51 protein-coding genes and 1 pseudogene (1 of these 52 cut by a window edge) are annotated in these 57415 nt (G+C 69.8%); 23 read left to right on the forward strand and 29 right to left on the reverse strand.

The features are described 5' to 3' along the window. The 3 genes from ETD86_RS08325 to ETD86_RS08335 form a co-directional block, all read right to left on the reverse strand. The coding region (locus tag ETD86_RS08325) for a hypothetical protein (protein ID WP_138665521.1) at positions 1–281 on the reverse strand (281 nt) is incomplete at its 3' end. Positions 282–773: 492 nt separating this feature from the next. Beyond that, complete coding sequence (gene acnA / locus ETD86_RS08330) at positions 774–3503, reverse strand: aconitate hydratase AcnA (RefSeq protein WP_138665522.1); 2730 nt, start codon at positions 3501–3503, stop codon at positions 774–776. Positions 3504–3736: 233 nt separating this feature from the next. Next, positions 3737–4465 carry a metal-dependent hydrolase gene (locus ETD86_RS08335; RefSeq protein ID WP_138665523.1) on the reverse strand — a complete coding sequence of 243 codons (729 nt, stop codon included), beginning with the start codon at positions 4463–4465 and terminating at the stop codon, positions 3737–3739. Positions 4466–4763: 298 nt separating this feature from the next. Between ETD86_RS08335 and ETD86_RS08340 the strand changes: the two genes are divergently transcribed. From ETD86_RS08340 to ETD86_RS08350, 3 genes are all read left to right on the forward strand, one after another. After that, the gene (locus ETD86_RS08340; protein WP_138665524.1) at positions 4764–5480 is read left to right on the forward strand and encodes a PadR family transcriptional regulator; all 717 of its coding nucleotides are present in this window, start codon (positions 4764–4766) and stop codon (positions 5478–5480) included. Positions 5481–5513: 33 nt separating this feature from the next. Beyond that, entirely contained in the window at positions 5514–6011 is a 498-nt protein-coding gene (locus ETD86_RS08345; RefSeq protein WP_138665525.1) for a DUF1707 SHOCT-like domain-containing protein, read from the forward strand. 89 nt (positions 6012–6100) lie between these two features. Then, positions 6101–6769, forward strand: coding sequence for a DUF6879 family protein (locus ETD86_RS08350; protein WP_138665526.1), 669 nt, complete (start codon positions 6101–6103; stop codon positions 6767–6769). On the opposite strand, the gene ETD86_RS08355 is transcribed toward ETD86_RS08350, so the two are convergent. The 9 genes from ETD86_RS08355 to ETD86_RS08395 all read right to left on the reverse strand — a co-directional run bounded on the left by ETD86_RS08355 (position 6759) and on the right by ETD86_RS08395 (position 16528). After that, positions 6759–9098, reverse strand: a complete 2340-nt coding sequence (locus tag ETD86_RS08355) for a glycoside hydrolase family 2 protein (RefSeq protein ID WP_138665527.1) — start codon at positions 9096–9098, stop codon at positions 6759–6761. The genes ETD86_RS08350 and ETD86_RS08355 overlap by 11 nt on opposite strands. Positions 9099–9108: 10 nt before the next feature. Continuing rightward, on the reverse strand, positions 9109–9984 hold the full coding sequence (locus ETD86_RS08360) for an ATP-binding cassette domain-containing protein (RefSeq protein WP_138665585.1): 876 nt from the start codon (positions 9982–9984) through the stop codon (positions 9109–9111). Beyond that, positions 9984–10925, reverse strand: a complete 942-nt coding sequence (locus tag ETD86_RS08365; RefSeq protein WP_138665528.1) for an ABC transporter ATP-binding protein — start codon at positions 10923–10925, stop codon at positions 9984–9986. The genes ETD86_RS08360 and ETD86_RS08365 overlap by 1 nt, the downstream gene beginning before the upstream one ends. Continuing rightward, complete coding sequence (locus ETD86_RS08370) at positions 10922–11806, reverse strand: ABC transporter permease (protein ID WP_138665529.1); 885 nt, start codon at positions 11804–11806, stop codon at positions 10922–10924. The genes ETD86_RS08365 and ETD86_RS08370 overlap by 4 nt, the downstream gene beginning before the upstream one ends. Beyond that, positions 11803–12798, reverse strand: a complete 996-nt coding sequence (locus ETD86_RS08375) for an ABC transporter permease (protein ID WP_138665530.1) — start codon at positions 12796–12798, stop codon at positions 11803–11805. Before ETD86_RS08375 ends, ETD86_RS08370 begins: the two co-directional genes overlap by 4 nt. 70 nt (positions 12799–12868) lie before the next feature. Further along, positions 12869–14623 carry an ABC transporter substrate-binding protein gene (locus tag ETD86_RS08380; protein ID WP_138665531.1) on the reverse strand — a complete coding sequence of 585 codons (1755 nt, stop codon included), beginning with the start codon at positions 14621–14623 and terminating at the stop codon, positions 12869–12871. 423 nt (positions 14624–15046) lie between these two features. Next, positions 15047–15814 (reverse strand): neutral zinc metallopeptidase, encoded by a 768-nt coding sequence (locus ETD86_RS08385; protein WP_246147781.1) that lies wholly within the window; start codon positions 15812–15814, stop codon positions 15047–15049. An 83-nt stretch (positions 15815–15897) separates the two neighbouring features. Next, positions 15898–16227, reverse strand: a complete 330-nt coding sequence (locus tag ETD86_RS08390; RefSeq protein WP_138665532.1) for a type II toxin-antitoxin system PemK/MazF family toxin — start codon at positions 16225–16227, stop codon at positions 15898–15900. Continuing rightward, complete coding sequence (locus ETD86_RS08395) at positions 16193–16528, reverse strand: hypothetical protein (protein WP_138665533.1); 336 nt, start codon at positions 16526–16528, stop codon at positions 16193–16195. Before ETD86_RS08395 ends, ETD86_RS08390 begins: the two co-directional genes overlap by 35 nt. A gap of 101 nt (positions 16529–16629) precedes the next feature. Between ETD86_RS08395 and ETD86_RS08400 the strand changes: the two genes are divergently transcribed. Continuing rightward, positions 16630–17370 (forward strand): sulfite exporter TauE/SafE family protein, encoded by a 741-nt coding sequence (locus ETD86_RS08400; RefSeq protein ID WP_246147782.1) that lies wholly within the window; start codon positions 16630–16632, stop codon positions 17368–17370. Between the two features lie 162 nt (positions 17371–17532). Here ETD86_RS08400 and ETD86_RS59980 read toward each other — a convergent pair. Continuing rightward, positions 17533–17709 (reverse strand): annotated as a pseudogene (locus ETD86_RS59980) (GrpB family protein); the annotation flags it as partial. Between the two features lie 58 nt (positions 17710–17767). Continuing rightward, a complete protein-coding gene (locus ETD86_RS08410) occupies positions 17768–18238 on the reverse strand; it encodes a MarR family winged helix-turn-helix transcriptional regulator (RefSeq protein ID WP_211369911.1) in 471 nt (156 codons plus the stop codon). Positions 18239–18313: 75 nt separating this feature from the next. Between ETD86_RS08410 and ETD86_RS08415 the strand changes: the two genes are divergently transcribed. The 5 genes from ETD86_RS08415 to ETD86_RS08435 all read left to right on the forward strand — a co-directional run bounded on the left by ETD86_RS08415 (position 18314) and on the right by ETD86_RS08435 (position 24347). Next, positions 18314–19672: an MFS transporter gene (locus tag ETD86_RS08415; protein WP_138665534.1), complete on the forward strand. Its 1359-nt coding sequence runs from the start codon at positions 18314–18316 to the stop codon at positions 19670–19672. 254 nt (positions 19673–19926) lie between these two features. Beyond that, the gene (locus ETD86_RS08420; RefSeq protein ID WP_138665535.1) at positions 19927–21036 is read left to right on the forward strand and encodes a sugar ABC transporter substrate-binding protein; all 1110 of its coding nucleotides are present in this window, start codon (positions 19927–19929) and stop codon (positions 21034–21036) included. A gap of 46 nt (positions 21037–21082) precedes the next feature. Next, positions 21083–21847: an ATP-binding cassette domain-containing protein gene (locus ETD86_RS08425; protein WP_138665536.1), complete on the forward strand. Its 765-nt coding sequence runs from the start codon at positions 21083–21085 to the stop codon at positions 21845–21847. Beyond that, positions 21844–23106 (forward strand): sugar ABC transporter permease, encoded by a 1263-nt coding sequence (locus ETD86_RS08430; protein ID WP_138665537.1) that lies wholly within the window; start codon positions 21844–21846, stop codon positions 23104–23106. The genes ETD86_RS08425 and ETD86_RS08430 overlap by 4 nt, the downstream gene beginning before the upstream one ends. 35 nt (positions 23107–23141) lie before the next feature. Then, positions 23142–24347 carry an ROK family transcriptional regulator gene (locus ETD86_RS08435; protein WP_138665538.1) on the forward strand — a complete coding sequence of 402 codons (1206 nt, stop codon included), beginning with the start codon at positions 23142–23144 and terminating at the stop codon, positions 24345–24347. A gap of 52 nt (positions 24348–24399) precedes the next feature. On the opposite strand, the gene ETD86_RS08440 is transcribed toward ETD86_RS08435, so the two are convergent. Genes ETD86_RS08440 through ETD86_RS08450 form a run of 4 tightly spaced genes read right to left on the reverse strand, consistent with a single transcriptional unit; the run spans position 24400 to position 26903 of the window. Then, positions 24400–25149 (reverse strand): neutral zinc metallopeptidase, encoded by a 750-nt coding sequence (locus ETD86_RS08440; protein ID WP_138665539.1) that lies wholly within the window; start codon positions 25147–25149, stop codon positions 24400–24402. A gap of 36 nt (positions 25150–25185) precedes the next feature. Continuing rightward, positions 25186–25314 (reverse strand): hypothetical protein, encoded by a 129-nt coding sequence (locus tag ETD86_RS59035; protein WP_281286888.1) that lies wholly within the window; start codon positions 25312–25314, stop codon positions 25186–25188. Continuing rightward, a complete protein-coding gene (locus ETD86_RS08445; protein WP_138665540.1) occupies positions 25315–25998 on the reverse strand; it encodes a neutral zinc metallopeptidase in 684 nt (227 codons plus the stop codon). Between the two features lie 56 nt (positions 25999–26054). Beyond that, positions 26055–26903 carry a neutral zinc metallopeptidase gene (locus tag ETD86_RS08450; RefSeq protein WP_246147787.1) on the reverse strand — a complete coding sequence of 283 codons (849 nt, stop codon included), beginning with the start codon at positions 26901–26903 and terminating at the stop codon, positions 26055–26057. Between the two features lie 168 nt (positions 26904–27071). On the opposite strand from ETD86_RS08450, the gene dxs reads away from it, so the two are divergent. Further along, positions 27072–28952 carry a 1-deoxy-D-xylulose-5-phosphate synthase gene (dxs, locus tag ETD86_RS08455; RefSeq protein ID WP_138665589.1) on the forward strand — a complete coding sequence of 627 codons (1881 nt, stop codon included), beginning with the start codon at positions 27072–27074 and terminating at the stop codon, positions 28950–28952. On the opposite strand, the gene ETD86_RS08460 is transcribed toward dxs, so the two are convergent. Beyond that, on the reverse strand, positions 28900–29535 hold the full coding sequence (locus ETD86_RS08460; RefSeq protein ID WP_138665542.1) for a DedA family protein: 636 nt from the start codon (positions 29533–29535) through the stop codon (positions 28900–28902). The two genes, dxs and ETD86_RS08460, sit on opposite strands and share 53 nt — an antisense overlap. A gap of 95 nt (positions 29536–29630) precedes the next feature. On the opposite strand from ETD86_RS08460, the gene ETD86_RS08465 reads away from it, so the two are divergent. Continuing rightward, positions 29631–31100: an amino acid permease gene (locus ETD86_RS08465; protein WP_138665543.1), complete on the forward strand. Its 1470-nt coding sequence runs from the start codon at positions 29631–29633 to the stop codon at positions 31098–31100. Positions 31101–31114: 14 nt separating this feature from the next. On the opposite strand, the gene ETD86_RS08470 is transcribed toward ETD86_RS08465, so the two are convergent. The 3 genes from ETD86_RS08470 to ETD86_RS08480 all read right to left on the reverse strand — a co-directional run bounded on the left by ETD86_RS08470 (position 31115) and on the right by ETD86_RS08480 (position 34899). After that, on the reverse strand, positions 31115–31495 hold the full coding sequence (locus ETD86_RS08470) for an SSI family serine proteinase inhibitor (RefSeq protein WP_138665544.1): 381 nt from the start codon (positions 31493–31495) through the stop codon (positions 31115–31117). 88 nt (positions 31496–31583) lie between these two features. Next, the gene (locus tag ETD86_RS08475) at positions 31584–33671 is read right to left on the reverse strand and encodes a 3-hydroxyacyl-CoA dehydrogenase NAD-binding domain-containing protein (RefSeq protein ID WP_138665545.1); all 2088 of its coding nucleotides are present in this window, start codon (positions 33669–33671) and stop codon (positions 31584–31586) included. Positions 33672–33735: 64 nt separating this feature from the next. Then, a complete protein-coding gene (locus ETD86_RS08480; RefSeq protein WP_211369915.1) occupies positions 33736–34899 on the reverse strand; it encodes a thiolase family protein in 1164 nt (387 codons plus the stop codon). A gap of 254 nt (positions 34900–35153) precedes the next feature. Here ETD86_RS08480 and ETD86_RS08485 point away from each other — a divergent pair, with 254 nt between their 5' ends. Then, positions 35154–36653 (forward strand): LCP family protein, encoded by a 1500-nt coding sequence (locus ETD86_RS08485; RefSeq protein ID WP_246147783.1) that lies wholly within the window; start codon positions 35154–35156, stop codon positions 36651–36653. A gap of 3 nt (positions 36654–36656) precedes the next feature. On the opposite strand, the gene ETD86_RS08490 is transcribed toward ETD86_RS08485, so the two are convergent. Beyond that, complete coding sequence (locus ETD86_RS08490; protein ID WP_138665547.1) at positions 36657–37388, reverse strand: SDR family NAD(P)-dependent oxidoreductase; 732 nt, start codon at positions 37386–37388, stop codon at positions 36657–36659. Between the two features lie 179 nt (positions 37389–37567). Between ETD86_RS08490 and ETD86_RS08495 the strand changes: the two genes are divergently transcribed. The 7 genes from ETD86_RS08495 to ETD86_RS08525 all read left to right on the forward strand — a co-directional run bounded on the left by ETD86_RS08495 (position 37568) and on the right by ETD86_RS08525 (position 45759). Then, entirely contained in the window at positions 37568–38167 is a 600-nt protein-coding gene (locus ETD86_RS08495; protein WP_246147784.1) for a TetR/AcrR family transcriptional regulator, read from the forward strand. Positions 38168–38386: 219 nt separating this feature from the next. Then, positions 38387–39526 (forward strand): hypothetical protein, encoded by a 1140-nt coding sequence (locus ETD86_RS08500; RefSeq protein ID WP_138665549.1) that lies wholly within the window; start codon positions 38387–38389, stop codon positions 39524–39526. A 264-nt stretch (positions 39527–39790) separates the two neighbouring features. Then, positions 39791–40786, forward strand: a complete 996-nt coding sequence (locus tag ETD86_RS08505; RefSeq protein ID WP_138665550.1) for a LacI family DNA-binding transcriptional regulator — start codon at positions 39791–39793, stop codon at positions 40784–40786. Continuing rightward, complete coding sequence (locus ETD86_RS08510; protein WP_138665551.1) at positions 40783–41556, forward strand: sugar phosphate isomerase/epimerase family protein; 774 nt, start codon at positions 40783–40785, stop codon at positions 41554–41556. The genes ETD86_RS08505 and ETD86_RS08510 overlap by 4 nt, the downstream gene beginning before the upstream one ends. Positions 41557–41588: 32 nt before the next feature. Then, entirely contained in the window at positions 41589–42485 is an 897-nt protein-coding gene (locus ETD86_RS08515; protein ID WP_211369912.1) for an alkaline phosphatase family protein, read from the forward strand. A gap of 81 nt (positions 42486–42566) precedes the next feature. Then, the gene (locus tag ETD86_RS08520) at positions 42567–45143 is read left to right on the forward strand and encodes a PEP/pyruvate-binding domain-containing protein (RefSeq protein ID WP_138665553.1); all 2577 of its coding nucleotides are present in this window, start codon (positions 42567–42569) and stop codon (positions 45141–45143) included. 4 nt (positions 45144–45147) lie between these two features. Continuing rightward, entirely contained in the window at positions 45148–45759 is a 612-nt protein-coding gene (locus tag ETD86_RS08525) for a class I SAM-dependent methyltransferase (RefSeq protein WP_138665554.1), read from the forward strand. Positions 45760–45795: 36 nt separating this feature from the next. Here the strand turns inward: ETD86_RS08525 and ETD86_RS08530 are convergent, their stop codons facing one another. The 5 genes from ETD86_RS08530 to ETD86_RS08550 all read right to left on the reverse strand — a co-directional run bounded on the left by ETD86_RS08530 (position 45796) and on the right by ETD86_RS08550 (position 51470). Next, positions 45796–46665 (reverse strand): sugar phosphate isomerase/epimerase family protein, encoded by an 870-nt coding sequence (locus ETD86_RS08530; RefSeq protein WP_138665555.1) that lies wholly within the window; start codon positions 46663–46665, stop codon positions 45796–45798. Further along, complete coding sequence (locus ETD86_RS08535; RefSeq protein ID WP_211369913.1) at positions 46662–47825, reverse strand: dihydrodipicolinate synthase family protein; 1164 nt, start codon at positions 47823–47825, stop codon at positions 46662–46664. Before ETD86_RS08535 ends, ETD86_RS08530 begins: the two co-directional genes overlap by 4 nt. Beyond that, positions 47825–48970 (reverse strand): Gfo/Idh/MocA family protein, encoded by a 1146-nt coding sequence (locus ETD86_RS08540; protein WP_138665557.1) that lies wholly within the window; start codon positions 48968–48970, stop codon positions 47825–47827. The genes ETD86_RS08535 and ETD86_RS08540 overlap by 1 nt, the downstream gene beginning before the upstream one ends. 625 nt (positions 48971–49595) lie before the next feature. Beyond that, complete coding sequence (locus ETD86_RS08545; RefSeq protein ID WP_138665558.1) at positions 49596–50828, reverse strand: HRDC domain-containing protein; 1233 nt, start codon at positions 50826–50828, stop codon at positions 49596–49598. A 45-nt stretch (positions 50829–50873) separates the two neighbouring features. Continuing rightward, complete coding sequence (locus ETD86_RS08550) at positions 50874–51470, reverse strand: DUF3000 domain-containing protein (protein ID WP_138665559.1); 597 nt, start codon at positions 51468–51470, stop codon at positions 50874–50876. A gap of 612 nt (positions 51471–52082) precedes the next feature. Here ETD86_RS08550 and hemE point away from each other — a divergent pair. Continuing rightward, the gene (hemE, locus tag ETD86_RS08560) at positions 52083–53087 is read left to right on the forward strand and encodes a uroporphyrinogen decarboxylase (protein WP_281286889.1); all 1005 of its coding nucleotides are present in this window, start codon (positions 52083–52085) and stop codon (positions 53085–53087) included. A 76-nt stretch (positions 53088–53163) separates the two neighbouring features. Here the strand turns inward: hemE and ETD86_RS08565 are convergent, their stop codons facing one another. Continuing rightward, a complete protein-coding gene (locus tag ETD86_RS08565) occupies positions 53164–54120 on the reverse strand; it encodes a DUF4349 domain-containing protein (RefSeq protein ID WP_138665562.1) in 957 nt (318 codons plus the stop codon). A gap of 269 nt (positions 54121–54389) precedes the next feature. Here ETD86_RS08565 and hemG point away from each other — a divergent pair, with 269 nt between their 5' ends. The 3 genes from hemG to ETD86_RS08580 all read left to right on the forward strand — a co-directional run. Then, a complete protein-coding gene (hemG, locus tag ETD86_RS08570; protein WP_138665563.1) occupies positions 54390–55793 on the forward strand; it encodes a protoporphyrinogen oxidase in 1404 nt (467 codons plus the stop codon). Positions 55794–55798: 5 nt separating this feature from the next. After that, positions 55799–56500 (forward strand): hydrogen peroxide-dependent heme synthase, encoded by a 702-nt coding sequence (gene hemQ / locus ETD86_RS08575; protein ID WP_138665564.1) that lies wholly within the window; start codon positions 55799–55801, stop codon positions 56498–56500. Positions 56501–56752: 252 nt separating this feature from the next. Further along, positions 56753–57415: the 5' portion of a hypothetical protein gene (locus tag ETD86_RS08580; protein WP_138665565.1), read on the forward strand. The gene runs 30 nt beyond the window's last position; the window shows 663 of its 693 coding nt (coding positions 1–663); its start codon is at positions 56753–56755; its stop codon lies off the right edge, out of view.

Below are 57415 nucleotides of genomic sequence, written 5' to 3' on the forward strand. Positions count from 1 at the left end.
GGCGTGGCGCTGCCCGGGGCGCAGGACAGCCGAGCCGCCCTGGACTTGGCGAGGGTGCGGCCGCGGAGGTCGGTGGCGGTCGCGTAGTAGACGCCGGGCTGGCAGGCCACCGCGACTTTGACGCGGCCGTTCCTGGCGGCCCCGCTCTTGACCACGGGGTCGCGGCCGGGGACGGCGCGCTTGATGCGGATGCGCAGCAGGGCAGAGGAGAAACAGCCGCGGCGGGCGGCAAAGGTTTCGATCTTGAGCGCGGAGTTGAGCCGAGGCTTGGCGACGCTCACGCGGCACCTGGCGGCCTCCGATGCCGTCGCGGCCTCGGCCGCGGTGAGTGGCGTGCATATCGCTGCCAGGCTCACGAGGCCGGCGAGTACCCCAAGGGGTCTACGCATAGGGGGTTTCCTCCAGTTGCGGTAGACGCTGGATGGCACCGCATTCTGTCGGGGCCGCAACCCTTTTGTCATCAAATTGGCAATATTTCCGTGATGCCACGGTAAACCAATGTGATCGTTGAGGCGTCTAAGCAGGCCGGTCGGTCGGTCCCGTCGGCCGAACCGAAACCCGTACCGGGCCGTGTGACGTTCCGCACGTGATCGGCGTGTCCTTGAAACGCGAGAGCCGCCCGGCGGGGGGTGTCCCGCCGGGCGGCTCTCTGTGTGTCGGGTCGTTCCCCCGATGCGGGCGCGTGAGGATCGCGCCCCACCCCCGGCTCAACGAGACAGCGAGGGTTTCCCCGCCCTCGCCCGGCTCATGACCGGACGGGGGCGCGGGAAGATCTACTTGGTGAGCAGCGACCGCAGCACGTACTGCATGATGCCGCCATGCCGGTAGTAGTCGGCCTCTCCGGGCGTGTCGATGCGGACCACCGCGTCGAACTCCGTATCGCCGGCCTTGACGTGCACCGTCTGCGGGATGCCGCCCTTGTTGAGCTCCTCGACCCCCGTGATGTCGAACGTCTCCTCGCCCGTCAGCCCCAGGGACGCCGCAGAGCCGCCCTCGGGGAACTGCAGCGGCAGCACGCCCATGCCGATCAGGTTGGAGCGGTGGATGCGCTCGTACGACTCCGCGATGACCGCCCGCACGCCCAGCAGCGCCGTGCCCTTGGCCGCCCAGTCGCGCGAGGAGCCCGAGCCGTATTCCTTGCCTGCCAGCACCACCAGCGGCGTCTCAGCGGCCGCGTAGTTGACCGAGGCGTCGTAGATGAACGACACCGGGCCGTCGGGCTGGGTGAAGTCGCGCGTGTAGCCGCCCTCGGTGCCGGGGGCGATCTGGTTGCGCAGGCGGATGTTGGCGAACGTGCCCCTGATCATCACCTCGTGGTTGCCGCGCCGCGAGCCGTAGGAGTTGAAGTCCTTGACCTCGACCCCATTGGCCTGCAGGTATTGCGCGGCCGGGGTGCCCGCCTTGATGGAGCCCGCCGGCGAGATGTGGTCGGTGGTGACCGAGTCGCCGACCTTGACCAGCACGCGGGCGCCCGTGATGTCCGACACCGGCTCCGGCTTCGAGGGCATCCCCTCGAAGTACGGTGCCTTGCGGACGTACGTCGAGTCCGGGTCCCACTCGAAGGTGTTGCCGGTCGGGATCGGCAGCGAGCGCCAGTGGTCGTCGCCCTTGAACACGTCGGCGTAGTCGCGCTCGAACATGTCGCGGCCGATGGAGGAGTTGACCACGGCGGAGATCTCCTCCGGCGACGGCCAGATGTCCCTCAGATAGACCGGCTCGCCGTCGTTGCCGAGGCCGAGCGGCTCGGTGTCGAGGTCGAGGTCCATGGTCCCGGCCAGCGCGTACGCCACCACGAGCGGCGGCGAGGCCAGATAGTTCATCTTGACGTCGGGGTTGATGCGGCCCTCGAAGTTGCGGTTGCCCGACAACACGGCCGTGACGGCGAGGTCGTTGGCCTGGATGGCCTCGGAGATCTCCGGCGGCAGCGGCCCCGAGTTGCCGATGCAGGTGGTGCAGCCGTAGCCGACCAGGTTGAAGCCGATCTTGTCGAGGTACGGCTGCAGCCCGGACCGCTCGAAGTAGCCGGTGACGACCTGCGAGCCGGGGGCCAGCGACGTCTTGACCCACGGCTTGCGGGTCAGGCCCTTGTCGACGGCGTTGCGGGCCAGCAGCGCCGCGCCGAGCATGACGTACGGGTTGGAGGTGTTGGTGCACGAGGTGATCGCGGCGATGGAGACGATGCCGTGGTCGATCTCGAACGACGTGCCGTCGGCCAGCGTGACGGGGACCGGCTTGTGCGGCCGGCCGCCGTTGGCGCTGGCGTTGGAGGCGGGCGCGTCGGAGGCCGGGAAGGTCTCCTCGCCGGCCTCGTCGACGCCGTCCTCCACGTAGTTCTGCACGTCGTGGCGCCACGTGGCCTTGGCGGCCGACAGCGCGATGCGGTCCTGCGGGCGCTTGGGGCCGGCGATGGACGGGACGATGGTGGCCAGGTCGAGCTCGATGTACTCGGAGAACTCGGGCTCGGGCGCGGACGGGTCGAGCCAGAGGCCCTGGGCCTTGGCGTACGCCTCGACGAGCGCGATCTGCTCCTCGCTGCGCCCGGTCAGCCGCAGGTAGTCGATGGTCTGGCCGTCGATCGGGAAGATCGCGCAGGTGGAGCCGAACTCGGGGCTCATGTTGCCGATCGTGGCCCGGTCGGCCAGCGGCACGGACGAGACGCCCTCGCCGTAGAACTCCACGAACTTGCCGACGACGCCGTGCTTGCGCAGGATCTCGGTGATCGTCAGGACCAGGTCGGTGGCGGTGGCGCCGGCCGGGAGCTGGCCGCTGAGCTTGAAGCCGACCACCCGCGGGATGAGCATGGAGATCGGCTGGCCGAGCATCGCGGCCTCGGCCTCGATGCCGCCGACGCCCCAGCCCAGGACGCCGATGCCGTTTTCCATGGTGGTGTGGGAGTCGGTGCCGACGCAGGTGTCGGGATAGGCCTTCCCGTCGCGGATCATCACCACGCGGGCCAGGTGCTCGATGTTGACCTGGTGGACGATGCCGGTGCCGGGCGGCACGACCTTGAACTCGTCGAAGGCAGTCTGGCCCCACCGCAGGAACTGGTAACGCTCGCGGTTGCGCTCGTACTCGCGCTCGACGTTGCGCTGGAAGGAGTCGGGGTGGCCGAAGAAGTCGACGATGACCGAGTGGTCGATGACCATCTCGGCGGGCGCGAGCGGGTTGATGCGGGCCGGGTCGCCGCCGAGGTCGCGGACGGCCTCCCGCATGGTGGCCAGGTCGACCACGCAGGGCACGCCGGTGAAGTCCTGCATGATGACGCGCGCAGGCGTGAACTGGATCTCCACGCTCGGCGTCGCCTTGGGGTCCCAGGAGCCCAGCGCACGGATGTGGTCGGCGGTGATGTTGGCGCCGTCCTCGGTGCGGAGGAGGTTCTCCAGCAGGATCTTCAGGCTGTACGGGAGGCGTGCGGCGCCCTCGACGGCATCCAGCCGGAAAATCTCGTATGACGCGTCGCCGACGCGTAGCGTGTCACGGCTGCCGAAGCTGTTCGCGGACACGGTGATTCGCCTCCTCCATCAGACAGGTTTACGTGCTCATGAGTCGCTCACCGCTTCTCACTCGCTTCGTGGAGTCCCTCTTTCGTCGGGTCTCCACTCCGCTCGCTGCGTCGGGTTCGCTCCCCCAAATCCTGCCGCACTCCCGGAATGACAGGCACGTTAGGTGAGCCTAACTCGCAGGCCGCGGCAGATCTCTCGACGTCAAGATATCTCTAGAGTATCTCGACATCAAGTTAAACGGGCGCCAGGCGCCAGTACAGCAGCCCGATGATCGCGACCGACAGGATCGGCGCCAGGATCTTCTGCTCGAATTTCTTGCCCGTTTTGATGCCGATCTTCCACGGCAACACGAACTTGGCCCCCAATGGCCACAACACCGGACATCCCCGCTCGGTCATGCAGTCGCCCACCACATGGATGAGGCACCCGATCCCCACGGCCAGCCCCAGCCAGGCGTACCCGACGGACAGGGAGAGGAAGACGGCGTAGAGCCCGGCGGTCAGCCCGACGTTGATCATTGCGGACCCCGCCTTGTTCCCCGGGATCCCGACGCCTATCGCGCGGAGCGCGAGGCCGATGAGCAGCACGACCATGATGTCGCGGCCGATGGGATAGGTGTTGGCCAGCCAGTGTGCCCCCAACCCCATCGCCACCGCGAAGACCAGCGAGTGCGTGGCGCCGCGGTGCCCGCCGCTGATCCACGACACGCCCTTGCTCAGCATCCAGGTGACCGGCCCGAACGTCTGGGCGATGGTCGCGCTCGGATGGTCGAGGTCGGGCAGCATCGCGGCGCCCGCGCAGACGACGGCGCCCGCGACCAGTTCGGCCGGGCCTAACGCGCCCGCCATGATCCCCGTCTCGATGAACCGGGAGGACTCGGTCAGCAACGGCAGTGCGGCGAAGGCGGGCGCAAGCCCCAGCCAGGCGATGGCCCCGGTCATCGCATGCGTGTGCCCCATCATGATCGGGACTGTACGGCAAAGCGCCCCTTTACGCGCTGAGGCATGCCGTGAGGCGCGCGATGGTGGCCATAAGCGGCCGGAAATGCAGACGAGGTCGTCTCCGCGGCGACAGCACCCCCCAGCCCTGCCGACGCGGAACGACCTCGTCTGCTCTAGATAACGACGCTCTCCCCAATCCTGTTCCCCGATTCCGCAACTTTTTCGTGATCTGGATCACTCTCGGGCAAGGCTTGCTCACGACACGCTATCGATATATCGTTGACGCATCGAGAACAGATCGCGATATAGGGGGAAACCTATGAGTTCCGCACAAGCAGCCGGCGGGCACTGGCCCGGCGCACATGAGTACAAGCGGGCCGCCCGCGAGGCCTTCAAGGCCGTGGCCGACGCCTTCGACGAGATGGGCGGCCGACGCCGCCACCACGAGCACGAGCACCGGCAACGCGGCCGGCGGGGCGGTCCTGGACCGTTCCCGTTCGACTTCGGGCGCGGCCCCTGGGGCGGCGGTCCCGGCGGGCCGTGGGGTGGTCACCGCGGCTGGGGCGGCAGGGGCCGCAAGGCCAAGCGGGGCGACGTACGCGCCGCCATCCTGGCCCTCCTCTCCGAGGAGCCGCGCAACGGCTACCAGATCATCCAGGAGATCGCCGAGCGCAGCGAGGGCGGATGGAAGCCCAGTCCGGGCGCCGTCTACCCGGCGCTGCAACAGCTCACCGACGAGGGTCTGGTGATCTCGGAGGAGAACGAGGGGCGCAAGACCTTCCGCCTCACCGACGAGGGCCGCAACTACATCGAGGCGCACGCCGACGAGATCCGCGCGCCGTGGGACGAGATGCGCCCGGACATCGACGACAACACCGCCGATCTCTGGCACATCGCCCGCCAGTCGGCCTTCGCGATGATGCAGATTCTCCAAACCGGAAATGACGCACAAATCCGGGAAGCGCGTAAGACTTTGGTAGAGACCCGACGCAAGCTCTACCAAATCCTGGCCGACGACGAACCGGGCGAGGACTGACCAGATCAGCGGGCCGCCGAACGGAGTGAGGCCATGACCACAGACCGTAACGATCTGCGCATCGGCGACGCCGAGCGCGAGCAGACGATGGCCGCCCTGCGTGAGCACTTCGCGCAGGGCCGCCTGACCCACGAGGAGCTCGACGAGCGGCTCGAGCGGACGCTGTCCGCCAAGACGGGCCGCGACCTCGCGCAGATCACGATCGACCTGCCCGGGCACCAGCCCACCCCGCAGTACGGCATGGACGACTGGCGCGCGTCGATGACGGCGCACCGGTACCAGGTCGAGGCCATGCGGCAGGCCCATAAGGGCATGCGCCAGGCGCACAGGGAGGTGCGGCGGCAGTGGAACCACCACGGGCACCCGTGGCGGCACCATCACCGGGGCCCGCACCCGTTCGTCGGCGTGTTGTTCGGGCTCATGGTGCTGAGCCTGATCTTCGGGCTGGGCATCTTCAAGGTGCTGTTCGTCCTGTTCGTGGGTGGGATGGTCTTCAGCCTGATCCACCGGCGTTTCCACTCCCGCCGCTGAAGCCCTTCCAGTTCGGTTTTTGGGCCTTGACCCTGTCAGGGGCTGAACTGATGATCTGGACGGGCCTCAAAACGCGAAAGGGACGCCGCATGACCGATGGCACTCCGGCCAACCCGTTCGCCGCCGTCGCACATGCCGATGGCCTGGTCCTGGACGTGCTGGAGTATCAGTCCCGATTCGACCGCGACCACGCCACGCGCACCGAGCCGATGTGGAAGCTGGAGCGCGCCCAGGTGTTCTACGAGCCGGACGTGGCGAGCTGGCGGGCCATGATGGACGGCGACTGGGCGGGCTCGCTGGCCCTCGCCGAGCGCATGGCGGGGCCGCTGGAGGACTACTTCCGCAGCCGCGTGCCGGTCCGGCGGGTGCGGGTGGTGGAGTTCCCGGTCACCGCGTACCTGCAGTGGGAGCTGCACGTCCTGGCCGTGCGCGCCCGGGCCGGCTCACCCTGCCGGGTGCTGCCCGCCCACCGGGTCGCCGCCCTCGACCCGTTGCCCGAGCTGGTGATCTTCACGCCGGCCCTCATGTACGAGGTGCTCTACGACCGGCACGGCGGTTGCCGGGGCGGCCACCGCATCACCGATCCCCAGGTCGTGGCCCCGTGCCTGCGCGCGGTGCGCGACTTGTACGCCGAAGGGGAGGACGTGCTCCGCTTCCACGAGCGCGAGATCGCGCCGCTGCCGCCGCCGGTCGTCACCGACGAGATGCGGGCCGCGGTGCCCGCCTACGCGCACCGCACCGAGGAGTTCAGGGTCTGACCTCGTTCACGCAGCGCAGCACGGGAAAGCTCGTCAGCGCCCCGGCGTCCAGAGACTTGGCCGTGGTGACCTGGAAGACCGCGCTCTCGCCCGGCAGCAGGGTGACGAGATGCTCGTCCACGCTCGCGTCCGGATCCAGCCGGTCGGGGAAGATCGCGAGCTCGCGCAGCAGGCTGATCGCGGTCACGATCACCCGGTAGCCGCCGGAGGAACGCTCGGCGTACGCGTCGTAGGCCGCGCCGGGAAGCGCCACTGCGGTGTCCTCGGCGTAGAAACGCACCGTGCGGAGCTGGCCGAGGCGGGCGGTGAGCAGCTCGCGCGCCGGGTCGTCGGGTACGGAGACCGATCGCGGCAGCGCCACCCTGGTCACCGATCGGGGTGCCACGTGGACGGCGACGACCTCCTTCGCCAGGGGCGCGCCGGAAAGGCTCCGCCGGGCCAGGTGCAGCTCGCCGGACCAGGAGTCCGGCAGGTCGTTGACCAGGGCCAGGTCGCCGTCCTGAACGCTGAGCAGCCGATGCGCGTAGGCACGGCGCAGCGCGTACCACAGCGGTTTGCGGCGGCCGTCGCCGTCGACGGCCGACCACGACGTCACCGGCCAGCAGTCGTTGAGCTGCCAGACGATCGTGCCCATGGTCCACGGCATGAGCGAACGGAACCGCTCGACGCCGAACGTCACCGCCCGCGCCTGGTTGACCTGCGTCAGGTAGTGCCAGTCGTCGAACGTCTCAGGCTGCGGCAGGTGCTCGCCCAGCCCTCGCAGCAGCTTGGCCTGCCCGTCGATCGCCTTCTGGTGCACGGAGCCGGGCGTCAGCGGCTCGTCGGAGGAGGCCCGGCGCAGGGTTGCGTACGCGGGCGGCCCCTGGAAACCGAACTCGGCCACGAAACGGGGCCGGTAGGCGGCGTACCGGGTGTAGTCCTCGCGGTTCCAGACGTCCCAGATGTGGATCGTGCCACGCGCGGGGTCGTTCGGCGGCAGCTCGGGCGCGCCCGAGTAAGGACTGCCCGGCCAGTACGGGCGGGTCGGATCGAGCTCGGCGACGATTCCCGGGAGCAGGTCGTAGTAGAAACCCGCTCCCCAGCTGCGCCCTTCGAGCCGGTCCTGCCAGCCCCAGTCGGCGTGGCCCTCCAGGTTCTCGTTGTTGCCGCACCACATCACCAGGCTGGGGTGCGGAGCGAGCCGGGAGACGTTCTCCCTGGCCTCGGCGGCCACCTCGGAGCGGAAGGGCTCCTCCTCCGGGTAGGCGGCGCAGGCGAACGGGAAGTCCTGCCAGACCAGCAGGCCCAGCTCGTCGGCCAGGTCGTAGAAGTCGTCGCTCTCGTACAGCCCGCCGCCCCAGACCCGCAGCAGGTTGACCCCGGCGTCCACGGCCTGCCCGAGCCGCTCGGCCAGGCGCTCCCTGGTGACGCGGGAGGGGAAGCAGTCGTCGGGGATCCAGTTGACGCCCTTGACGAAGACCGGGGTGCCGTTGATCTTGAGCTTGAACGCCTCACGCTCCAGCTCGATCGACCGGAACCCGATCCTGAGGCGCCGTTCGTCGTCCCCGAGGCGGACGTTCAGGTCGTACAAGGGCTGGTCGCCGAGGCCGCGCGGCCACCACAACTCCGGGCCGGGCACCTTCACCGACAGCGCGGCGGCCCGGCCGTCCACGATCCGCTCCGCCGTGACGCCCGCGATCTCGGCGGACAGGGTCAGCGGGCCCTCGGTCGTGCGCTCGACGCGTACGCGCACGTCCACAGCGCCGTCCGGGTACACGAGCGGGCGCACCTCGGCCAGGCGGGCGCCGCTCCAGCTCTCCAGCCCGATCGGGCGCCAGATCCCCGCCGTGACCAGCGTGGGACCCCAGTCCCAGCCGAAGTTGCAGGCCATCTTCCTGATGAAGGGATAGGGCTCGTCGTAGGGGCCGGGCCGCTTGCCCAACGCCGCCCGCCACTCCTCGGCGTAGGCGTAGGCCGAGCCGAAGGTCACGGTCAGCTCGTTGCCGCCGGCACGCAGGAGATGGCGGACGGGAAAGCGGTAGGAGCGGTGCTGGTTGGCCGTGCTGCCCACGCGGACCCCGTTGAGCTCGATCGCGGCGACCGTGTCCAGCCCGTCGCACACCAGGTCCGTGCGCTCGTGCTCGTCCGGCGACCAGGCGAACGTGGTGCGGTAGGTCCACTCCGTCCGGCCGATCCAGGCCAGCCGGTGCTCGTGGTCGTCCAGGTAGGGGTCGTCGATGATGCCGGCCGCGAGCAGATCCGTGTGCACACATCCGGGCACGGTCGCGGCCAGGCCCGCGATGTCCTGCGACGACAGGGTCCAGCCGTCGTGCAGCGGACGGTAGGTCAAGGAGGTCTCCTTAGCACGATTCGAGCTGGGCGCAGGCCACGAAATGCCCAGGTTCGGCCTCCAGCAGGCCCTCTGCGGCCCCGCGCTCGTGGTAGAGACAGGTGTCCACGGCCGCGGCGTCGCCCCACTCCTCGTGCAGGCGCGGCACCGCCGACAGCAGCTCGCGCGTGTACGGGTGCAGCGGATCGCCGAAGACCTTGTCCGTCAGCCCCATCTCCACCACGCCGCCCTTGCGCAGCACCACCGTGCGCTCGGCGAGGTAGTTGCCGAGCGACAGGTCGTGCGTGATGTACAACACGCCGAGCCCCCTGGTCTTCAGCTCGGCCAGCAAATTGAGCACGTCGATGCGGGTGGAGGCGTCCAGCATGCTGGTGATCTCGTCGGCCACCAGCAGCTTGATGTCCAGCAGCAACGCCCGGGCGATGAGCAGGCGCTGCAGCTGGCCGCCGCTGAGCTGGTGCGGGTACTTGCCGAGCACCTGGTCGGGGTTGAGCCGCACGTCCCGCAGCGCCGAGCGCACCCGCTCGGCCCACTCCTGCTCGGGCACCGCCGGATAGTACGACTGCTTGATCATGGCGAACACCCGGTCGGCCTTGAACACCGGGTTGAACGAGCTGAACGGGTCCTGGAAGATGCCCTGGACGTGGCGGTAGTACTCCTTGGCGCCGCGCACCGGCCGGCCGTCGAACGTGATCGCGCCGCTGGTCACCGAGTTCAGGCCGAGGATCATGCGGCCGATCGTGCTCTTGCCGCTGCCGCTCTCCCCGATCAGGGACACGACCTCGCCCGGCACGACGTCGAAGCTGACGCTCCGCACGGCCGCGACGGTCTTGCCGCCGAAGGCGCCGATCCTGAATTCCTTGGTGACGTCGTCGAGTCTCAGCATCATGCCTTCCAGCAGGCGACGTGGTGGGCGGGCGCGATCTCGACCGCCGGTGGCTCCTCGGCGCACTCGTCCCCGGCGAGCGGGCAACGATCGCGGAAACGGCAGCCGGCCGGCGGGTGCAGCAGCGACGGCGGGCTCCCGGCGATGCCCTCCAGCCGCCGCTCGGAGTATCGGACGCCGACCTCCGGCAGGGAGTCCAGGAGCAGCTTCGTGTACGGGTGCCGCGGCGCTTTGACGATCACGTGGGCCGGCGCCTTCTCGGCCAGCTTGCCCGCGTACATGACCATGATCGTGTCGGCGATGTGGTGGGTGAGCGCGAGGTCGTGGGTGACGAAGATCATGCTCTTGACGTAGCCGCTGTCGCGGAAGCCGAGCAGGGCGCGGGCGACGGCCTTCTGGGTGGAGACGTCGAGCGCGGAGGTCACCTCGTCGGCGATCAGCAGCGACGGGTCGAGCAGCGTGGAGATGACCATCACCATGCGCTGCTTCATGCCGCCCGACAACTCGATCGGGTAGCGGTCGAGCACCTCGCGGGGCAGCCCGACCTGGTCCATCCGGCGCTCCAGCTCGGCGGCGTCCAGGGCCGCGCCCCGCGACTTGAGCAACTCGCCGACCATCTTGCGGATCTTGCGGGTGGGGTTGAGCGCGCTCATGGCGTACTGCGGGATGAGGGAGACCTCCTTGAAGCGGAAGTCGTTCATCCTGCGGTCGTCGGCGATCGGCAGCTCCTTGCCGTCGAGCTCCACGCTGCCGCCCACGTGGTGCATGCGGCCGTCCATGCGGATGAGGCTCTTGCCCAGCGTGCTCTTGCCGCAGCCGGACTCGCCGACCAGGCCGATGATCTCGCCGTCGGCCAGGTCGAAGGACATTCCGTCGAGGGCGCGCACCTCCCCCTTCAGCGTCCTGTAGTAGACCCGCAGCTCGCTGACCCGCAGACTCATGTCTCCCTCAGTTTCGGGTTGAAGACCTCGTCGAGGCCGACGTTGGCCACGTACAGGGCGCCCACGATGGCCGTGATGGCCGCGCCCGGCGGCACGAACCACCACCACATGCCTAACTGGAGCGCGCTCCACTGGGTGGAGTTCTGCAGCATCAAGCCCAGCGAGACGCCCTCGGTGGGGCCGAGGCCGATGAAGTCCAGCGAGGAGGCGATGAGCACCGAGCCGCCGAACAGCAGGATGAAGGTCATGAACAGGTAGGAGCTCATGTTCGGCGCGACCTCCCTGGCGATGATCCGCCCGGTGCCCGAGCCGCTCATCCTGGCCAGGTCCACGAACTCCCGTGTACGCAGCGAGAACGTCTGCGCCCTGATCGCCCGCGCCGCCCACGGCCACTGCGTCAGCCCGATGAACAGGCCCTGCACGGCCACGCTGCGGATGCCCAGGTACGCGTTGATGATCAGCAGCACGGCCAGGGTCGGGATGACCAGGATGATGTTGGTCAGCATGTTGAGCACCTCGTCGACGATGCCGCCGAGGTAGCCGGCCACGAAGCCGACGACCATGCCGATGACCGCGGCGATGCCACCGCCGATCACACCGACCGCGAAGGTGCTGCGCAGGCCGTGCACGAACTGGGCGAAGATGTCCTGGCCGAACGTGGTGGTGCCGAGCCAGTACTCGCCGGAGGGCGGGCTCATGGGCTGGGGGCCGTACTGGTTGGGCGCCGCGTCCACCAGCAGCGGGCCGATCATGCCCAGCAGGAGCAGCGCGAGCACGATGCCGAGGCCGGTCATCAGCTTGCCGTTGCGCACCGCGAAGTACAGCGCCTCGCGCCGCACCCCGGCCCGCTCGCGCGGGGCGACTTCCTGGAGCGTCGTCATGCCTGCGCACCCGCCATTCCCGCCCTGGTCCGCGGATCGACCACGACGTAGACGATGTCGATGATGAAGTTGGCGATCAGCACGCCGAGCACGATGAACAGGAACGAGCCCTGGAGGAGGAAGAAGTCCTTGTTCTTGATGGCGTTGAGAATCAGGCTGCCCAGCCCCGGATAGGCGAAGACGATCTCGGTGACCAGGGCCCCGGCCACCAGCACGCCCAGTTGCAGGGCCAGGCCGGTGATCTGCGGCAGGACGGCGTTGCGGAAGGCGTACCTGCGGATGAGCCTGGAGGGGGCGCCGAGCGCCGAGAGGTAGTTGGAGTAGTCGGACTCCAGCTCATAGATGATCATGTTGCGCATGCCGATGGCCCAGCCGCCCAGCGCCACCAGGAACAACGACAGGAACGGCAGCGTCCAGTGGTGCAACAGGTCGAGCACGAACGTCCACGACCAGTGGGGGCGCATCGAGAAGCTGTAACCGCCGGCAACAGGGAAGACGCCGCCGATCACGCCGAGCGACCACGCCAGGAGCAGCGCCAGCCACATGTACGGCATGGCCGTGAGCACGTAGCCGACCGGGAGCACCGTGTTGTCGAGGAGCTTGCGGCGGGCGGCGTACGCGCCGAACTGGTTGCCCACCACCCAGCTGAGCAGGACCGACGGGATGATCAGCGCCAGCGTGTACGGCACCGCGCCGAGGATCACGTCGCTGACCGGGGTCGGGAACAACCAGATGCTCAGCCCGAAGTCGCCCTGGAAGAGGGCGCCCCAGAAGTTCACGTACTGCTGCCACAGCGACTGGTCGAAGCCGAAGAGGTTGTTGTAGTAGGCCCGCATCGCCTCCACGGCCTCCGGCCTGGCGACGTTGGCCCTGGCCACCATGCTGGCGACCGGGTCACCCGGCATGAAGCGCGGGATCATCCAGTTGACCGTGACCGCGACGAAGAAGGTCAATCCGTAGATGAGGAGTTTCCTGCCGAAATAACGACGCACGTGCGGCTCTCCGGGAAGGCCCCCCGCTCGGCGAGCGGGGGGCTAGGGGGTGGCGGGATAGAGGAGTGGATCAGGAGCCGGAGGGCTGCAGCTGAGTGAGGCTCTCGAAACCGCCAAGTTCGAACCAGTTGCGCCACATGACCGCGCCGGTCTTGGGAGCCGCGCCCGCACCGGCCGGCCAGTTCTTCCACACGGACGTGCTGGACTGCGCCCACAGGCCGTTGTACCAGAGCGGGATGATCGGCATGTCGTCCAGGTGGATCTGCTGCAGCTGGGAGGTGATCTTCTTCATGCCCTCGATGTCGTCGGTCTTGACCTGGTCGAGCTGCTGCACCAGGTCCCAGGCCTTCTTGTTGTCGTAGCGGGCGAAGTTGACCGTGTTCTGCTGCTTCTGGATCGGCAGCTGGAACATGTACTCGTAGTAGGTGTACGGCGAGTTCGACAGCTGCCGCTCGTTGTTGATGAGCATGTCGAAGTCGCCCCTGGAGCGCTTCTCGACCAGTGCGTTGAAGTCGGGGAAGTCCGGCGTGATCTGGATGCCGGCGCCCTTGGCGCTGGTCGCGATGGACCGGGCCGACTCCATCCAGTCGGTCCAGCCGGACGGCACGATGAGCGTCAGGTTCATCTTGGAGCCGTCCTTGTTCTCCACGAACCCGTCGCCGTCGGTGTCCTTGTACCCGGCGTCCGACAACATCTTCTTGGCCTTGGCGGCGTCGAACGCGAACCCGGACGAGGAGACCACGTTCTGGTCCACGAACTGCTCCCACTGCGGCAGCAGGCCGGTCGGGCTGGCGGCCTTGACCAGGTTGCCGTAGACGCCCTCGACGATCTGCTTGACGTCGATGGAGTTGGCCAGCGCCTTGCGGAAGGCCGGGTCGTTCATGGGCTTCTTGGTGTTGTTGGGCACCAGCCAGGCCGTGTTGGCCGACAGGTGGTAGGGCGGCTCGGCGTAGTAGGTCGTCAGGCCGAAGTTGCCCTTGACCAGGTTCGCCACGCCGGGCAGGAAGTTGTTGGACAGGTCCAGGCCCTTCTGCATCAGCATGCCCAGCGCGACCTCGTTGCTGGGGGTGGCGATGTCGACGATGTAGCGGGGCTTGGGCTCCATGTTCAGCGCCGTCTTGCCCCACCAGTCGTCGCGGCGCTGCAGCACCACGCGGTCCTGGTCCTTGCTCATGAACTTGTACGCGCCGGTGCCGACCGGGTTCTCGTTGACGCCGTCCAGGACCTCCTTCTCCGAGCGGCCCTTCCAGATGTGCTCGGGCAGGATCGAGCGGGAGTAGACGTTGAAGTCCCACTGCTGGTAGTTGGCCTTGGAGAAGGTGAACTTCACCGTCTGGTCGTCAACGGCCTCGACGCTCTTCAGCCAGGCCCACAGGTTGTGGTACGGGACCGTCTCCATCTTGCCGAGCTCGAAGGAGAACACCACGTCCTTGGCGGTCAGCGGCTGCCCGTCGGACCACTTGATCCCCTGGCGCAGCTTGACCTGGTAGGTGGAGTCGTCGGTCCAGGAGCCACTCTCCGCCAGCCATGGCGTGAGCTTGGACGCGGTGGTGTCGTAGTGGAACAACGTCTCGTACACCAGGCCCTTGGTGCCCACGGCCGAGTCCCATTCCCTGATCGGGTTGAAGTTGGCCGGTGGTCCCCATTGTGTGCCCGTCGTGTAGAGGGTCTCGCTGCGCGGCAGCTGATCGGGATTGGCGGTCGCCGCGCCCTGGCCCTGTGTCTGGTTGGCCGGCGGGGTCGGCGTGGATCCGCCGCCGGTGCAGGCCGTGGCGAGCAGGCCCGCCGCCACGATCGGAATCATGATCCGAGCCCGGTTACGCATCGCTTCTCTCCTTCCCTCCGCGCCATCGGCGCGAAGGTTCGCACGTGTGCTTAGACACCCCCGATGGGCCGGGCTCGGACGGGGCCCCACGCCTGCTGGTTCTGGTCTGGGAGCGCTCCCACACGTGACGCAAGCACGTTCCCGCCGATATGAGACCGGTGAGCGATCACTTTTCAGTAGTCACAGGTCGCGCGGACCTGCTGAACCGGATAAGTACCGCGAACGTAAATTCCGCATGTCCTGCAGTCAAGAGCCGTGACGCTTTCGAGACGTGGGTGTTGGAAACGCTCCCATGGCGGCGGCGCGGTCCTGCCCAGCACGAACACCCGCCTCAAGGGGCGGCGACTAACCGGTTCAACGACGGCGCCGAACGGCGTGGGGGCCCGCACGTCACGCGCGGTGACCACGCCGCGGCATCGCGGGTCAGGAGACCTTCGCGGCAGGCGCCGACCAGGTGTCGCAGGCGGCGGGGGAGAGGGCCCGATACCCGCGCTTGAGCCAGTAGACCCGGGTGGCGCCCTTCCCGTGACTGCGGTACTCGTCGCCGTCGTCCCCGCTGCCCTGGGTGGCGTCCACCAGCGTCTCCCAGTCGCGCGCCGTGCGGTCCAGCGACCCCCACACGCTGCCGAGGAAAACGCCGGCCAGGCAGTCGGCCTGCAGCTCGTACCGCCGCTTCAACTCGTCCTGCCGCTCCCGCTCACTCCGCACCCGCGCTTCGTACGCCCGCCGCACCCCGGCAAGGCTCTGCAGATGATGCCCGTATTCATGAGCCACCACCTTGAACGGGTAGAGATCGGTCCGGTCCTCGATCCAACGGCCGGTGAGCGGGAACACCATCGTGCGCCGCTCGGTGCAGTAGAAGGCCGCCGCATGCTCAGGCCAGGGCACCCCGCACACGCTGCTCCGCGGTTCCTCGAAGTAGAGCACCACCGGTTTGCGGAACGTCCACCGCGTCCGCTTGACGTACGTCCCCCACGACTTATCCAGACATTTCACGACAGCTTGGAGATACTCCCGGGTCCGCGGAATCCCTCCCGAACTGATCGCCGTCTCCGGACACGACGCGATCGCCAGCTTGCCGGCCTTCTTGGGGAAAGCGGCCGGAGCCGCCTGGGCGCTCTGGGCAGGAACGCAGGCGGTCGCCAGGATCACGCCAAGGGCCAGGGCACGCGTGAGCGGGAGGGATTGCACGGTGGGCAGCTTAACGAGCGACGGGATGTGGCACGATGAACGTGCCACCCGGCGAACCTGTTTTTCGTCGGGCGGCAATATTCCTACATCGTGTCCGTGATCCAGTCGGTGATCTCGCGGACCACCTCGTCGGGAGCGATTCCGATCCTCTTCATGAATCGCTGAGGCGACACGCTGCGCACGTGCTCCACCATGGCCCAGCTGGGCTTCTGTAGGCCGGTGCCCTCGCAGCCGATGGGGATGTGGTTGTCCCATCCCCTTTCGGTCGTGGTCAGCGGGACGATGATCTTGACGGGCGTGGCGGTGTTGAATCCGTCGTTGCTGACGACCAGCACGGGGCGGCGGAAGCCTTGCTCGCGACCGACTGGATCGCCCAGCTCAGCGAGCCAGATTTCGCCCTGAATCACCCTCATCTCTCTCCTCGGGGAACGTGATGAGCCCTTCCCATTCGGGTGCGATGCGGGAAGAGCGTGGCGGCGGACCGTGGACCAACTCGCTTTCTGCGAGGTATTCCGCCCAGGCTTGCGGATCCTCTTGTCGTGTCTCCTCCATCTGCTCCGCGACCCGCTGCCAGCGGTGCTTCTTCTCCATCTCCCTGATGGCCTGGTCAATGATCGCGGTCATGGGCTCCCCTGCTTTCTTCGCCAGTGCTGCGATCCTGTCTCTGGTCTTGACGCTGACGCGTATGGTCGTGGCTTTCGGCTTCGTCGCCATACATCACAGGCTACGTCGGCATCTGTAGCTGACACTACACACCTACGGTCACGTTCGAAGTATGAAGGGCAACAGAGAGTAAAGATGATTGACTCTCGTTCATGACTAATGCGGTATTGGTGCTGATCCTCGCCGGTCTGGCGGTCTTTGTTGGCGCGATCGTCCAGGGTGCCGTCGGGTTCGGCCTGGGTCTGGTCGGAGCACCCGTGCTCACCCTGCTCAACCCTGAGCTGATGCCGGGCGCCATCCAGGTCGTCAACCTGACGTTGCCGCTGTTCACGCTGGCCGCCGAATGGCGCAGGGTGGACTGGCGCGGACTGGGCTTCGCGGTGCTCGGCAGGGTCCCCGGGAGCGTCCTCGGCGCCCTGGTTGTTGTCTACGTTTCTGTCTACACGAGAGGCATCTTCGTGGCGGTCATGGTGCTCGTCGCGGTGGCGTTGACGGCGCGGGCGCTGAGCGTGCCGCGCAACGGGGTGACGATCACTTCGGCGGGGTTCGTGTCGGGGATCACGGGCACCGCCACGGGCATCGGCGGGCCGCCTCTCGCGCTCGTCTACCAGAGCGCCAAGGGCCCGCAGATCCGCGCGACGCTGGCGATGTTCTTCTTCCTGAGCGCCGCCCAGTCACTGGGCATCCTGGCCCTCGTGGACGAGCTGCCGTCCCGGGCCCTGACGACGGGGGCGATCCTGATCGTGCCGATGGTGCTGGGGTTCCTGGTGTCGGGGCCGTTGCGGCGCTACCTCGACGGCGGCAAGGTACGCGCGGCCGTCCTGGTCGTGGCCGCGGCCTCGGCGGTGGCGCTGATCGTGCAGAACGTGGTCTCCCAGGTCGTGTCGGCCTGAGGATGTCTCACGCGTCGCTCGGACCGGGTCTCCCAGCCGATGCCCTGGGCCCACGTGTCGGCCCGCCACACGATGTCCCAGACGAACGGCTCCTTGGCCGCGACGTACTTCTCCCGCTCGTCGCGGAACCGCTCCGCGCACCGCCGCTTGGCTGCCCGCCCGATGCACCAGGCCAAGGCGTTCCAGCGGAGCCCGGAACAACTCCAGCGGCTCGAACGAGCGTACCGAGATCTGGACGTCGATCACCGGCTTGGCGGCCAGGCCGGGCACCGACGTGGACCCGATGTGATCGATGCGCACCGCGCCGTCGCCGGTGGGGCCACCGCAGCGCCAGGTCACAGGCCAGAAGGGGCGAGTCCGGCTCAGTCTGAGGGCGCGGGAACACGGGTGGCGGCTCTCAGGACCTGGCCCTCATGGCGGCCGTCTGGTCGTGGAGCATCTGGTTCACACGCGTGGCGAAGTCCAGCACCGTGGCGAGTTCGGCGTCGCTGTAGTGCTCGGTGACGGCGGTGTAGGCGGCGTTGACGCCGGAGAGCAGGGGTTCGAGGTCCCGGTACGGTCCTTCGCGTACCAACTCGACCGGCACCTGCCGCCGGTCCTGGCTGGAGCGCCGGCGGCGGGCGAATCCGGCCTTGTCGAGTCGGTCCACCACGGCGGTGATCGCGCCGCCCTTGGTCAGGCCCACCTGGGCGGCCAATGCGCCCGGGGTGAGCGGGCCTTCCTTGTCGAGGAGGGCCAGGCAGGCGACGTCCGTGATGTTGAGCCCGGTCCTGGCCGCGACCCCGGCGTGGAACAGGACCGACCGCATGGCCGTGAGCCGGCCCTGATCCACGACGGCGGCGACGGTTGCCGTTCGCTCTGTTGACACTTGTGACGCCTCCTTCCTAATCTCTCTAAAATAGAGAGACTCTAAATTCGTGACACTAGTCTAAGGGAAGCAGGCATGACCGGGAACAAACGCTGGCTCGCGCTTGCCGTGGTGCTCACGGCGGCGTTCATGGACAACGTCGACGCGACGATCGTCAGCGTCGCCCTGCCGCGCATCCAGCGCGAGCTCGGCGCGGACGCGACGGCGGCGCAGTGGATTCTGGCCGGATATGCGCTGACGTTCGCCCTGCTGCTCATCACCGGCGGCAGGCTGGGCGACATCGCTGGCCGCAAACGCGTGTTCTTAGCCGGCGTGGCAGGGTTCACCCTCGCCTCCATCGTGGCGGGCACAGCCCAGACGCCGGGTGTGCTCGTGGCCGCCTGCCTGGGCCAGGGCGCGATGGCGGCCCTGATGGTGCCACAGGTGATGTCGGTGATCGTGGCGCTGTTCCGGCCGGAGGAACGAGCGCTGCCATTCTCGCTGATGGGCGCGGTGCTGAGCGCGGGCAGCGTCTGCGGGCCGTTGCTGGGCGGGCTCCTGACCGAGTACGACCTGGCGGGGCTGAGCTGGCGGGCCGTCTTCCTGCTGAACGTGCCGATCGGGCTGGCGACGTTCGCCGCGGCCGCCAGGTTCATGCCCGAGACCCGCTCGGCCGCCCCGCTCAGGCTCGACCTCGCGGGCGTGGCCCTGGCGGCGCTCGCGGCACTGGGCATCATGTATCCGCTCCTCCAGCGCGCCGGGTACGCGTGGATGGTTCTCGGCGTGGTGATGGCGTTCGCGTTCGCCGCCCAGCAGCGGCGCAGGGGGCAAGGGCGGGCGCTGGTGCCGCCGGAGCTGTTCGGCCGGCGGTCGTTCACCATGGGCGTGGTGGTGGTGCTGCTGGTCTTCTCCGGCGTCACCTCGTTCTTCTTCGTGCTCTCCTACCACCTGCAATTGGATCTCGGCTGGTCGCCGCTGGACATCGCGCTGGTGATGCTGGCTTGGCCTGCGGGAATCACCGCGACCAGCCACCTCGCGCTGCGGCGCGGCGTGGCATGGGGGCGCTCGCTCATCGGGACGGGCGCGGCCGCCATGGGCGTCGGCATGCTGCTGATGCTCCTTTTCGCCCAGGCACAGGAGCTGACCTGGGCTCATGTGGTGGCGGCCGAGCTGGTCATGGGGCTGGGCATGGGCATGTGCGTGCCGGTCCTCACCACCGTGGCGCTGGGCGACGTGCCCGCCGACGACGCGGGTGCGGGAGCCGGCGTGGTGAACACCGGCATCCAGCTCGGCACCGCGCTGGGCGTCGCGATCGTTGGAGGGCTCTACTTCACCGCCGGGACCGCGGCACTGTGGTACAACGTCGCAGTCTTCGCGCTGGCCGCGCTGCTGAGCCCGCTGCTCAGCAGCGCCCCGCGAGCCGCAAAGGCCGTGGAGAGCGCGGCGCGCCCCTGACACTCGCCGGTGTCAGGTGACATCCGGTCGGGCCATTGATCATGGCGTGGCCTCGTTACCTGGAACTCGCTGCTCACATTCCGTGACTCACAACCTCAACGGCAGGAGTCGGAGAGATTGAGGTGGCGTTTCTGGATTGTTACCGGATACAACAAACTCCCGGCCTCAACCCTCTTCCAAAGCGGTCGATCCCGGAATACGTTGCCGCAAACAACATTCATCCGGGCCCCTCCGGAAGAAAGGACCCTGCACCCATGCGCAAGGGGATCCTCAGCCTGACCGCCGCGGCAGCCGCGCTCGCCCTCGGTCTCACCGCCTGCGGGGGCGAAAGCGGTCAGACCACGTCAACGTCGACCGCATCGGCCCCCGCGGCCAAAGCGGGGAAGATCGGCGTCATCCTGCCGGACAGCAAGTCGTCCGCCCGGTGGGAGACGGCGGACCGCAAGTACCTGCAAGAGGCGTTCACGGCCGCCGGCGTCCAGTACGACATTCAGAACGCCCAGAACGACAAGACGGCGTTCCAGACCATCGCCGACCAGATGATCACGAACGGCGCCACCGTTCTGATGATCGTCAATCTGGACAGCGGCACCGGCAAGACGGTCATCGAGAAGGCCAAGTCCCAGGGTGTGCCGACGATCGACTACGACCGGCTGACGCTCGGCGGCGGCGCCGCCTACTACGTCAGCTTCGACAACACCAAGGTCGGCACGCTCCAGGGCGAAGGCCTGGTCAAGTGCCTGACCGACAAGAAGGCCGAGAAGCCGATCGTGGCGTACCTGAACGGTTCGCCGACGGACAACAACGCCACCCTGTTCAAGAGCGGCTACGACGGGGTGCTCAAGCCGAAGTTCGACTCCGGCGACTACGTCAAGGGCCCCGAGCAGTCGGTGCCTGACTGGGACAACACGCAGGCCGGCACGCTGTTCGAGCAGATGCTGACCGAGCAGCCGAAGATCGCCGGCGTGCTGGCCGCCAACGACGGCCTGGGCAACGCCGCCATCACCGTGCTGAAGAAGAACAACCTCAACGGCAAGGTGCCGGTCACCGGCCAGGACGCCACCGTCCAGGGCCTGCAGAACATTCTCGCGGGTGACCAGTGCATGACTGTCTACAAGGCGGTCAAGAAGGAGGCCGACGCAGCGGCCAAGCTCGCGGTCGCGCTGGCCAAGGGGGAGAAGCCCACGGCCGCCTCGAGCGTCAAGGACCCGGAGACCGGTCAGGACGTGCCTTCCGAGCTCATGGACCCGCAGGCCATCTACTTCGACAACGTCAAGGACGTGGTGGCCGACGGTTACGTGACCAAGGAGGAACTGTGCACCGGTGACTTCGCCGCGAAGTGCACCGAGGCCGGAATCCAATAGTCCATGGGGGGCACGGCCGCCGTCGTGCCCCCTTTGAGGGAGCCCCATGACCCCCCTGCTTGAAGTGCGCGGGATCGACAAGAGCTTCGGTCCGGTGAAAGTCCTGCACAACGTCGAGCTCTCGGCGTACGCCGGCGAGGTCACAGCGCTCGTCGGCGACAATGGCGCGGGCAAGTCGACGCTGGTCAAGTGCATCGGCGGCATCTACCCGATCGACGCGGGCACGATCTTCTTCGACGGCGGCCCGGTCGCGATCCACACTCCCCGTGACGCGGGCGAGCTCGGGATCGAGATCGTCTATCAGGACCTGGCGCTGTGCGACAACCTCGACATCGTCCAGAACATGTTCCTCGGCAGGGAGCACAAGAGGGGGCTCCTGCTGGACGAGGACACTATGGAGGAGCTGGCCGAGAAGACGCTCAGCGGCCTGTCCGTGCGTACGGTGAAGTCCATCCGGCAGCAGGTCTCCAGCCTGTCCGGCGGGCAGCGGCAGACCGTCGCCATCGCCAAGGCCGTGCTGTGGAACAGCAAGGTCGTCATCCTGGACGAGCCGACCGCGGCGCTGGGCGTCGCCCAGACCGCGCAGGTGCTCGAGTTGGTCCGCAGACTGGCCGACACCGGCCTGGCCGTCGTGCTCATCTCCCACAACATGAACGACGTGTTCGCCGTCTCCGACCGGATCGCGGCGCTCTACCTCGGCAGGATGGCCGCCCAGGTCAAGACCGCCGACGTGACGCACGCGCAGGTCGTCGAACTGATCACCGCGGGCCGCAGCGGCGATCTCGGCCTCAAGAACGGGGTCACGCCATGATCAAGGTCAAGGAACTCCCCGGCGAGGCCATCGTCACCGCGACGCAGGCCCCGTCGATCAAGAACAGCTTCCGCGCGTACGTCCAGCGGGTGCGCGGCGGCGACATGGGGGCGCTGCCCGCCGTGCTCGGCCTGGTCGTGCTCTGCGTGGTCTTCGCCGTCGCCCGCCCGTCCTTCGTGACCGCGGGCAACTTCGCCAACCTGTTCACCCAGGGTGCGGCCGTCACGCTCATCGCCATGGGCCTGGTGTTCGTGTTGCTGCTCGGCGAGATCGACCTGTCCGCCGGCTTCGCCAGCGGCGTGTGCGCGGCGGTGCTCGCCGTCACGCTCACCAGCATGGGCCTGCCGTGGTACGTGTGCGCGCTGGCCGCCATCGTCACCGGCGTGATCATCGGGACCGTGCTCGGCACGCTGGTGGCCAAGGTGGGCATACCGTCGTTCGTCGTGACGCTGGCCGCGTTCCTCGCCTTCCAGGGCCTGGTCCTGGTGCTGGTCGACGAGGGCACGAACATCTCCATCCGGGACAGCGTGATCGTCGCGATCGCGAACAGGAACCTGCCGCCGTGGCTCGGCTGGGCGCTGTACGCGGTGTGCGTGGCGGTGTTCGCGGTCGTGCAGCTGGTGCGGGCCAGGAAGCGGGCCAAGCGCGGGCTGGTGGCGGACCCGCTGTCGCTGATCGCCTTCCGCGTCGGCACGCTGGCGGTCCTGGCCGGGGCCGCGGTGTTCGTGCTCAACCTGGAGCGCAGCCGTAACCCTCTGCTGGTCTCGCTGACCGGCGTGCCGATCGTGGTCCCGCTCATCCTGGCGCTGCTGGTCGTCTGGACCGTGATCCTGCGGCGCACCGCGTTCGGCCGCCATCTCTATGCGGTCGGCGGGAACACCGAGGCCGCCCGCCGGGCGGGCATCCCGGTCGACCGGCTCAGGATCAGCGCGTTCGTGATCTGCTCCTCGATGGCCGCCATCGGCGGCATCGTGGCCGCGTCCCGTGCCAGCTCCGTCGACCCGAACACGGGCGGCAGCTCCGTCCTGCTGTACGCGGTGGGCGCGGCGGTCATCGGCGGGACCAGCCTGTTCGGCGGGAAGGGCCGGGTGCTCGACGCCGTGCTCGGTGGCGCCGTGGTGGCCGTGATCGAGAACGGCATGGGTCTGATGGGGTACGGAGCAAGCGTGAAGTACCTGGTCACAGGGTCCGTCCTGCTCCTGGCCGCAGGCGTGGACGCCCTGGCTCGCAAGCGGGCGGCTGCCGCCGGGCTAAGGTGATCGGCGACCAGCAGCCCTTGAAGGACCCCCAGACGATGCGTGCCGGCCCGTCGCAAGAGGACATCAGGCGCCACAACCTCGGCGCGCTGCTTCGTCACGTCCACCTCGGCGGGCCGACCTCGCGCGCGGAGCTGACCTCCAAGATGGGGCTCAACCGCAGCACGATCATGGCGCTGACCTCCGATCTCACCGCCGCCGGGCTGGTGCGCGAGGAGTTGCCCCGCGAGACGGGCCGCGCCGGCCGGCCCTCGCTCGTGGTGCGGCCGGAGTCGGCGCGCGTGTACGTGTTCGCCTTCGATGTGAGCCCCGACCGGATCGCCGTCGCCCGGGTCGGTCTCGGCGGGGTCATATTGGACCGCCGGGAGACCGTGCGCCGGCGGGGCGTGTTCGTGCTGGAGGAGCTGACCGGCGCGCTGGCCGGGTTCGCGCGCCAGATGCGCCGCAAGACCAGGGACGACACGGTCTGCGTCGGCGCGGCGGCGGCCGTGTCGGGCGGCGTGCGCAAGGCCGACGGCGTGGTCACGTTCGGGCCCAATCTGAAGGCCGAGGAGGCGCCGTTCGGCGAGGAGCTGGGCCGCAAGCTGGGACTGGGGCTGCCGGTCAGCGTGGGCAACGACGCCAACCTGGCCGCTCTGGCCGAGCACAGCCGCGGCGTCGGCGTCGCCGTCCGCGACCTCATCTACCTCCACGGCGACGTGGGGATCGGCGGCGGGATCATCGCGGGCGGGCACCTGCTCGGCGGCCACGACGGCTACGGCGGCGAGGTCGGCCACATGGTCGTCAACCCTGACGGCCGGGCCTGCGGGTGCGGCTCGCACGGCTGCCTGGAGGCCGAGGTGGGGGAGCGGGCCCTGCTGGAGGCGGCCGGCCGGTTCGGAGCCGGGCCGCAGGGGCGCGACGCGGTGCGGGCCGTGGTCGAGGCCGCCGACCGGGGGGACATCGTCGCGCAGGAGGCCCTCAGCCGGGTCGGCGACCGGCTGGGGCTGGGCGTGGCGAATCTGGTGAACATCTTCAACCCGGAGATGGTGATCTTCGGGGGGATGTTGCGTGAGGTCTATCTCGGGTCGGCGGCGCAGGTGCGCACGCAGCTGGCCCTGCACGCCATGGGGCCGCAGCGGGAGCGGCTGCGGTTGCGCACGTCGGCGCTGGGGGACGCGGCGACGCTGGTCGGCGCGGCCGAGCTGGCCTTCGCCCACGTCCTCGCCGACCCCCTGGAAGTCCTGGCCCGCGCCAACACCTGACCCCGCCCGTCCCGCTCAGGACCCAACGCCGGCCGTCCCGTTTCCAGGACCGTTAGGTGACCTTGGTCTTGGTAGCCGTCCACGTGTTGCAGAACCCCGTGGCCCCGCCCCGGTAACCACGGTCCTGCCAGAACGCCAGATTCTTCGGCTTGCCGTGGATCTCGCTCTCCTCCGCCCGCCGCACGGCGTCGATCCAATCCTCCCACTCGATCCCGGGCTTGATCGACTCGAGCGCCGCGTTGTAGAAGACCCCGGCGAAGCACTCCGCCTGCATCTCCAGCCGATGGCTGAGGAGAGTGCGCGCGCTGCTCGACGCCGGCCAGTACAACGCGCTCTGCGCGTCCAGCACGCCGGTGAGCTGCTGCACGTGGTGCCCCCATTCGTGGGCGACGGAGTGCGCCATGTTCATCCTGAAGGGATCCCGCAGGTCCTGCTTCATGATGCGGATGACGATCGTGCGCTGCTCCGGGCAGTAGTGCGCGCCGCTGCTGGTGATCTTCCCGCAGACGGAGTCGGACCCTGTCGTGATCGTCACCTGGGGCGGGCTGTACGCCAGCCCGGCGGCCGCGAACCGGCCGGCCCAGAACCGGTCGGCGCACCGGGCCATCGCCCGGTGGAAGGACCTCAGCGAGGCGACGACGCCCTCCCGGATCGCGGGGACCACGCACGTCAGGAGGGGCTGGTCACCGCCCATCACGTCGGACAACCCCGTCTGGGGGGTGCTCGGCGCCGCCCGGGCGGGACCCGATAACAGGAGACCCGCGGCCGCGCACGTAGCTGCCGCTACGAGAAGAGTGCGCACGACCGCGGATCATAGATCAATATGTCGGGATTTGTCCTAGAGTACCTGCGACTTCGGCGCCTTCCAGGTGTTGCAGCCGCCCGGGGACTCGGTGTCGAAGCCGCGCTTCAGCCAGCGCCCCACAGTGGCGGGCTTGCCGTGCGTCTTGGAGCCCCAGTCCTCCACCTATATCCCGAGGGCACCCAGGCCGCCGCCGCTGCCGCCGCCCTTGACGATGTAGTCGAACTCGGTCTGCCGGCGGCCGAGGGAGTGCCACACGTCGCCGATGAACGCCCCACTCAGGCACTCGGCCTGCAGCTCCAGGCGGCGCATCTCGTCGAGTACCTTGGCCTCGTTCTTGCCGTTGTAGCGCGTCTGGGCCTTGAGCATGCCCGTGAGCTGCTGGATGTGGTGGCCGTACTCGTGGGCGACGGTCACCAGCAGGAGCATGTCCGCCTGCTCCTCGACAAGGGCCGGCTGGACCAGGAGGCTGATCTTCTTGTTGATCGAGCAGTACACCGCCAGCGCGCCCCAGGGGTACTTGCCACAGCCTGTCGCCGCGCCGACCTTGGTGACCACCTGGAAGGAGGGCTTGCTGAAGGCGAAGCCGGCCTTCTTGATCTTCGGTTCCCAAGCGGTGTTGAGGCAGTCGAGCACGACGTCCATATAGCCCTTGACCTCTTCCGCGCTCCCGGTCAGGACCTTCGGCTCTTCACAGGTCTCGAGCCCCAGCTCGCCGGTCTTGTAGATCGGGTTCTTGGCCAGGACCGGCTTGTACGCCGGAGCGGAGACGGCAGCCGCAGGGGCCGTGCCGGCGAACAGGACGCTCGCCAGGGCGCCCGCCATGAGCGCCAATCGGGGGATACGCATGGGAACGCACCCTAGTAAAGAGGGGGTTCCAGGTAAAGGAAGATTAAAGCGTGGCGTCAGGTGACATTTCGGGAAGATGCGGCCCAGGTGTTGCACGAGCCCGGAGTGCCGCGGTTGAAGCCCCGCGTCATCCACGCGGCCTGTGTCGGACCCTTGCCGTGGTCGTTCTGCGGCCACCCCTTGGCGCCGTTCTTCCTGAACCAGTCCACCGTGTACGCCCAGTCCCCGTCGGCGACCAGCGGCGTGCCCTGCATCGTGCTCATGAAGACCGACGAGAAGCACTCGGCCTGCAGCTCGGACTTGCGGGAGAGCATGAGCCGCTGGGCCTTGGTCGCGCCCATCCTGGCCGTCCAGTAGTAGTTCCAGATGCCGGAGATCTGCTGGACGTGGTGGCCGTACTCGTGCGCGATCAGCCGCGTGATGCCCAGCGGGAACGGATTGCGCAGCTGGTCCCGGCTGATCATCAGGTACATGGTGCGGTCGGTGGAGCAGTAGACGCCGTCCGCGCCGGTGTTCCACGACCCGCAGGGCGTCTTGACCTTGGTGGTGATGATGCGCAGCCGCGGCTTGGCGAAGGGCAGCCCCGCCTTGCGGAACTGCGCGCCCCACGCCCGGTTCAGGCAGCCGGTCACGCGCGTGAGAAAGCGGCGGTACGCCGTCATGCTGCCGGCCGGCAGGTTGCCGGGCGAGCAGTTCACGTCCGCCAGCCGCCCGGTCTTGTAGAGGGGGTTCGCGGTGGCCAGCGCCTTACCCGGCGCCCCCGACCGCTTCGTGTCGGCGGCCTTGACCGGAGGGGAGACCACCTGCTGGGCCTCGTTGCCCGCCCCCGTCGAAGGCGTGGCCACCTCGGCGAGCACGAGCACCAGACCGGCCGCCGCCAGGGCGAGTGCGAGTAGCGCGGCCACAAGTGCCAAGAGTTTGCTTATGGGGACGGAGTTCATAGGTACCGAAAGACTAGGTCAAGATCGGACATATGTGGGTGGGTTTGACTCGATGGAGTCAGTGAGGCGTCCGCGAACTAGACTCGGGTGGTCGGCGAACGAGAGCAGAGGGGAGTCGAATCCGTGAGCGGGTTGCTGGGCTCGATCAAGGGACCGGACGACGTCAAACGGCTGGCCGCGGACGAGCTGCCACAGCTCGCGGTGGAGATCCGTGATCTGCTCGTCGACTCGTGCGCGAGATTCGGCGGCCATCTGGGTCCCAACCTCGGCGTGGTGGAGCTCACCATCGCCGTGCATCGCGTGTTCGACTCGCCTAGCGACCCGATCGTCTGGGACACCGGCCACCAGGCCTATGTGCACAAGCTGCTCACCGGCCGGGCGGCCGGCTTCGCGGCGCTCAAGCAGGAGGGCGGCCTGTCGGGCTACCCGAGCCAGGCCGAGTCCGAGCACGACTTCGTGGAAAACTCCCACGCCTCGACCGCGCTGTCCTATGCCGACGGCCTGGGCAAGGCGTTCAAGCTGCGGGGCGACCGCGACCGCACGGTCGTCGCGGTGATCGGCGACGGCGCCCTGACCGGCGGCATGGCCTGGGAGGCGCTCAACAACATCGCCGCCGTCAAGGACCTGCCGGTCGTGATCGTGGTCAACGACAACGGCCGCTCCTACTCGCCCACGATCGGCGGGCTCGCCTCCCACCTGTCCACGCTGCGGGTCAACCGCCGCTACGAGGACTTCCTCGACTACGTCAAGGACAAGATCGGGAACGTTCCGCTGCTCTACGACGCGCTGCACGGCGTGAAGAAGGGCGTGAAGGACGTGCTGGCGCCGCAGGTCATGTTCGAGGACCTCGGGCTGAAATACGTCGGCCCCATCGACGGCCACGACGAGCAGGCCATGGAGGCGGCCCTGCGCCAGGCCCGCGACTTCCGCGGCCCGGTCATCGTGCACGCGCTCACCCAGAAGGGCCGCGGCTACACGCCGGCGGAAAACCACGACGAGGACCAGTTCCACTCGCCGGGCGCCTTCGACCGGGCCACGGGCGCGGAGAAGCCCAAGGGCCGCATCTGGACCAACGTGTTCAGCGAGGAGCTCGTCAGGCTCGGCAAGGAGCGCGAGGACCTGGTCGCGATCACCGCGGCCATGCTGCACCCGACGGGGCTCAACGCGTTCGCCGACGCCTACCCCGACCGGATCTACGACGTCGGCATCGCCGAGCAGCACGCGCTGACCAGCGCCGCGGGCCTGGCGCTCGGCGGCATGCACCCGGTCGTGGCGGTCTACGCCACGTTCCTCAACCGGGCCTTCGACCAGCTCCTCATGGACGTCGCCCTGCACCGGCTGCCGGTGACCGTCGTGCTCGACCGGGCGGGCGTCACGGGCGACGACGGCGCCAGCCACAACGGCATGTGGGACCTGTCGATCCTCCAGGTGGTGCCCGGGCTCAGGATCGCGGTGCCGCGCGACGGGGACCGGCTCACCGAGCTGCTGCGCGAGGCCGTGGACGTCACCGACGGCCCGACCGTGCTGCGCTTCCCCAAGGGCCCGGTGGCCGAGTCGGTCGAGCCGGTCGGCAAGCTGGGCGAGATGGACCTGCTGCGCGCTGCTGAGGGCGAGCCTGACGTGCTGCTGGTCGGCGTGGGGCCGATGACCCAGGTCTGCCTCGACGCGGCCGTCCTGCTCGACGCCCAGGGCATCGCGGCCACCGTTGTCGACCCGCGCTGGGTCAAGCCGCTGGACGAGGCGCTCGGGCTGGCCGCGAGCGCGCACAAGCTGGTGGCGGTCGTGGAGGACAACGGCCGCGTGGGCGGCGTGGGCGACGCCGTGGCGCGCCTGCTGCGCGACGCCGACGTCGACGTGCCCGTCCGCACGTACGGCATCCCGCAGGAGTTCCTCGACCACGCCAAGCGGGCCGCGATCCTCGGCAAGATCGGCCTTACCGGCCAGGACCTCGCCCGCCAGATCACTGAGGCGGTCGCGAAGCGGACCTCCCACGTGGAGCCGGCCCGCCACTGACCGCCCTGCGGACCGCGGCGGAGATCCCCAGCACGACGATCACCGCCGCGGCCGCGATCGGCAGCAACCATTGCGCGTGCTGGCGCGCCACGCCGCCCGCCACCGCGCCGAGCGTGACGTACGCGCTCACCCACGCCGTGCTCCCGGCCATCGCCCACGGCATGAACCTGCGGTACGACATGCCGACCGTGCCGGCGACGGCCGGCGTCAGCGCGTGCAGCACCGGCAGGAAGTACGCCAGCGCCAGCGCCCACCCCCTGCGCTCGAACAACCGCTCCGCCCGCTTCCAGCGTTCTTCGCCGACGCGCCGCCCCAGCCGCCCGTGCCGCAGCCGGGTCCCGTACCGGCGGCCCAGGAAATGGCCGCCCGAGGCGCCCGCGAAGCACGCCAGCATGCCGGCGCCGATCAGCGCCAGCGCCTCCGGCAGGCTGTCCACGGTGGCGCCCGCGACGAGCAGCAAGGTGTCGCCCGGCGTGATCAGGCCGACTCCGACCGAGGCGTCCAGCGTCAGGAAGACCAGCAGGAGCAGCAGCACCACGCCGAGGTCCTGCCTGGCCAGAGTGTCGAGCAGACCATGAGACATAGTCCTGGCCTGCTACCCCGATCCGGGCAGACCATCGGCAACGTCGTCGAACCATCAAGGAATGATCGCCCAACGTATGGGAAGTATCACTGGCCGTGGAGATCTTTCGCACGAAGACCGTCGAACAGTCGATCCGCGACACGGAGGACCCCGAGCACCAGTTGCGTAAACGCCTGACCGCCACGGACCTCACGGTCTTCGGCATCGGCGTGATCGTGGGCACCGGCATCTTCGTGCTCACGGGACAGGTCGCCAAGGAGACGGCCGGTCCGGCGGTGGCGCTCTCGTTCGTCGTCGCGGGGATCGTCTGCGGGCTGGCGGCGCTGTGCTACGCCGAGTTCGCCTCCACGATCCCGGTGGCCGGGTCGGCGTACACCTTCGCCTTCGCCACCCTCGGCGAGTTCCCCGCCTGGGTGATCGGCTGGGACCTGATCCTGGAGCTGGCGCTGGCCGCGGCGGTGGTGTCGGTCGGCTGGGCGGGCTACTTCGCCTCGATGCTGAGCTCCTTCGGCATCAACCTGCCGGCCTCCATCGCCGGCGAGGACCCCGTGGTCAACGTCCCGGCCGTCCTCATCGTCGCCATCCTCACGGCCATCCTGGTCGCCGGCATCAAGTTGTCGTCCCGGGTCAACCTCATCCTGGTCATCACCAAGATCGCGGTGGTGCTGCTGGTCATCGTGGCCGGGTTGTTCTTCATCCAGGCCGCCAACTACACGCCGTTCATTCCCGAGCCGAAGGCGACGGAAGAGGTGGGCGGGCTGAACGCGCCGCTGATCCAGGTGCTGTTCGGGGTCACGCCCGTCGCGTTCGGCGTGATCGGCGTCTTCTCCGCCGCGGCGATCGTCTTCTTCGCCTTCATCGGCTTCGACATCGTGGCCACCGCCGCCGAGGAGACCATCCACCCGCAGCGGGACGTGCCCCGCGGCATCCTCGGCTCGCTGGCCATCTGCACGTTCCTGTACGTGGCCGTCTCCCTGGTCGTCGTCGGCATGCAGCGCTACGACCAGCTGAGCACGTCGGCTCCGCTGTCGGACGCGTTCCGATCCGTCGGCCACGCGTGGCTGGGTGCGATCATCAGCGTCGGCGCGATCGCCGGCCTGACCACCGTGGTGCTGGTGCTGCTGCTCGGCCAGACCCGGGTGTTGTTCGCGATGTCCCGCGACGGGCTGATGCCGCGGTCGCTGGCGAAGGTTCATCCGCGGTTCGGCACGCCGGCCAGGCTCACCGTCGTGATCGGCGTGGTGACGATGGCGCTGGCCGGATTCGTGTCGTTCGGCGAGCTGGCCGAGCTGGTGAACATCGGCACGCTGTTCGCGTTCGTGGTGGTCTCGATCGGCGTGATAGTGCTCAGGCGAACCCGGCCGGACCTGCCGCGGGCGTTCCGCGCGCCGTTCGTGCCGGTGCTGCCGATCCTGTCCGTGCTGGCCTGCCTCTACCTGATGCTGAACCTGCCGGTGGAGACCTGGCTGCGGTTCCTGATCTGGATGGCCATCGGCGTGCTCATCTACTTCGGCTACGGCTACCGGCACAGCAGGACCGCCCAGCCCGTGAAGGGCGGGCTATAGCCCACCCCCACCGGTCAGGAGAGCAGCTTGCCGGCCGCGGCCTGCATCGCGCAGAAATTCCGGTAGCCCTTGCTCCACTGCACCTTCTTGCCGCGCCAGGTGCCGGTGATCATCACCGCGTACGGCTTGACCTCCAAACCGCAGCCTGAGTCCGCCGGAACGTGAATCCTGGTGAGGTCACCCCCGACCTTGCGGACCACGTCGCAGGCCGCGCGCGGGTGCGGGTGGGTGCCGCTGTCGGGGCTGCAATGGAGCGTGGCGCCCCTCGTCGGCCCGTTCTTCACGGCGATCACGATCTTGAACTTGCCCTTGGGTGGGCGGGCCGCCTGCGCGGCGGAGGACGAGCACGCCAGGAAGGCAGCGCAGAGCGCGATCGTACCGATGGTTCGCATCATGATTACTCTCCGTTCGTCGTGCGGCACCAAACGCTACGACGGTGGAGGTCATGAAAAGCGGGGGCCCTGGTCGGGCCCCCGCAAAGAATCAGGCGGGGAGCGAGGCCACACCCGGAGGAAGGAACCGCGGCTGGGCGATGCCGGTCCTGTCCAGATAAGGCGTGATGCCGCCCAGGTGGAACGGCCAGCCGGCGCCGAGGATCATGCACAGGTCGATGTCCTGCGGCGCCGCGACCACACCCTCGTCGAGCATGATGCGGATCTCCGTGGCCAGCGCCGTCAGGACGCGCTCGCGTACCTGCTCGGCGGTGGACGGTGAGGCGCCGCCGGCGAAGAGCGCCACCGCCTCCGGGTCGAGCGTGAAGTCCGGGCGGTAGACGCCCGGCTTGCCCGCGGCGACCAGCTTGGCCATGTTCTCCGAGACGCCGAAGCGGTCGGGGAAGGCCTCGTGCAGGGTCTCGGCCACGTGCAGGCCGACCGCCGGGCCGACGAGCTGCAGGAGCGCGAACGGCGTCATCGGCAGCCCGAGCCCGTCGAGCGCGTGCTCGGCGACCTCCAGCGGCGTGCCCTCGTCCACGGCCGTGACGACCTCGCCCATGAAGCAGGTCAGCAGCCGGTTGACCACGAACGCCGGAGCATCCTTGACCAGCACCGACGACTTCTTCAGCGACTTGCCGACCGCGAACGCCGTGGCCAGCGTGGCGTCGTCGGTCGCGGCGCCCTTGATGATCTCCAGCAGCGGCATGACCGCGACCGGGTTGAAGAAATGGAACCCGACCAGCCGCTCGGGGTGCTTCAGCTCGGCGCCCATCTCGGTCAGCGACAGCGAGGAGGTGTTCGTGGCGAGCACGCACGCCGGCCCCACCACGGCTTCGACCTCGCTGAACACCTGCTTCTTGACCGCCATGTCCTCGAACACGGCCTCGATCACGAAGTCGGCGTCGGCGAAGGCGTCCTTGGTCAGCGACCCGGTCACCAGGGCCTTGAGCCGGTTGGCCTGGTCCGCGCTGATCCGGCCCTTGGCGAGGAGCTTGCCGACCTCGGCGTGGACGTACCCCACACCCTTGTCGAGCCGGGCCTGGTCGAGGTCGGTCATGACGACGGGCACCTCGAGGCGGCGCGCGAACAGCAGCGCCATCTGCGAGGCCATCAACCCCGCGCCCACGACACCGACCTTGGTGACCTTGCGGGCCAGCGACCTGTCCGGCGCGCCCGCGGGCCGCTTGGCCCGGCGCTGCACCAGGTCGAAGGAGTAGAGCCCGGCCCGCAGCTCGTCGCCCATCAGCAGGTCGGCCAGCGCCTCGTCCTCTGCGGCGAAGCCCTCGTCACGCGTGGCGGTCTCGGCCTGAGCGATCAGGTCGAGCGCCCGGTAGGGGGCGGGGGAGGCGCCGCGCAGCTTCATGTCCACCAGGAAGCGGGCGTCGGCGACGGCCTTCTCCCAGCCGTCGTGTGCCGGCCGCTCGATCGCCACCTCCCCCTGGAGTACGCGGGCGGCCCAGCGCAGCGACTCCTCCAGGAAATCGGCGGGCTCGAACAGGGCGTCCGCGACGCCCAGCTCGAACGCGTCCCTGCCCTTGATCATGCGGTTCTGCGCCAGAGGGTTCTCGATGATCAGCTTGATCGCCTTGGCCGGGCCGATCAGCCGCGGCAGCAGCTGCGTGCCGCCCCAGCCCGGCACCAGGCCGAGGAAACACTCGGGCAGCGCCACCGCGGGCACTCCGGAGGAGATCGTCCGGTACGTGCAGTGCAGCGCGACCTCCAGGCCGCCGCCCATGGCCGCGCCGTTGACGAACGCGAACGACGGGATCGGCAGCTCGCCCAGCCTGCGGAAGACATGGTGGCCGAGCGCGCCGATGGCCAGTGCCTCGTCGCGGGAGGCGACCTCGGCCGCGCCCTTGAGGTCCGCGCCGACGGCGAAGATGAAGGGCTTGCCCGTCACGCCGACGGCGGCCAGATCCGTGCGTTCGGCGATCTCCGACAGCGCGCCGTTCAGCGCGAACAGGCCATGCGGGCCGAACGTGTTGGGCTTGGTGTGGTCGAAACCGTTGTCCAGGGTGATGAGCGCCATCGTGCCCGCGCCGTTCGGCAGCTGCACGTCGCGCACCAGCGCCTTGGTGACGACTTCGTCGGAGTCGCGCTTGCTCAGCAGCGCCCGCCAGTTCTCTATGCTGCTCACAGGCCCTCCTTCGTCGGTCCCGCGAGCATGCTGCTGTGTCTGATTGTTCTCTCGCTTCGCTCGCTCACGTCAGGTTCTCCCAGATCACAGTGCCGCCCATGCCCATGCCGACGCACATCGTGGTGATGCCGTAGCGCACCTCGGGACGCTCGCCGAACTGGCGCGCGAGCTGCGTCATCAGCCGCACGCCCGAGGAGGCGAGCGGGTGGCCGTAAGCGATCGCGCCGCCGTAGGGGTTCACGCGGGGGTCGTCGTCGGTGATGCCGAAGTGGTCGAGGAACGCCAGGACCTGTACGGCGAACGCCTCGTTGATCTCGAACAGCCCGATATCCGAAATATCGAGATTCGCCAGCCGGAGTGCCCGCTCCGTGGACGGGATCGGGCCCGCGCCCATGACCTCGGGATCGACACCCGCGAACGCGTACGACACCAGCCGCATCTTCGCCGTCAGCCCGAGCTCCTCGGCGACCTCCCGGGCGGCCACGATGCACCCGGTGGCGCCGTCGTTGATGCCCGAGGAGTTGCCGGCCGTGACGTTGCCGTGCGGACGGAACGGCGTCTTGAGCCCGCTCAGCCCCTCCATCGTGGTGCCGGGACGAGGCGCCTCGTCCTCGACGGCCAGCCCCCAGCCCTTCTCCGCCGTCCTGATCGCGGTCGGCACCAGATCGGGCTGGATCTTGCCGTCGGCGTACGCCTTGGCCGCCTTCTCCTGCGAGAGCACCGCGTACGCGTCCGCGCGCTCCTTGGAGATCGTCGGGTAGCGGTCGTGCAGGTTCTCGGCCGTCATGCCCATGACCAGCGCGCTCGGGTCGACCAGCTTCTCCGACAGGAAGCGCGGGTTGGGGTCGACGCCCTCGCCCATCGGGTGGCGGCCCATGTGCTCGACGCCGCCCGCGATCGCCACGTCGTACGCACCGAACGCGATGCCGCCCGCGACCGTGGTGACCGCGGTCATCGCGCCGGCGCACATGCGGTCGATCGCGTAGCCGGGCACGCTCTTGGGCAGCCCGGCGAGCACCGCGGCCGCGCGGCCGATGGTCAGGCCCTGGTCGCCGATCTGCGTGGTCGCGGCGATGGCGACCTCGTCCACGCGCTCGGGGGGCAGGTCGGGATTTCGCCTGATGAGCTCGCGGATGACACGGACGACCAGGTCGTCGGCGCGGGTCTCCGCGTACAGTCCCTTCGGCCCTGACCTGCCGAAAGGCGTGCGCACGCCGTCGACGAACACGACGTCACGAGAGGAAGGCACAGATTCGCTCCTCGCTGCTGGAAGGGGTTCCACGCTTATGCTACTCGTGAGTAACTAGTCCGCGCCCCATGCCCTCCCCGGGGTCGGGTGATGGAGGAGTGGCGGAAAGGTCATAGTCTGCCGGGCCGCGGCGAGGCGAACTGAGCGTGGGGGCGGTGGAGTGGTGGTGATATGCCGTCGGGGACCCCTGTTGGTGACTATGCTTCGCGATCATGACGCAGGGGGTGGACCGCGTGAGAGCGCGACCTGGGGATGCGGTTCGGGGCCCGCGCGTCGCCCCCGTGCCGCGCCGCTCCGGGACGCTCGAACCCCGGCCGCGCAGGAACCCGCTGACGCCCCTGGGCTGGGTGAGCGTGGCGCTGACGTTCGTGCTGGTGGCCACCACGCTGGCCGCGTACGCGTACTACCGCAGCATCGAGGGCAGCCTCCGCCGCTTACCCTTCGAGGTCGGCCCGAGCCGGCCGCCGGAGACCGGGGCGCTCAACGTGTTACTCGTCGGCTCCGACTCCCGTGAGGGCGACAACAAGCAGTACGGACCCAAGTCGCAGGGACTGGGGGAGCGCACGGACACGATCATGTTGCTGCACATCTCCCCGAACAGGGATAAAGCCACCATGATCAGCTTCCCTCGCGACTCCATGGTGGCGATCCCCGAGTGCGAGGGCAGGAACGGCGCCACGCTCCCCGGCGGGATCCGGCAGATCAACTCCGCCTTCAACGACGGTGGCATCAACTGCACGATCAGGACGCTCGAATCGCTCACCAACATCAAGATCAACCACTTCGTGAAGGTCGACTTCACCGGCTTCAAGGGCATCGTCGACGCCATCGGCGGCATCGAGATCTGCCTGCCCAAACCCGTCAACGACCCCAAGGCGAAGCTGGTGCTCCCCGCCGGCAAGCATGTGGTCAACGGCGAGCAGGCGCTCGGGTACGTACGCACCCGCTACGCGCTCGGCGACGGCAGCGACCTGAGCAGGATCCAGCGCCAGCAGGTGTTCCTCACCCAGGTGCTGGCGAAGGTCACCGACGGCGGCCTGCTCACCGACCCCGTCAGCCTCAACGGCTTCCTGCGCTCGGCCGCCGCGGCGGTCACCGTGGACAGCGAGCTGACGCTCGACCGCATGCTGGAGATCGCCAACAGCGTCAAGGGCCTGACGGCCAAGGAGCTCAAGGGCATCACGGTGCCTGTGGAGCCGTACCCGCCGGACAAGAACCGGGTGCAGTTCAGCCAGCCGGCCGCGAAGAACTTCTTCGAGTCGGTACGCAACGACGTCGAGGTCACCGCCACCCCGGCCCCCGGCAAGTCCGCCGCGCCGAAGATCGAGCACGAGCAGGTGCGCGTCCAGGTGCTCAACGGCACCGGCGAGCAGGGCAAGGCCGTCCAGGTGGCCGACGAGCTGGCCGCCCAGGGATTCGCCGTCATCGAGGTCGGCAACGCGCCCACGACCGGGACCACCGCGATCCGCTACGCGAAGAAGGACGCCCAGGACGGACCGGCCTACGCCGACGCGGTGGCCACCCGGCTGTCCAAGGACAAGCGGACCCCGGTGGCGGGCAAGGTCAAGCCGGTCAATGCCCAGCCGTACGCGTCCAAGGTCGCCAAGCTGCCCGATGGCCCGATCATCCAGCTCGTGATCGGCACCGACTGGCCGGGCGTCCGGGTGCAGTCGGCGATCCCGGACTCGCTCAAGGACAAGGTGGTCGACGCCAACACCAACCCCTGCCTGTGACTCTCAGGCCGTGACACCCGCGTCGACGGGGATCGAGGCGCCCGTGATGTGCCGGCCGCCCTCCCCGGCCAGATGGGCGACGGTGGCGGCGATGTCGTCGGGGGAGCAGTACGTGCCGAGCGCCGTGTAGCGCCGCTCCTCGTCCGCCTCCGGGGAGTCGGCCGGGTTCATGTCGGTGTCCGTGGAGCCGGGGCTGACCAGGTTCGCGGTGATGCCGCGCGGTCCGAGGTCCCTGGCCAGGCCCTTGACGAGGCCGGTCAGCGCCGACTTGCTCATCGCGTACGCCGTCCAGCCCGGGTACGGCACCCGCTCGGCCAGGCTGCTGCCGATGAGCACGATCCTGCCGCCCCGCCCCATGTGCCGGGCGGCCGCCTGCGCCAGCACGAACGCCGCCCTGGCGTGCACGGCCAGCAGCCGGTCGACGTCGTCGAGCGTCACTTCCTCCAGCGCCCCGTACGGCGCGATCCCCGCGTTGCTCACCAGCACGTCGAGCCGTCCCAGCTCGCGTACCGTCCGCTCCACCGCCTCGACCAGCGCACCGGCGTCGGCGGCCTCCGCCCGCACGCCGAGAGCTCGCCCGCCGGCCGCCTCGACCTCCTTGGCCACGGCGGCGGCCCGGTCGCCGGCGCTCCGGTACGTGATCGCCACGTCGAACCCGTCGCCTGCCAGCCGCCGCGCGACGGCTGCGCCGATTCCCCTGCTCCCGCCCGTGACCAGGGCGACCCTGCGTGCCATGCGTCCTCCCGATGAAGCGGAATGTGTTCCGGTTAAACATTAAGCGGAATGCCTTCCGGATGCAACCGATGCCAAGATGGAGATCGTGGGAGGGTGCGAAGGTGGTCGTGAAGCGCGGAGATCATGACACGAAGGTGGACACCGCGAACCGCGGAGAAACTGACGCGGGGGTGGAGGTCGTGAACCGCGGAGTCGGTGACGCGGAGGTGGAGGTCGTGAAGCGCGAGCGCACCGACGCGGCCCGCAACCGCGCGAAGATCCTCGCCGCGGCCGAGGCCATCGTCGCCGACCGTGGGGTGGGTGGTCTGTCGATGGCGGACGTGGCCGCGGCGGCCGGGGTCGGCGTCGGCACGCTCTACCGGCGCTTCGGAGATCGCTCCGGGTTGGCGTACGCGCTGATCGACCGGCGGGAGCGCGAGTTCCAGTCCGCCTTCATCGAGGGGCCGCCGCCGCTCGGGCCGGGCGCGGAGCCCGCCGCGCGGGCGCGCGCCTTCCTCGACGCGCTCGCGGACCGGATGGTCGAGCAGCTCGATCTGCTGGTCATGGCGGAGACGGCGGGGCCGTTCGCCCGGTTCGGCGGCGCGTACGACGCCTACCACGGACACCTGGCGATGCTCGTCGCGCAGTTGCGGCCGGAAGCCGACTCCGCCTGTCTGGCCGACGCGTTGCTGGCGCCCTTGGCCGCGCCGCTGCTGGCGCACCGGATCCGGGAGTGCGGGGTGGGGGTCGAGCGGGTGAAGGCCGCCCTCGGCGATCTTCTCGGCGGCCTGACCCGCTGATCGCCGTCTGGAATACCCCCTGAGGTGGCGTGAGAGCGGGGAGTGACGAATGTTACTCTACGTGATTTTAGGGAAACATGTGAAATTTCCGGACAACTGGTGGTGGATTCTGCTAGGAAAGGGCGCGGTCCGCATTCGTATGAGAGAGGTTCCACCGTGGCGCGCGACGAGAACGACAGGCCATATGAGGATGGGCAGGGTAGGTCGTTAAACCCGGAGTTGACGGGTGACGTGCTGTCGCCGCGGTGGAGCACTGACGACACCGACGAGCAGCCCGCCATCCAGGTCGTCGGCAACGAGACCTACATCATGCCGTCCGATTCGCTGACCGGTGAGCCGGTGCTGCTGGGAGACGGCCGGCGTGACCTGCTCGACGACGCCCCGGCGGCTTCGCAGGACCTGATGGGTGGCGGGCCCCGTGACCTGGGCGGCCTCAGCGGCCCGCACGACGTGCTCGGGGACCCGCTCGGCCCGCGTGACGTCCTGGGCGAGCCCGCCGGCTCCCGCGACGTGCTGGGCGACCATGCCGGTCCGCACGACATGCTCGGCGGCCACAGCGGTCCCCATGACGTCCTCGGCGACCGTGACCCTGGCGACCCGCATGACCCGTATGAGTCGGAGCACAGCGGGCCGCACCGCGTGGAGGACTCGGTCCCGTACCTGCCGCTCGACCGGAGCTATGAGGCCGGCTACGACGACGGCGAGGAGGAGCGGCCCAAGCGCGGCTTTCTCGGATCGGGGTGGACCGACGACTCCTCCGACGGGCGTTCCGGCGGCGACCGTGAGGTTCGGCGGCGTACCAGGAAGCTGCTGGTGGCGGCGGCCGCGGTGGTGCTGGTCGGCGTGGGGGCCGGATTCATGCTCACCGGCACCTCGTCGGACGACCCGTGCCAGGGCGGCCGGTGCGCCAGCGCGGGCGAGGTGACCGCGCCCTCCGACGCCGCCGTTCCCGAGGACACGCCGACCGAGGAGGACACCCCGGAGCCCGACGATTCGGCCACTGCCGAGCCGACCGATACCGAGTCCGTAAACCCCCCGCGGTCGACCCAGCGGCCGCGGCCGACCCGCGAGCCGGCCGTGCGTCCCACCTCCACCCGCGTCGGCGAGCCGACCACGAAGTCGAGCGACAACGCCACCCGGCCGCCGGTGAATCCGATGCAGGACACGAACCCGAACACGGACACAGGCACGGGCACGGGCGGCACAGGCTCGAACGGTCAGTCGTCGTCGGACAGCAAGCAGCAGCCCACGCAGCCGCCCAGCAGCCAGCCCGCCCAGCAGCCCACCACCCAGGCGCCCGCGCCGACGCCGACCAAGGAGGAGCGTAAGGGGCTGCTCGACATCCTCTTCCCCTGGTAACCCACCGGCCCATGGTGGCGCGGGTCCGTCCTTGGACCCGCCCTCGCCTGGCCGCCTCGGACCCGTCTGGCGCGCCAGGCGCGGGGTCACCTCTCGTATGCCTGGGCCACGGCCGTTGGAGGCCGGTCACCCGTTCCCAGGGGCAGGCGTCGGTCTGGCCGCCGTGGCGCGGGGTCGTTCTGTTGTCCGAGGGCTCGGGCGTGGAAGGATGCGGAGCCAGGTGTTGTTCTGGCACACTTGGAAACCGCTTTCCCGGGAGGTCTCGTGGTCACGCTTGAGGACGTCGCCAAGCAGGCGGGCGTCTCGCTCGCGACCGCCTCGCGGGTGCTCAACGGCAGCACCCGCCAGGTCGGCGCGGCCTTGCGGGCCCGTGTCGAGCAGGCCGCCGACGAGCTGGGCTACCGGGCCAACATCGCGGCCCAGACGCTGGCCCGCGGCGCCGGCAACGTCATCGGCATCGTCGTACACGACTTGACGGACCCCTACTTCGCGGCCCTGGCCGACGGGGCGATGCGGGCGGCGGCCACCGAGGGCCTGCTCGTCATGGTGGGCACCACGCATCGCGACCCCGAGCAGGAGATCGCTTACGTGGCCACGCTCAACGCCCAGCGGGTGCGGGCCGTGCTGCTGGTCGGCTCCCGGGTGGCCGATCCGGCCGTCACCGGGCGGCTCCGCGACGAGCTGGCCAGATACCGGTCGGGCGGTGGCCGTGCGGCCTGCGTCGGACAGGATCTGCTGGGCGTGGACACCGTCGCGCCCGCCAACCGGGAGGGGGCGGCTGAGCTGGCACGCGCGCTGGCCGGACTCGGGCACACCCGGTTCGCGGTGCTCGCCGGGCCGCCGCACCTGGTGACCGCCGCCGACCGTTGCGCCGGGTTCGCCGGAGCGCTGGAGGATTTGGGGTTGCCCGCACCGCACGTGATCCACGGCCCGTTCGACCGCGACGGCGGGTACGCGGCCGCCCAGCAGGTGGGCGAGGACACGACGTGCGTGTTCGCGGTCAACGACGTGATGGCGGTCGGGGCGCTGGCGGCCTGCAGGGAACGCGGGATCCGGGTGCCGGAGGACGTGTCGGTGGCCGGTTTCGACGACATCGTCACCCTGCGGGATCACGTGCCGGCACTGACCACCGTGCGGCTGCCGCTGAAGAACATGGGAGCGCGGGCGCTGGAGCTGGCGCTGGGCGAGGAAGAAGCAGTCGTCGTCGAGCAGGTCGCCGGCGAGGTCGTGTTGCGGGAGAGCGTACGGAGGTTGGTGTGAGGCTGGCGGTCAGCACGCTGGGGATGCCCGGCGAGGATCTGGACCGGGCGATCGAGATCGCGACCGGGCACGGCTGCCAAGGGCTGGAGCTGCGCCTGCACCCGGACACCGGGGTGCACGCCGGGCTGGACTCGGCGGAGCGGCGTTCGGTGCGGGAGCGGGTGGAAGGCGCAGGACTGGAAATTTCGGCCCTCGCCGGATATGTCGGGGTCTGTGAGCCGGGGCCGGACCAGCCCGTCATCGAAAAGCTCCTCGCCGACCTGCGGCTCGCCGCCGACCTGGGCGCGCCCGGGGTACGAGTGTTCCCGCGCGGCGACGATCCGTCCGTCGGCGCCCGCAGGCTCAAAGCGGTCTCCGGTACGGCCGCCGCACTCGGACGCCGCGTGCTCGTCGAGACGCACGACAACATGGCCACCTGCGCGGCCGTGGCCGGGTTGCTCGCCGAGGCGGCCTCGCCGGAGACCACGGGGGCGATCTGGGACCTGCTGCACCCGTGGCGGCACGGCGAGTCCCCGGCCGACTCGCTGGCCGCGCTCGGCCCGTACCTGGCCTACGTCCAGGTCAAGGACGCGGTCTCGGCCCAGGACACCACGCCGGTGCCGATGGGCACCGGGTCCGTGCCGCTGCAGGAGGCGGGAGAGCTGCTGCGCGGGGCCGGGTACGACGGATGGGTATCGCTGGAGTGGGAGCGTACGTGGTATCCGCAGGTCGCGCCGGTCGAGGAGATCCTGCCGGGAGCCGCTGACTGGGTGCGGAGGTTCGCCGCTTAGATAGGGGGATGCCCCTACCTAAGGACAAAGTCTTGGTCGTCGGGATGGACGGCCTGCGGTTCGACCTGCTCGCCGTGTCGGGCGCTCCCGTGCTGACCGCGTTGATGGCCGCCGGCGCGTACGGCACCAGCATGCTCCCGTACGGCGAGGCCGGCGCGCCCCGCACGGAGTCGCCCGGCGAGGTCGTGCCCAAGGCCCCGGAGCCGGGGAACGGTGGCCGGGTCATCAAGTCCCGCACCGACTCGGGGCCGGGCTGGTCGTCCATCGCGACCGGCGTCTGGCCCGACAAACACGGCATCGTGGACAACGGTTTCGCCGCCCCCCAGTTCCTGAAATTTCCGGACTTCTTGAGTCGTGCGAAGAATGCCCGGCCTGACCTCGTGACCTCGGCGTTCTTCTCCTGGGCGGCACTCGCCGAGCACGGCGCCTTCGGCCCCGCCATTGACCACCGGTTCGTGCTGGACGGCTACACAGTGGGCTGGGCCGAGGCCGACGAGCAGGTCACGGAGGCCGCCGAGCGCCATCTGGCACAGGACGACCCTGACGCCGTGTTCGTGTACCTGGGTGACACCGACGAGGTGGCCCACGACCTCGGCCCGCACTGCCCCGAGTACGCCGCCGCCCTCCAAACCCAGGACGCGCACCTGGGCCGGATGATCGAGACGATCCGGGCGCGGCCCGCGTACCCGAATGAGCGCTGGACCGTGCTGGTCACCACCGACCACGGGCACGTGGACGAGGGCGGCCACGGCGGAACGTCGGACGAGGAACGAACGGTCTTCGTGATCGCCGCCCGCCTCGGCGAGGACCTCCGCGGCCGCTCGCTGGGCGCGCCGCGCCTGGTCGACGTGGCCCCGACGGCGCTGACGGCGCTGGGCGTGCCGATCGAGCCGGACTGGGACCTCGACGGCACACCTCTGGAGCCGTGATACAGAGTTCATCACGTGTTGAATTCCTGCCGCGAAGGCGTCAGACTGTGTAACAGACGCTGAACGGCAGGAGTGCGCTCGATGAACACGGCACTGGACTTCTCCGAGATAGACGCCGGGATGCTGGCCGAGGTGGGCGGTAAGGCCGCCAACCTCGGCGAGTTGACCAGGGCCGGGCTACCCGTGCCGCACGGCTGGGTGCTCACCACCGAGGCCTACCGTCAGGTCGCCGCCGGGCTGGAGACCAGCGGCGAAGACCTGGCCGAGCGCGCCAGGCGCCACCTGCTCCAGGCCCCGGTGCCGGCCGCCGTCCACGAGGCGATCGTGAAGCACTACGCCGCGCTCGGCCCCGACGTCCCGGTGGCGGTGCGCTCCTCGGCCACGGCGGAGGACCTGCCGTTCGCCAGCTTCGCCGGGCAGCAGGACACGTACCTGAACGTCGTGGGCGCCGAGGCGGTGGTCGACGCCGTACGCCGCTGCTGGGCCTCGCTCTGGACGGACCGCGCCGTGGCCTACCGCGAGTCCAACGGCATCGACCACGCCGCCGTGCGCCTCGCGGTGGTCGTCCAGGTCATGGTGGACTCCCAGGTCGCCGGGGTGATGTTCACCGCGAACCCGGTCACGGGCCGGCGCCGTGAGGCCGTCATCGACGCCAGCCCCGGGCTGGGGGAGGCCGTCGTCTCCGGCGCCGTCAACCCCGACCGCTTCGTCGTGTACGGGGGTGACATCCTCGAACGCCACGCCGGCGACAAGCGGCTGGCCATCCGCTCCCTGCCCGGCGGCGGGACCGAGCGCGTGGAGACCGCCCACGACGGTCTCTGCCTGACCGACGCCCAGGTCCTCGCGCTGGCCGCGCTGGGTGCCCGGGTCGAGGACCACTACGGCGCGCCGCAGGACACCGAGTGGGCCATCGACGCGGACGGCACGCTCTGGCTCACCCAGGCCAGGCCGATCACCACGCTCTACCCGCTGCCCGAGACCACCAGGCCGGGCCTGCGGGTCTTCTTCTCGGTCAACGTCGCCCAAGGCGTCATGGGGCCGCTCACGCCGCTGGGCCTGTCGGCGTTCAAGCTGATCGGCGCAGGCGCGGCGAGCCTGCCTGGTTACGGCCCCGCCGACCCGCTCGACGGCCCGCCCTTCATGGCCGTCTCCGGGCAGCGCGTGTGGCTCGACATCACCACCGCCGTACGCAGCCGCCCCGGCCGCGCCATCCTCCCGCGTGCGCTGACGCTCGGCGAGGCCCGCACCGCGACCGTCATGGAGCGGCTCGTGGAGGACCCGCGGCTGTCGCTCGTGCACACCTCGCGCCGCCCCTTCGTGAGGGCCTTCGCCCGCTTCGCCCGGCGCGTCCACATCCCGTCGCGGGTGCTGATGGCGCTGACCAGGCCGGACCAAGCCCTCGCGTACGCCGCCCGGCTCGGCGACGAGCTCGACAGGCGACTCCAGGTCCCCGACACCGCCACCCCCGCGCAACGGCTGGACCACGCGGAGCGGATGCTCGCCGGCACATTCCCCACGATCATCTCGATCATGCCCATCGTGATCACCGGATACGGCCTGTTCGCTTTGGCGTCCAAGCTCTCCGGCGTGCCGATGGCCGAGATGCAGGACGTGCTCCGCAGCGTTCCGCACAACCCGACCACGGAGATGGACCTGGAGTTGTGGGATCTCGCCACTCGCATCGAGCCGGAGCCGTTCAAGGAGCTGCCGGTCGCCGAGCTGGTCCGCCGCTACCAGGAGGGCGGCCTGCCGCCTGTCGCGCAGCGCGAGATCGCCGCGTTCCTGGACAAGTACGGCCACCGCGGCGTCGCGGAGATCGACCTGGGCGTGCCCCGCTGGTCGGAAGAGCCCGCGCACATCCTCGGTGTCCTGGCCAACTACCTGCGCATGGACGGCGGCGCCGACCTCGCGCCCGCCGCCTTGTTCGCCAAGGGCGCCGTGCAGGCGCAGGCCGCGATCGTGCACGTGGCCGAGCAGGCCGGGCGCAGGGCCCGCTGGCGGGGCGCCGTGGCGCGGTTCGGGCTGCGGCGCACCAGGAAGTTCGCGGGCCTGCGCGAGCTGCCCAAGTTCTACCTGGTCAAGACGCTCGCCGCGGTCCGGCGCAGCCTGCTGGCGGTCGGTGAGCAGCTCGTTGGCCTGGGGGTGATCGACTCGGCCAAGGACGTGTTCTTCCTGGAGTGGCGTGAGGTCAGGGCCGCGCTGGGCGGAGGCGACCTGCGGGAGCTGGTGGCCGAGCGGCGGGCGGCGTACGAGCAGGAGTCGCGCCGCAGGCACGTCCCCCGGGTGCTGCTGACCGACGGCACCGAGCCTGAGGCGCTCGGGGCCGCCGCGGCCGTCACCGACGGCGCGCTGACCGGCACGGCCGCGTCGGCGGGCACCGTCACCGGCGTGGCCCGGGTGGTGCTCGACCCGATCGGCGCGCACCTGGAGCCGGGCGAGATCCTGGTCTGCCCGTCCACGGACCCCGGCTGGACGCCGCTGTTCCTGACGGCCGGCGGCCTCGTCATGGAGATGGGCGGCGCGATGTCACACGGCGCGGTGGTGGCCCGCGAGTACGGCATCCCGGCCGTCGTCGGCGTCCCCGACGCCACCCACCGCGTCACCACCGGCCAGGAGATCGAAGTGAACGGCGCGGCGGGCACCGTGACGCTATTGTGATCAAATGCCCGAGGCGTACTGGAATCACAACGTTCACTACCAGCAGCTCGTGCTGAAGCTCCTGCCCGAAGGGTGCGAGCACGCGCTCGACGTCGGGTGCGGCGACGGGCTGCTGGTGAGCAGGCTGGCCGCCCGTGTGCCCGCCGTGACCGGCGCGGACCGCTCCGCCGAGGCGATGGTGCTGGCCCGCAGGCGCTACGGCGACCTGGACAACGTCACGTTCGTGGAGACCGACTACCTCGACGACCCGAAAGGCCTGCTCGCCGAGGGCAAGTACGACTTCGTCAGCGCCGTCGCGGTCATCCACCACGCGGACTTCCACGACGCGGTGAACGGGCTGGTCCGGCTGCTGGCGCCGGGCGGGCGGCTGGTGGTCGTCGGACTCGGGAAGGACCGCACGCCCCTGGACTGGATCGTCCGGCTGACCGGACAGGCGGCCTCTCACGTGCTCAAGGTGTTCCACGGCGGCAAGCGCGGGCCCGGCGTGCCGGGCATGTCGCCCACGACCTCCTGGGGAGAGATCGCCCGCGAGGCGCGGCGGATGTTGCCCGGCTGCCGCTTCCGCCGCCTGCTACTCCGCCGCTACCTGCTGACCTGGGACAAACCTGGGCGCTGACCGGGTGGCGGCCCTTTCGAGCCGCCACCCCGAGCCTCACGGGTGGGGCAGCACCACGTCCTCGTAGCGGGCCTTCATCGTGGCCACGACCTCGTCTGGGTCGGCGGCCCAGATGTCAGCGTTGAAGATCTCCACCTCGACGTCGCCGGCGTACCCGGCGTCCAGGACCGCCTGCGTGATCGGCCTGAAGTCGATCACGCCGTCGCCCATCATGCCCCGGCCGAGCAGCACGTCCTCCGGCAGCGGGTGCAGGTAATCGCACACCTGGTAGGACGCGATCCGGCTCCCGGCTCGCGCGATGTCCTCGAACAACCTCGGGTCCCACCACACGTGGAACGTGTCGACGACCACGCCGACCTGCTCCTCCGGGTACGCCAAGGCCAGGTCGAGCGCCTGGCCCAGCGTGCACAGGACCGCCCGGTCCGGGCAGTAGATCGGGTGCAGCGGCTCCAAGGCCAGCTTGACGCCCCGCTCGCCGGCGTACGGCGCCAGCTCGGCCAGCGCCTCGGCCACCCGCTCCCGCGCCCCGGCCACATCCCGCGAGAAGCCCTTGCCCAGCGGCTCGCCGGGCTTGACCCCCGGCAGGCCGCCGACCACCAGCACCAGGCAGGCCGCGCCCAGCTCGGCCGCCTCGTCGATGGCCCGCCGGTTCTCCTCCAGGGCGTCGGCGAAGGCCTGACGCCCCTCCTCGCCGGGCAGCCCGCCCGCGGTGAGGAAGCCGCCGCGGCACAGCGACGACACCCGCAGGCCGGCGTCGCGCACCAGCTTGGCGCTCTGCGCGAGCCCCTGCTCGGCCACCTTCTCCCGCCACAGCCCGATCGCCTCCAGGCCGTGCCGTACGGAGCCGTCCACGGCCTCCGGCAGCGACCAGTGCCGGGTCGTCCACTGGTTCAGCGAGAGGGTCATAGCCCGTTCACCGCCAGCAGCGCCTTCATGCGGTGCACGGCCAGCTCCTGGTCGGCCAGCAGCCCCGCCTGGTCGGCCAGGCGGAACACCTCCGACAGGTGCAGCAGCGAGCGGGCCGACTGGGCGGCGTTCACCATGGCGAACGCGTCCTGGTGACCGTTCAGCCAGGCCAGGAAGACGATGCCGGTCTTGTAGTGGTACGTGGGCGTCTCGAAGATCTTCCGTGACAGCGGGACCGTCGGGTCCAGGATCTCGTCGTACGCGGCCAGCAGCCGCTCACGGCCGGCCTCGTCGCAGGCCGCCTCGGCGGCGTCCAGCACCTGGAGCGCGGCCGCGGCCGCCGGGGCGATCGCGTCGAAGATGCCGAGCAACGCGTGCGAGCCGGACTTGATCAGCGACGGGTAGTTGAAGTCGTCGCCCGTGTAGAGCTTGACGCCCTCGGGGAGCGCGGCACGCAGGCGCACCTCGTGCTCCTCGTCCAGCAGCGACACCTTCACGCCGTCCACCATCGAGGCGTGGGCGTGGATCAGCTCCAGGAACGACTCGGTCGCCGCGTCCACGTCACGCGAGCCCCAGTAGCCGGCCAGCTGCGGGTCGAACATCTCGCCCAGCCAGTGCAGGATCACCGGACGGTCGGCCAGGCCGAAGAGCTTGCCGTACACCTGGTGGTAGTCCTGCGGTCCCGCGGCCACCCTGGCGAGCTGGCGGGAGGCCATGATGATCACGCCGGCGCCGGCCGACTGGACGGTCTCCAGCTGCTCGGCGTACGCGGCGGTGATGGTGTGCAGATCGGCGGCGTCGGGCGCGTGGTCGGTGCCCGCGCCGCAGGCCACCAGCGTCGCCGGGTCACCGAACGAGCGGGCCTCCGCGGCGCTGCGCCGGATGAGCTCCCTGGTCGCCGCCCAGTCCAGGCCCATGTTGCGCTGCGCGGTGTCCATCGCGTCGGCGACGCGCAGGCCGTGCGACCACAGATGGCGGCGGAAGCGCAGGGTGGCGTCCCAGTCCACGGCCGCGGGGGAGCCGGGCGTGTTGTCGCCGAGCGGGTCGGCCACCACGTGGGCGGCCGCGTACACGATGCGGCTCGTCGCCGGCGTCGCCGACACCGGCCAGACCGTCGGCTCGGCGAGCGTGTACGCGCCGGAGCCTGGCAGGTCGATCATCACAGCTGCGGCACCTCGATCCTGCGGCCCTCGGTGTTCGAACGCAGGCCCAGCTCGGCGAGCTGCACGCCGCGCGCGCCCGAGGCGAAGTCGTTCGGGAACGGGGCGTCCTCCACCACGTGCTTCACGAACGCCTCCCACTGGATCTTGAACCCGTTGTCGAACTCGGCGTTGTCCGGCATCTCCTGCCAGCCGTCGCGGAAGCGCGCCGTGACCGGCAGGTCCGGGTTCCAGACCGGCTTGGGCGTGGCCGAGCGGTGCTGCACGCGGCAGTTGCGCAGGCCCGCCACGGCGCTGCCGTGCGTGCCGTCCACCTGGAACTCGACCAGCTCGTCCCGGTTCACGCGGACGGTCCAGGAGGAGTTGATCTGAGCGACGATGCCGCCTTCGAGCTCGAAAATGCCGTACGCGGCGTCGTCCGCGGTGGCCTGGTAGGTGTTGCCCTGCTCGTCCACACGCGCCGGGATGTGCGTCACGGCGCGGGCGTAGACCGACTCGATCCGGCCGAACAGGTTCTCCATCACGTAGTGCCAGTGCGGGAACATGTCGAGCACGATGCCGCCGCCGTCCTCGGCCCGGTAGTTCCACGAGGGGCGCTGCGCCTCCTGCCAGTCGCCCTCGAACACCCAGTAGCCGAACTCGCCGCGCACCGACAGGATGCGGCCGAAGAAGCCGCCGTCGATCAGCCTCTTCAGCTTGAGCAGGCCGGGCAGGAACAGCTTGTCCTGGACCACGCCGTTCTTGACGCCCTTGGCGGTGGCGGCCTCGGCCAGCGCGACCGCCTCCTGGGTGGACTCGGCGGTCGGCTTCTCGGCGTAGATGTGCTTGCCGGCCTCGATGGCCTTCAGCACGGCCTTCACCCGGGCGCTGGTGACCTGGGCGTCGAAGTAGATCACATTGTCGTCGTCGGCGAGGGCCGCGTCGAGGTCAGTGGTGAAATCCGAAAGTCCGTGCTTCGATGCGATATCTGCCAATTTGTCGGCGTTTCTGCCGACCAGCACCGGCTTGAGCTTCACCCGGCTGCCGTCCGAGAGCGTCACACCGCCCTGCTCGTTGATCGCCAGGACGGACCGGACCAAATGCTGGCGGTAGCCCATCCGTCCGGTGACGCCGTTCATGACGACGCCGATGGTGCGCACGCTCATTGAGGATCCCTTCAGGTCAAACAGGTGCGGAAAGCGCTTTCCCGAACCGTACGGCCGTCCCGCCGGGGGCGTCAAGTAGGCCTTGGTCACAGCGTACGGAGCGGACCGCTTCCCAAGCATCGTGCCCCGCCGCACGGCGCCCTTCCAGCCGCCGGTCGACTCGCGGGCGACCTGCTTCTTCTTGCCCTTCTTCGCCATCCGCCCGATCAGGTACGCGACACGTGCGGGCTGCGCGTCCTGCGCGACGCGCAGCCCGCTGCGCTGGGCCTGGCCCCCGCCGCCGGGCGCGTACGGTTCCAGCAGAAGTCCTTCGGCGCGCCGGCCCCATGCCGCGCGAGGCCCACTGGCCCCACGGAGCCGGTCGACGTGTGCTCGCGTAACGGCGGGTGACTTGTGAAGGGTCAGAGGCCGTTTCCTGGAGGGCCCTGCTCATGGTCGCGCTCGCACGGGGCTCCGCTGGTCACGCAAGCTACCGCTCTCCGCCCCAGGCTCGCCGCGCCCTGCTCATGGTCGCGCTCGCACGGGGCTCCGCTGGTCACGCAAGCTACCGCTCTCCGCCCCAGGCTCGCCGCTCCGGCAGCCGGAGTGCGGTGGGTGGCCGACCACGGCAACGCGTAACAGATGGTCATGAAAGGGGCTCGCCGCGGACCTCCAGGCGGGACAGGGCCTTGGCAAGGGGGTGGGCCGTGAGGGACAGCTGCCATTCGCGGGCGCCCAGTTCGCGCAGCCGCGCGGTGACCGTCTCGTCCGTGATCTCGTCCGGCGGCTCCCACGTCAGCCGCCGCACCGCGTCCGGCTGCAGCAGGTTCTCCGTCGGCATGTGGTGCTCGTCGGCCAGGGCGGCCACCACGGCGCGCGCCGCCGCCAGGCGTTTGGCGGCGGCCGGGTCGCGGTCGGCCCAGCGGTTGGGCGGCGGCGGACCGTCGCCGGGTGTGCTGGGCTGGGGGAGCTGGTTGTCGGGCAGGTTGCGGGCCCGGTTCACGGCGGCGAGCCAGTCGGTCATGTGGCGGCGCGCGCTGCGCCCGGTGAAAGCCGAAATTTCCGTCAAAGCCTTCTTGGTGCGCGGCCCTTCGAGCGCGGCCGTGATGATCGCCGCATCGGGCAGCACCCGGCCGGGCGCGAGGTCGGCCTCGCGGGCGAGCCGATCACGCATGGTCCACAACTCGCGCACGATGGCCAGCGCCCGCACGTTGCGTACCTTGTGAATGCCCGACGTACGCCGCCACGGGTCGGAGCGGGGCATCGGCGGCGGGGTGTCGAGCACGGCGGCGAACTCCTCGCGCGCCCACTCCAGCTTCCCGCTCTCCGTCAGCTCCCCGTGGAGCGCGTCCCGCAGCTCGACCAGCACCTCCACGTCGAGCGCCGCGTACCGCAGCCAATCCTCGGGCAGCGGCCTGGTCGACCAGTCGGCGGCCGAGTGGCCCTTCTCCAGCCGCAGCCCGAGCACGGTCTCGACCATGGTGCCGAGTCCCACTCGTTCGTAGCCGAGCAGCCGTCCCGCCAGCTCGGTGTCGAACATCTCGCGCGGCCGGAACCCCACCTCCAGCAGGCAGGGCAGGTCCTGCGAGGCGGCGTGCAGCACGATCTCGGCGTCGGCCACGGCCGCGTCGAGCGCGGCCAGGTCGGGGCAGCCGATCGGGTCGATCAACGCGGTCCCGGCACCGGCCCGGCGCAGCTGCACGAGGTAGGCGCGGTTGCCGTAGCGGTAGCCCGAGGCACGCTCGGCGTCGACCGCCACCGGGCCGCTGCCCGAGGCGAACCGCTCCACGACCATGGCGAGGCCGGCCGCGTCCGCGATCACCGGCGGGATGCCCTCGCGCGGTTCGAGCAGGGGCTCGACGGTACGTTCTTCTGTCATGAGTTCACCGACCTCATGACGCGGGTGCTGTATTGACTGGTGCCCTCACTTCGTTCGGTCACTCTCCGGATCGTCACGTCGGCGGGGCAGCGCGGCCACGTCCGGCGGGAGCGGCGGGATCCCCGCCGCCAGGCACATGAGGTCGCACCAGGCGGCGACATGGCCGGAGAGATCCTCCTGGGCGGGCGACCAGGACGCCCGCAGCTCGAGCTCGGTCGTGACCGGGTCTTCGGCTTTGTTGCCGAACCCCTCTGACACAGCTCTTGTCACGGTACCGCCAGCGGCGGAGTAGTCGGCTTGATGCGCGTCGAGCGCCTCGGTCAGCCAGCTCCACGCGACGGGCCCGAGCAGCGGGTCGGAGGTGATCTCCGGCTCCATGTCGGCCCGCACGTAGGCCACCAGCCGGAACGGGCCTTCCCAGCCGCGCTGCCCGTCGGGGTCGTACAGCAGGATCAGCCTGCCCACCGCGAGCTCGTCGTCATCGCGGTAGACCGACGCGCCGATCGCGGCCGAGTAGGGGGCCAGCCGCTGGGGCGCGGGCAGGTCCTCCAGCTCGATCTCCGGCCTGACCTCGGACAGCCGCAGGCTCTCCGCCGCGCGCGTGAACGCCGCGGGAGGCGGTGGCTGGTCACCGAGTGTCATAGCCGAAGCGTAGGTCGAAGTCGGACGAAAGGGGACCACGGGGGTGCTCATCCTTGGTGATCAAGCCGCTGCCGTAACGAGCCGGCGAACCGTTCTGATGGACTCGGCCGAGCCGAGCATGATCGCGTGGCCGCACTCGACGCAGGCCCAGTCCGGGCACTCTCCCGGTTCGTGTCCGTCGAAGCACGGCGGCTGCTCGAACAGTCGCTCACCAGCGCAGGAAACGCAGCGCTCACTGCGGCGCTCTGGGGAACTCCACAACGCGGTCATCGCACCGGAGCCTTTCTTCGGGTCGTGGCTCCGACGTTGGCACGAGCCGCTGACAATTCCCCGCAACGCGCTCGGCGTGTCCCGAAAGTGGTCGCTGAATCGGTGCCGCGCGGTGGGTTGGCGAACATTTGACCCAGTCGAGACCGGCTCTCTGGTACGCCATGGGCCGTGTTCGACGCCTGTGCGATGCCGAGGCCGAGCAGACCGGTAAACCTTCATCCTGCTATCTGATCATGAATTGGGGCGTCCAATGCATATTTTTCCGACAGCTCGCTCACCGATGCGGGGACCGGCCCCCGCACATGGCACCCTTGTGGGGTGAATCTCGCCGACTCAGCGTTCCTGCGTGCCTGCCGCCGCCAGCCCGTTCCGCACACCCCGGTCTGGTACATGCGCCAGGCCGGCCGGTCGCTGCCGGAATACCTGAAAGTGCGCGAGGGCGTGCCGATGCTCACCGCCTGCGCGACGCCGGACCTCATCGTCGAGATCACCATGCAGCCGGTCCGCCGGTACGCCGTGGACGCGGCCATCTACTTCAGCGACATCGTGGTGCCGCTCAAGGCCATCGGCGTCGACCTCGACATCAAGCCGGGCGTCGGGCCCGTGGTCGCCGACCCGATCCGCGACGCCAAGGGGCTCGAGGCGCTGCGCCCGCTGGAGCCCGACGACGAGCCGTTCGTCACCGAGTCCATCCGGGCGCTGACCGGCGAGCTGGGCGGCACGCCGCTGATCGGGTTCGCCGGGGCGCCGTTCACGCTCGGCTCCTACCTGATCGAGGGCGGCCCGTCCAAGAACCACGACCGGACCAAGGCCATGATGTACGGCGCCCCGGAGTTGTGGCACGAGCTGATGGAGCGGCTGTCCGGGATCGTGCTGGAGCACCTGCGCATCCAGATCGCGGCGGGCGCCTCGGCCGTGCAGCTCTTCGACTCCTGGGTGGGGGCGGTGGCGCCGGACGACTACCGGGAGTTCATCCTGCCGCACACCCGGCGGATCTTCGAGGGCGTCGAGGGCGTCCCGCGCATCCACTTCGGCGTGGGCACCGGCGAGCTGCTCGGCGTGCTCGGGGAGGCCGGCGCCGACGTGGTGGGGGTCGACTGGCGGGTGCCGCTGGACGAGGCCGCCCGCCGGGTCGGGCCAGGCAAGGCGCTGCAGGGCAACCTGGACCCCGCCATTCTTCTGGCGCCCTGGGAGGTCGTCGAGCGCAAGGCCCGCGAAGTGCTGCGGCGGGGGCGGGCGGCCGAAGGGCACGTGTTCAACCTGGGGCACGGTGTGCTCCCCTCGACCGACCCCGACCAGCTCAAGCGCCTCACCGACCTGGTCCACGAGTTCACCCCCGACTCCTGACGCCTGGCCTCGGCCAGGCGGGTCCCCGGGTCCGGGTTGGGTCAGGCGGTTTCCGGGTCCGGGTCGCCGGGTTGGGTCAGGCGGTTTCCGGGCCCGGGTCGCCGGGGCGCGGGCCCGGCGGGGGCGTCGGGATCCGCGGGCGGCGGGCCCGGTCGCGGCGGACCAAGTAGACCAGCAGCGCCACCAGAGGCAGCGCGGCGATCGTCCACGGCAGCAACGCTCCCAGCACCGTGAGCACCACCTTCGTGAACGACACCAGCCCGTTCCACCCTGACTTGAGTCCTCCGAGGAACCCGGCAGGCTCCTCCTCCGGCTCCTCCACGACCGCGACCGGCCCGAACAGCTGAAGCGTCAGCGTGGCCATGGACACCTGGGCGGCCAGCTCCTTCTGCTGCGCCTGCAGCGACTCGAGGTCGGCCTCCCGGGTGGAGATCTCCCGCTCGACCTGCAGCACCTGCCCGATCGTGTCGGCCCGCTTCAGCAGCGAACGCAGCGACTCCAGCGCCTGCTCGGCCGACTTCAGCCGGCTGTTGACGTCGGCTATCCGCAACGTGACGTCCTGGGTGGTCTGGTTCATGGAGAGCTGTATGCCCAGGTCCTTGCCAAGCCGCTCCAGCACCCCGCCGTACCCGTTCGGCGGGATCTTGAACTCCAGCGTCGCCGAGTCCCGGGAGTCGTTGGCCGAGCTGCTCTCCTCCTTGGACAGGTACCCGCCGGCCGTGGTCACGATCTGCTTGGCCTGCGCGACGGCCGTGGCGACCTTCTTGACCCGCACGGACATGCTGCCGGTGTAGATGACCTGCCGATTCTGCTGGGTCACCTTGACGTTGGAGACGATGCCGTCTCCGCCGGTCTGCTGGGGCTTGGCCTGCTCCTGGACGGCCTGGTCCCGAACGGCGGTCTCGGGCTCGCTCAACGACGCGGGTGCAGGTGCCGCACCCGATTGCTCGGTCGCGAACCCGCCCCCGCAGCCCGTCAGGAGCAGGACGCCGCAGGCGGCCGATAACGCGATGCCGTACCGGATTCTTCTCATGCCTTTAAGACGGCGTGCGGATCACCCCGGTTTGAGAGCGGCAATCACGGTACGGTCACTGTCCGGCGCCTTGCTTATGGCCTCACTCCGTTCGGCGGGCTCGGTCGCCCTATGCCGTCGCCTTCCCCCGCTCTGGTCGCTCCGCTCCCGCCGCTCCTCCAGACGACGGCGCTCCCTCGCCGGGCGACGGCGCTCCCTCGCCGGGCGAGGGCATTCCCCCCGCGCCCCGAGGGGTTGGCCGAGCCGATGAGGCGGTAGCGTCAGGAGACGTGGAAGGGAATCGGGCGCACGTGGTCGTCGTCGGCGGAGGGATCTCCGGTCTCGCCGCCGCGTGGTACATCCGCCAGGGCGCCGGCGAGCGAGTCAAGGTGACCGTGCTCGAGGCGGGCCCGCGCATCGGGGGCAAGCTGCACGTCTCCGAGGTCGCCGGGGTGAGCGTCGACGCGGGCGCGGAGGCCATGCTGGCCCGGCGGCCCGAGGGCACCGAGCTGGCCAGGGCGGTCGGGCTCGGCGACGACCTGATGTTCCCCGGCACCACACAGTCGGCCATCTACACCAGGGGCGCGCTGCGACCGATGCCGAAAGGGCAGGTCATGGGCGTGCCCGCGGACCTGACCGAGCTGGCCAAGTCGGGCATCATCTCGCCCGGCGGGCTGCTGCGCGTGCCGCTCGACCAGATCCTGCCGCCCACGCTGGTGCGCACCGACGTGTCCGTGGCCGCCTACATCCGCGCCAGGATGGGCGGCGAGGTCGTGGACCGGCTGGTCGAGCCGCTGCTCGGCGGCGTCTACGCGGGCCGTTCCGACATGTTGTCGCTGGAGGCCACGATGCCGCGGGTGGCGGCCGTGGCCCGGTCCGAGCGTTCGCTGCTGACGGCGGCCAGACACCTCGTCGGGGAGACGCCCAAGGACGCCGGGCCGGTCTTCACGTCGCTGCGGAGCGGCGTCGGCGCGCTCCCGGAGGCGGTCGCCAAGGCGTCGGGGGCCGATGTCAGGACGGGCGTCACCGTACGGGAGCTGCACAGGACCGAGCAGGGCTGGCGGCTGGTGACCGGACCGGTGCCCAGGCCCGAGACCCTCGAGGCCGACGCGGTGATCGTCGCCACGCCGGGCCCCGCCGCCGCCCGGCTGCTCAAGGCGCAGGCGCCCAAGGCGGCGGGTGAGCTGGCCAGGATCGAGTACGCCAGCATGGCCATCGTCACGCTCGCGTATCCGCTGGACGCCTTCCCCGAGCCGCCCGTCAACAGCGGCTATCTGGTGCCGCCCGTCGAGGGGCGTCCGGTCAAGGCGGTCACGTTCAGCTCGGTGAAATGGCCCCACCTGGCCGGTGACCTGGTGATCCTGCGCTGCTCGATCGGCAGGGTCGGCGAGGAGCACCTGCTGCAGCGCGAAGACGTCGAGCTGGTGTCGCTGGCCATGGCCGAGATGGCCGACGTCATGGGCACGCGCGGGCTGCCGGTCGACAGCCGGGTGACACGCTGGGGAGGCGGGCTGCCGCAGTACAACGTGGGCCACCTGGACCGGGTGGCGCGCGTGCGCGCGGCGGTCGCGATGCAGCCGGGGCTGGCCGTCTGCGGCGCCGCCTACGACGGCATCGGCATCCCGGCCTGCGTCGGCACCGCCCGTACGGCCGCCGCCCGGATTCTGGACCACCTGTCTCTGCGAGCAGAATAGGTGACATGACAGAGGCAGCCCCGCGGCTCAAGGCCCGCGATCTCAACCAGGTGATCCGTTACACGATGTGGTCGGTCTTCCAGGTGACCGAGCCGTGTCCCGTCGACCGCGACGGCCTGGCGGGCGAGGTCGAAGAGTTGCTGGAGCAGGCCGCCGGCAAGGACGTCGTGACCAGGGGGGTCTACGACGTGGCCGGGTTGCGGGCCGACGCCGACTACATGTTCTGGTGGCACGCATCGACGCCCGAGGACCTGCAGGACGTCTACTCCAGGTTCCGCCGCACCACGCTCGGGCGGCACAGCAGGCCCGTGTGGTCGGCGATGGCGTTGCACCGGCCGGCCGAGTTCAACAAGTCGCACATCCCGGCGTTCCTCGCGGAGGAGGAGCCGCGGGCGTATGTGAGCGTCTATCCGTTCGTCCGCTCGTACGAGTGGTATCTGCTGGAGGACTCCGAGCGGCGGGCCATGCTGGCCGAGCACGGCAGGATGGCGCGCGACTATCCCGACGTGCGGGCCAACACCGTGGCCTGCTTCTCGCTCAACGACTACGAGTGGATGCTGGCGTTCGAGGCCGACGAGCTGCACCGGATCGTGGACCTGATGCGTACGCTGCGGGGCGCGCAGGCCCGCCGGCACACCCGTGTCGAGATCCCGTTCTACACCGGCGCCCGCAAGCCGGTCCGCGAGCTGGTGGCCGCCCTGCCCTGACCCGCGTACCGCCCTGAGTTAGACCCAAGTTGGCGATCTAACTGACGTGATCTATCCCCTTTGTCACAATCAGGGAAATCCCTTGTTCGTGGGATGTGACGTGCGGGTGGCACGTTCCACGAGGGCAAGGAGGGCGGGGTGGAGACATCCGGTGAGCCGGGCCGCAGACGGAGCCCGGCCGGTCGGCACGCGGCGGGTCGCTCACGGCACGGGCGGCGGCGTCGCCGTGCCGGGCGGTGGGGGCGAACGCTGGTGCTGGGGGCACTGGCGCTGGCCGGCGGGGTGGCCGGGCTGCTGGGCGTCAACGGGACCTTCAGCGGCGCGCCGGCGGCCTCCAGGTCGACGGCGCAGCCCGGGGCGTCCGGGCCGCAGGTCCGCGCGGAGGAGGAACGCTCCACGGCGGTGCCCGGCCGGGCGGGGGCGGCGAGCCCCAGGGCGAGCACGCAGGCCAAGGCACACGAGGTCCAGCAGGCCGCGCCCAAGGAGACCAAGAAGCCCGTGCCGGAGCAGACCGCCGCTCCCGACACGGTCGAGGGCTCGGCGCCGGAGCAGGAGACACCTGAGGAGGCCGTGCTGCTGGTGCCGGGGATGGACGACACCGACGGTTACCGCGCCGACGGGCCCTCGGCGCACACGGACCGGCAGGCGGCCGAGTATTTCCGTACGCGCTGGGGCTCGGAGGACAAGGCGCTGAAACGCATCAAAGACATCCGTACCATTGGCGGATATTTGCGGATTTATACCGATTTACCGGCGACGGCGCACAACTCCGGCCACGCCATAACGTTGTGCAAGCGCGGCCTCGCCTACCTGAAGGCCGCCAGGGTGGCCAGGCCGGTGGTGTTCGTGCAGGCCAGGTTCGGGGAGAACGGCAACCCGGTGCTCGCCAACATCCTCGGCCCCTGGGACAAGAGC

This window comes from Nonomuraea turkmeniaca (genome assembly GCF_005889735.1).
Taxonomy (GTDB): Bacteria; Actinomycetota; Actinomycetes; order Streptosporangiales; family Streptosporangiaceae; genus Nonomuraea; species Nonomuraea turkmeniaca.

Coding starts and splice junctions, on each gene's coding strand:
- ETD86_RS08335 (WP_138665523.1), bottom strand. CDS start 4,465: ATGATGGGGCACACGCATGCGATGACCGGGGCCATCGCCTGGCTGGGG.
- ETD86_RS08340 (WP_138665524.1), top strand. CDS start 4,764: ATGAGTTCCGCACAAGCAGCCGGCGGGCACTGGCCCGGCGCACATGAG.
- ETD86_RS08345 (WP_138665525.1), top strand. CDS start 5,514: ATGACCACAGACCGTAACGATCTGCGCATCGGCGACGCCGAGCGCGAG.
- ETD86_RS08350 (WP_138665526.1), top strand. CDS start 6,101: ATGACCGATGGCACTCCGGCCAACCCGTTCGCCGCCGTCGCACATGCC.
- ETD86_RS08360 (WP_138665585.1), bottom strand. CDS start 9,984: ATGCTGAGACTCGACGACGTCACCAAGGAATTCAGGATCGGCGCCTTC.
- ETD86_RS08365 (WP_138665528.1), bottom strand. CDS start 10,925: ATGAGTCTGCGGGTCAGCGAGCTGCGGGTCTACTACAGGACGCTGAAG.
- ETD86_RS08370 (WP_138665529.1), bottom strand. CDS start 11,806: ATGACGACGCTCCAGGAAGTCGCCCCGCGCGAGCGGGCCGGGGTGCGG.
- ETD86_RS08380 (WP_138665531.1), bottom strand. CDS start 14,623: ATGCGTAACCGGGCTCGGATCATGATTCCGATCGTGGCGGCGGGCCTG.
- ETD86_RS08390 (WP_138665532.1), bottom strand. CDS start 16,227: ATGAGGGTGATTCAGGGCGAAATCTGGCTCGCTGAGCTGGGCGATCCA.
- ETD86_RS08395 (WP_138665533.1), bottom strand. CDS start 16,528: ATGGCGACGAAGCCGAAAGCCACGACCATACGCGTCAGCGTCAAGACC.
- ETD86_RS08400 (WP_246147782.1), top strand. CDS start 16,630: ATGACTAATGCGGTATTGGTGCTGATCCTCGCCGGTCTGGCGGTCTTT.
- ETD86_RS08415 (WP_138665534.1), top strand. CDS start 18,314: ATGACCGGGAACAAACGCTGGCTCGCGCTTGCCGTGGTGCTCACGGCG.
- ETD86_RS08420 (WP_138665535.1), top strand. CDS start 19,927: ATGCGCAAGGGGATCCTCAGCCTGACCGCCGCGGCAGCCGCGCTCGCC.
- ETD86_RS08425 (WP_138665536.1), top strand. CDS start 21,083: ATGACCCCCCTGCTTGAAGTGCGCGGGATCGACAAGAGCTTCGGTCCG.
- ETD86_RS08430 (WP_138665537.1), top strand. CDS start 21,844: ATGATCAAGGTCAAGGAACTCCCCGGCGAGGCCATCGTCACCGCGACG.
- ETD86_RS08435 (WP_138665538.1), top strand. CDS start 23,142: ATGCGTGCCGGCCCGTCGCAAGAGGACATCAGGCGCCACAACCTCGGC.
- ETD86_RS08445 (WP_138665540.1), bottom strand. CDS start 25,998: ATGCGTATCCCCCGATTGGCGCTCATGGCGGGCGCCCTGGCGAGCGTC.
- ETD86_RS08460 (WP_138665542.1), bottom strand. CDS start 29,535: ATGTCTCATGGTCTGCTCGACACTCTGGCCAGGCAGGACCTCGGCGTG.
- ETD86_RS08470 (WP_138665544.1), bottom strand. CDS start 31,495: ATGATGCGAACCATCGGTACGATCGCGCTCTGCGCTGCCTTCCTGGCG.
- ETD86_RS08490 (WP_138665547.1), bottom strand. CDS start 37,388: ATGGCACGCAGGGTCGCCCTGGTCACGGGCGGGAGCAGGGGAATCGGC.
- ETD86_RS08520 (WP_138665553.1), top strand. CDS start 42,567: ATGAACACGGCACTGGACTTCTCCGAGATAGACGCCGGGATGCTGGCC.
- ETD86_RS08525 (WP_138665554.1), top strand. CDS start 45,148: ATGCCCGAGGCGTACTGGAATCACAACGTTCACTACCAGCAGCTCGTG.
- ETD86_RS08530 (WP_138665555.1), bottom strand. CDS start 46,665: ATGACCCTCTCGCTGAACCAGTGGACGACCCGGCACTGGTCGCTGCCG.
- ETD86_RS08535 (WP_211369913.1), bottom strand. CDS start 47,825: ATGATCGACCTGCCAGGCTCCGGCGCGTACACGCTCGCCGAGCCGACG.
- ETD86_RS08540 (WP_138665557.1), bottom strand. CDS start 48,970: ATGAGCGTGCGCACCATCGGCGTCGTCATGAACGGCGTCACCGGACGG.
- ETD86_RS08545 (WP_138665558.1), bottom strand. CDS start 50,828: ATGACAGAAGAACGTACCGTCGAGCCCCTGCTCGAACCGCGCGAGGGC.
- ETD86_RS08550 (WP_138665559.1), bottom strand. CDS start 51,470: ATGACACTCGGTGACCAGCCACCGCCTCCCGCGGCGTTCACGCGCGCG.
- ETD86_RS08565 (WP_138665562.1), bottom strand. CDS start 54,120: ATGAGAAGAATCCGGTACGGCATCGCGTTATCGGCCGCCTGCGGCGTC.
- hemQ (WP_138665564.1), top strand. CDS start 55,799: ATGACAGAGGCAGCCCCGCGGCTCAAGGCCCGCGATCTCAACCAGGTG.